Source organism: Streptococcus suis (assembly GCF_029616525.1).
In the GTDB taxonomy this organism is placed as follows: Bacteria; Bacillota; Bacilli; order Lactobacillales; family Streptococcaceae; genus Streptococcus; species Streptococcus suis_AF.
Genome location: NZ_JANFME010000004.1, coordinates 1 through 57,671, shown reverse-complemented (window position 1 = coordinate 57,671; position 57,671 = coordinate 1). Strand labels below are relative to the sequence as shown.

Below are 57,671 nucleotides of genomic sequence, written 5' to 3'. Positions count from 1 at the left end.
GACACCAACTCAATGGATGGTAACAGTAATCGGTTCAGGTCTCATGGTTGTCGTTGTAGAAATTGTTAAATTTGTTCAACGTAAGTTGGGATTGGATGAAAAAGCTATCTAATATAGTTATTCAGCTTATCTTTTATTACTTCGTTAACTCGCCTTGCCGTACTTCAGTACAGCCTGCGCCTCGTTGCCTTGTACTAAAAGCAAACTGAAGACTATATCATTTGAAAAAGCTCAGATTTAGTGGTCTGAGCTTTTTTCTGTACTGATAATGTATTTTGGGAAGATTGCTTGTCCCGACAAAGTGATGGCTAGTGCTAGTATGAGGAGGATGGTTTTGACAAGAGTTGGTAAGTTAAATAGTAAGGCGATTGGTACGATAGCCAAGCTGAAATAGTAGAGAGTGAAGTACTTGCTATTCTCCACTATTTGGACCCTATCGCCCTCCTTAACTTGAATGCTCGATTTTTTATCCCCTCGAATGCTTAGTGTAACAGATGGTTGTGTAATTGGTAAGCTTAGAATTTTACCTTGAGTAACTGTCCCAGCAATTTTTCCATCTACCAGGAGCGGAAGTTTTTGGGAGGATAGTTGTTTGATAGTTTTTGGATAATGAATAATAACTCTCATATGAACCTCCTTGTAATCTAGTTTCATTATAGCAAAAAAGAAAAAAATGTAAACGATTTCTGCCGCTGTTTTCCCCTACAGGCTTGCTTGAAGAATAAGAAACTGCTATAATTTTGAAGAGGTAGGAGTTTATATGAATTATCTTCAGAATTATATTTTAAGTAAAAGCAGTTATTTGCCATCTGATAAGTTATTCATTCTGCAAAAAGAACTAGAAGATTTAGATGATGAGGCTTTAAACGTTCTTATGATGGTTGAGATGCGTCAACCTCTTGTCGCTCTTATTTTGGCTATTTTCTTCGGTGAGTTTGGTGTCGACCGTTTTTATGTCGGGAATAAAGAATTGGGATTTGCCAAGCTGATTGCTTTTGCAGTATCTTTTGTTACGCTATTTATCTTGATTGGGTTCTTGTTATTTTTTGGGCTTTATTTGTGGAAATTTATTGATTGCTTCTTAATCATGCGAGCATGTAAGGAAGCGAACTTTGAGCGTTTGATGCTACAAATCCATCAATATAAGGCTTTTCAGCATAGCAATCAGACATTTTAATAAGATATTTTTGGGAATAAGGGGAGGCTTGGTAGTGTCTTCCTTTTCTGTTTTTAGTAGGCTGTAAAGTACTTGTAATATGGAACGAGCTTTGTCACAGAAGTGACATTTTATAGAACAGCATTTATGATATAATGATAAAATATGCTAGTTGAGAGGAGAATTTCTATGCAGACAAAGAAAATGAGTATGTTTTTATTTTTTGCCTATCTCCTTTTGCTTACTTGGATGATTGTCTTTAAGATGGACTTGAGCATCGTATATGGACGCTATGGTTATGCTAGTATAAACTTAATTCCGTTTGCAGGAACAGCGGTCTATGATGGAGTGCTGGATTTTCCAGAAATTCTATTTAATATTGTAAGTTTTATTCCCTTTGGTATTTATATGGAAATGCTATTTCGCAAGGCATCGTGGGTGGCTAATCTATGTTTGATTATGTTAGTGAGTCTCTGCTTTGAGGTTCTGCAATATCTTCTTTTACTTGGGGTTGCAGATATAACTGATATACTGGCTAACGGCTTAGGGGGGGCAATCGGTATTAATATCATGTATGTCTTGACCAGTATTTGGCGGGAGAAGGCCTATGTTCGTATGAATATTTTTTGTTTTGTACTAACGTTTTTTGTTATATTAATAACTTATTTAGCTATGTAGGTCTTGCTAAATATATCCAAAGTTTGCTAAAATGAATATAATGAATATTAAGGAAGAGATTATTAAATTATCTCAGGAAATCGGAATCTCGAAGATTGGTTTTACAACGGCTGATGATTTTGCTTATTTGGAGAAATCACTGCGTGCTAGTCAGGAAGAAGGGCGTTCGTCAGGATTTGAACACAAGAATATCGAAGAACGTATCCGTCCCAAACTGTCGTTAGAATCTGCCAAAACCATCATTTCTATCGCGGTAGCTTATCCTCGACATTTGCCTGTTAAACCGCAGAAGACCCAATACAAACGTGGGAAGATTACCCCTAGTTCATGGGGGCTTGATTACCACTATATCTTGCAAGATAAGATGGAGCGTTTGGCACGGGGAATTGAGAAACTGACGGATGGTTTGGAATACAAGGCTATGGTAGATACAGGAGCTTTGGTGGATACAGCGGTCGCTCGTCGTGCAGGAATTGGCTTTATCGGTAAGAATGGGCTAGTCATTTCTAAGGAATTTGGTTCCTATATGTTTTTGGGAGAACTGGTGACCAATCTGGACATCGAACCAGATCAACCAGTAGATTATGATTGTGGTGATTGCAATCGCTGTGTTGCAGCCTGTCCGACGTCTTGTCTATTAGGTGATACGACCATGAATGCCCGTCGTTGCCTGTCCTTTCAGACCCAGGATAAGGGTATGATGGACTTGGAGTTTCGTAAGAAAATCAAGACGGTTATCTATGGTTGTGATATTTGCCAGATTTGTTGTCCTTACAATAAAGGAATTTCCAGTCCACCTGTGGTGGAGATTGACCCAGAATTGGCTGAGCCTGAGCTGATTCCATTCTTGGACTTGTCAAATGGACAATTCAAGGAGAAATTTGGCCTGATTGCTGGTTCTTGGCGGGGAAAAAATATTCTCCAGCGCAATGCCATCATAGCCTTAGCTAATAGCAATGACCGCTCTGCCATTCCCAAACTCCTAGAAATCATCGATAAAAAACAAAATCCTGTCCACATGGCAACGGCGATCTGGGCCTTGGGGCAATTGGTCAAACAGCCCAATGATGAGATGGTTTCCTTTATTGCAGGTATTTCATCAGACAATGATGATGTCAGAGCAGAGCAAACGGCCTTTCTCAACATGGTCAAGGACTTGCAAATGTGATATAATAAAGATTATGAATAAAAATGAGGTGTATATGGATACAGCAGAAATTCGCCAAAAGGTTGAAGAACTTGGCAAAAAATTAACTTCTTTTAGGGGGTCTCTTTGACTTAGAAGGTCTGGAAGAAGAGATTGCCATTCTTGAGAACAAGATGACGGAGCCAGATTTCTGGAATGATAATTTGGCAGCCCAGAAGACGTCTCAGGAGTTGAATGAATTAAAAAATACTTATGGAAATTTCCATCAGATGTTGGATTTATATGATGAATCCGAAATTTTGCTAGATTTTCTAGCAGAAGATGAGTCTGTGCGGGATGAGTTGGTTGAAAAGTTAGCGGAATTGGACAAAACAATGACTGCTTACGAAATGACCTTGCTCTTGTCAGAACCCTATGATCACAATAACGCTATCTTGGAAATCCATCCAGGTTCGGGTGGTACCGAGGCACAAGACTGGGGAGAAATGCTCCTGCGGATGTATCAGCGTTATGGAAATGCCAAAGGTTTTACAGTAGAAACCTTGGATTATCAAGCTGGTGATGAGGCAGGTATTAAGTCCGTGACTCTAAGCTTTACTGGGCCAAACGCCTATGGCTTGCTTAAGTCAGAAATGGGTGTTCATCGTTTGGTGCGCATCTCACCTTTTGACTCAGCCAAGCGTCGTCATACTTCCTTTACATCTGTAGAGGTAATGCCTGAGTTGGACGATACCATTGAAATTGAAATCAGAGATGATGAAGTGAAGATGGATACCTTCCGGTCAGGAGGTGCTGGTGGACAGAACGTCAACAAGGTCTCAACGGGTGTTCGATTGACGCACATTCCGACAGGGATTGTGACTCAGTCCACAGTTGACCGTACTCAGTATGGAAACCGAGACCGTGCAATGAAACTCTTGCAGGCTAAATTGTATCAATTGGAGCAGGAGAAGAAAGCGGCAGAAGTAGACTCACTCAAGGGTGACAAGAAAGAGATCACTTGGGGAAGTCAGATTCGTTCTTATGTCTTTACACCTTATACAATGGTAAAAGACCACCGTACTGGTTATGAGGTGGCTCAAGTCGATAAGGTTATGGACGGAGACTTGGACGGCTTTATAGATGCTTATTTAAAATGGCGAATTAGCTAAGAACCTGTATCTACAAGTGAAGTGCTTGTAAATAAGAGATAGTTTTTCGCTCATCAAGGAAGTTTTTTGAGAGAATACGGACTGTATTTTGAAAAAAACGTTCTCAAATCTAAAGAAAGGACTGTCTAAGACAGGAAATCCTATGGGAATAATAGAAATGAAAGACGTTTCCAAGAAATATGGAAACGGAACGACTGCCCTTCGCGGAGTATCAGTCAATGTTGAAGCGGGAGAATTTGCCTACATTGTAGGTCCTTCTGGTGCAGGTAAGTCAACCTTTATCAAACTCTTGTATCGGGAGGAAAAGCTCGATAAGGGGAGTCTAAAGGTTGGTAAGTTTGACCTTGCAAAAATTAAAAAGAGAGATGTTCCTCTTCTACGTCGTAGTGTAGGAGTGGTTTTCCAAGACTACAAACTCTTACCTAAAAAGACTGTCTTTGAAAATATTGCTTATGCGATGGAAGTTATCGGTGAAAAACCACGGAATATCAAGAAACGTGTAATGGAAGTTTTGGATTTGGTTGGTTTGAAGCACAAGATTCGCTCTTTTCCAAATGAACTTTCAGGTGGTGAGCAACAGCGGATTGCTATTGCCCGTGCCATTGTAAATAATCCTAAAGTATTGATTGCTGATGAACCAACGGGTAACTTGGACCCTGAAAACTCTTGGGAAATCATGAACCTATTGGAGCGAATCAATTTGCAGGGGACAACGGTTCTTATGGCAACTCATAATAGCCAGATTGTTAATACCCTCCGCCATCGGGTAATCGCGATCGAAGACGGTCGATTAGTACGGGATGAAGAACAAGGAGAGTATGGATACGATGATTAGACGATTTTTTAGACACTTTATTGAATCATTGAAGAGTTTGAAGCGAAATGGTTGGATGACAATTGCAGCTATTTCATCTGTAGCTATTACTCTTACTTTGGTTGGTCTCTTTGCTTCAGTTATTTTAAACACAGCAAAGCTTGCTTCGGATTTGGAACAGAATGTACGTATCAATGTATACTTGAGAGCGAACTCAACTGATCAAGCTGAGACGATTGTGAACGAAGCAGGAGAGACGGTAGCTAATCCAGATTATCAAAAGGTGTACAATCAGATTACAGCCTTAGAAAATGTACAATCTGTTACTTATTCAAGTAAGGATGAACAGTTGCAGAAATTAACAGCTACCTTGGGAGATACTTGGAACCTATTCCAAGGAGATGCCAATCCACTTTACGATGCTTATATCATTGATACGACAGATCCAAATTATGTTAAATCTGTTGCAGCAGAGATTGCTAAAATTGATGGTGTTACAGAGGTTCGAGATGGTGAAGTAGAGACAGAGCGAATTTTCAAGTTGGCTGATTTAGTTCGGACTTGGGGATTGGCAGCGACTGGTTTATTGCTCTTTACTGCGGTCTTCTTGATTTCTAATACTATTCGAATTACTATTATTTCTCGTAGCCGTGAAATTCAGATTATGCGTCTGGTTGGTGCTAAAAACAGTTATATCCGTGGACCATTCCTCTGGGAAGGTGCCTGGGTAGGGTTCCTCGGAGCTATTTTACCTTCTGTTTTAGTCTATTCTCTTTATAAGATGATCTATACTTCAGTAAATGCTAGTCTTGCTAGTCAAGATTTGTCTCTGATTAGTATGAATGTCTTTGTTCCAGGAATGATTGGCGCACTTTTTGTAATTGGTATTATTATTGGTTCCTTAGGATCAGTCATTTCCATGAACCGCTACTTAAAAATTTAATAGACAAGCTACATGTAAAAAGGTCTGCACAATAATGAGGCAGACCTTTTTGTTATGGATGTCTATGGTGAGAAGATTCGTTCATCTCTTGCTTAATAGTACAGTCGCAGGAACAATCTCCGCAGGATCCTTTTCCTTTGATGAGACTGCGAATAGCAAGAGAAAATAAGATGACGATGATGAGAAAGAGGATAAGTGTGGGCATTAATATTCTCCTTTTTCTAATGTTTTTAGCGTGACGATTGGAAGAGTGTTGGTTGGTTTTTTCACTAGGCTGTAGATAGCTGTGATAATTAGAAAGATAGCGATAAATGTCCAGACGGTTGGTAATTGTCCGTAGATAAGTACAAGACCAATCTGATAGATAACCAAACTACTTGCATAGGCTAAACCTGTTTGGAAACCGATAGCAATCCATGTCCACTTGGCTTCTCCCATTTCACGGTGAATGGCACCAATAGCCGCAAAACAAGGGGCACAGAGGAGATTGAAGACTAGGAAGGAGTAGGCTGACAATGCTGTATAGTCTTGTTGTAAAAGCCCCCAGAGTTCGGGATTTTCTTCGGTTGTTTCTCCTAATTTATAGAGGATACCAAAGGTGGCAATGACGGTTTCCTTGGCTAAGAGACCTGTAATGGCTGCAACAGTTGCTCGCCAATTTCCGAAACCAAGTGGGGCAAAGAGGAGAGAAAAACTGCGTCCAATGGAGGCTAAGATACTTTCATCTGTTTCTACCATTTGTAAAGACCAATTATAGGAACTGCTGAACCAAATAATGATGTTGGTCACAAATATAATGGTACCAGCCCGTTTGATAAAACTAAGTGCCTTATCGAATGCATATCGGAGAACCGTACTGAGTTTCGGTAAGTGGTAAGATGGTAATTCCATGATAAAGGGGCTTGCGACTCCACCAAGTTGCTTGGTCTTTTTTAGTGCCATTCCGGATAGGACGATGGCAGCCATACCGACAAAATAGGTGCTTGGAGCAATCCAAGGATTGTCAGGAAAGAAAGCACCGGCTACCAGCGAAATGATAGGAAGTTTGGCAGAACAGGGCATGAAGGTTGCGGTCATAATGGTGATTTTTCGGTCCTGTTCATTTTCAATAGTCCGGCTTGCCATGACTCCAGGAACGCCACAGCCTGTGGAAATCAACATGGGAATAAAGGATTTGCCTGATAGACCAAAACGTCTAAAAATCCTATCCATGACAAAGGCGACTCGGCTCATATAGCCGATGTCTTCCAAGATTCCCAAGCAGACGAAGAGGACGAAAATTTGTGGTACAAAACCTAGAATGGCTCCGCATCCTGCAATAATGCCATCAAGGACCAGAGATTGTAGCCAGCCAGCGATTTCAAATCTATCTAGATTTTCCTGAATAAGGCCTGGAACAAGCTCTCCGAAGAGGACATCATTCACCCAGTCGGTCCCCATTGTACCAACCGTTTGAATAGACAGGAAGTAGGTCAGCCACATGACTGCCGCAAAGATAGGGAGGGCAAGAAAACGATTGGTAACAAGTCGGTCGATGTTATCAGACAGGTTAAAAGTCTTATCGCTGTCTTTTGTGACCAGTTCTGTGATTTTCTCGATAAATTGGTAGCGTTGATTGACGATAATGGCTTCCATATCGTCTGCGTAAATTTTTTCCAAAATGGCAATAATTTCGGTCAAATCAAGCATGTTTTGTGCATTGAGTTGCAATTGGTCTAGAATGACTTGATCTTGTTCGAGTAGCTTAATGGCGTAGAAGCGTTTTTGATGATTTGGGATGGAATCCGATAATAGGTCAATAACTTGGGCAAGACCGGCTTCAAATTGTTTGTCATACTGAGGATAGATTGGCTCGGCTTGTTGATTGGTAATTTTTTCTACTTCATGGAGGAGCTGGGATATACCTAGCTTTTTTAGTGCACTGATAGGCTGTACAGGAACTCCCAGTTGATAGGAGAGTTGGTCGCTGTTTATTGTGCGACCTTGACTTTTCAGGGCATCTGTCATATTGAGGGCGATAACAATAGGAAGGCCCATTTCTAATAACTGCAAGGTCAGATAGAGATTCCGTTCCAAGTTTGTTGCATCAAGGACGTTGAGGATAGCAGCTGGTTGGTCCGCTATCAAATAATCTCTGGCAACCCGTTCTTCTGGTGTGTAGGGAGACAGCGAGTAGATACCTGGTAAATCTTGAATTAGTAAATGTTTTCGCTTTTTGATCGTTCCAGATTTTCTTTCAACGGTGACTCCAGGCCAGTTACCGACACGTTGGTTGGTCCCTGTTAGGAGGTTGAAAAGAGTTGTTTTTCCGCTATTTGGATTTCCTGCAAGGGCGATGTGTTTTGTCATTTCCCCACCTCGCTTGTGATTTGAACACCAATCATTTGCGCTTCGGATTTGCGTAGTGTCAGCTCGTATCCTCTCAAGGTAATTTCGATTGGATCGCCCAGGGGAGCGACTTTTTTGAGAAATAGCTGCGTGTTCTTTGTAAGTCCCATATCCATGAGGCGACGACGGAGTGCACCTGTTGCATAGATGTCCATAACCTTAGCTGAGCTACCAATAGGTGCCTCGGATAGATTGATTATTTCCGTAGCTGACTTTTCTATTAAAACCAGAGATTCGATAATTTCTCTGTCTAGGGCTAGACGACTTGCCTTGACTTGGAAAATTGCATTGGTCTTGGTTTTTGAAATGATGCGAATCTCTTCTCCGACTTTTAAACCCAAGTGCGCTAAGTGTTTACGAATATCATCTTGCGTTAGACAATCTTTGACTAAATAAGATTGTCCAACTTGAAGGTTTTGCAGTTTCATATCGTTTCCTTTGTGATTTTTATAACAATAGTATAGCACAATTCCTTAAAAGTGTCAGACAATTTTTAGGAATGGCTTATTTTCTCTTTATTTTTCTCAATATTTCCAAAAAATCCATTGACTTTTTTTAGAGATATGATATACTAGTCAAGTACTGCTGGTTTAGCTCAGTCGGTAGAGCGCATCCATGGTAAGGATGAGGTCGCCGGTTCAATCCCGGCAACTAGCATCGAATACTATCGAAAGGCCTTGTTTGACAAGGTTTTTTCTTATTTTTGTCCTAAATTCGCTCTTATTGTCAAAAATCCCTTGACATGAATGTTTATTATGGTAGAATAGGGCTTAGAAATATGAAAGGAGTAAAACAAATGAACAAGCAACTTGTTATTCAGCAAGCTATTTTTTATCATACACTCCTTTCTAAGCAGGAAAACAAAGCTCATTGATGAACTTTTGTCGTTTTTCGTGGGCTATATTTTGAAACATTGAGACAATCAAGCACTGTGGCCATGGTGTGATAAAAATTGTCGACTATGTTCAAGAGCTGGTCTATTTTTGTGGACTTACGCAAGCCTAGGTGGAGTGAAATGCTTCCCTGGGCTTTTTTGTGCGCTTAGAAAGGTAATACTCTTCGAAAATCAAAATTATCCGTTGTCAACTTGCCTTGATGAACTCCAGTTCTATCTTCGACATTGTTTTCTAGGCTACTTTTGATTTTCATTGAGTATAACGTCTATCAATTGTTGCTGATTGAATAAAGTGGCAAATGATAGGTTATAGATTTGTAAAGGAGATATATGTTTCGATTAATTTTTGATTATATCAAGCGTCATAAGTGGCTCTATCTATTGGTTGCTGTGACCTTGATTATTTATGACGCCACACTTTTGCTACCAACGCAAATCATTCAGCGGATGGTCGATATACTAACCAAGAATGAATTAACACAGGCCATATTGGTTCAGGAGATGACCTTATTGTTATTGGTAACAGTGCTGAACTATGCAACAGCCTTCATTTGGCATCTGAAATTATTTCAGGCCTCTGTCAATTTCAAGTTTGATATGCAGCAACGTGCCTTTAAAAAATTAGTGACCATGCGGACTCCATTTTATGAAAAATTCCGCTCAGGAGATGTCATGACTCGTTTTTCAACGGATGTGGATGGCCTGATGGAGATGGTGGGTTACGGTCTTATGATTGTCGTCTATGCAGGCGGTATGTTGGCTTTTATCATTCCCACGATGTTCTTTATTGATTGGAAAATTTCGCTAGTAGCTTTATTACCAATGCTGTTCATGACACTATGTATATTTTTTATCGGGAGAAAACAAGATAGGGCGATTGATGCCAATAGAGAAGCTGTAGCCCAGCTCAATAATGAAGTTTTGGAGGTCATCGAAGGCATTCGAGTGACTAGGGCTTATAGTAAAAAAGCAAATCAAAAAGCTCAATTTCAAGCTCGTACCAAGCAATTGGCTCAAGGTGGGGATCGAATCACTTCCTTGCAATCATTGTATAATCCATTAGCCACAGTCTGTTTGGGATTGTCTACTATTTTCGTGCTTCTCATGGGGGCACAAGCCGTGAAAGCAGGGCAACTGACCTTGGGACAAGTAATTGCCCTTCAATTGTATGTCGGTTCGCTTTTAGAGCCGTTTTGGACACTAGCAGATTTCATCCTTGTTTATCAGACTGGTAAGACATCTTTCGAAAAACTGCAAGAGCTGATTGAGACGGGTGATGATTTGGAGGCTGATGGTTCTAAGGAAATTGCAGAGCTGTCTAGTATTTCCTTCAAAAATTATAGCTTTAGTTATCCACAGGCGGAAAGAGCCAGCCTACAGGACCTCAATTGGACACTGAAAGCAGGGCAAACTGTAGGTATCGTTGGGAAAACTGGTTCGGGAAAAACGACCTTAGTTCGCCAATTCTTACGCCAGTATCCGATTGGCCAGGGAAATTTTTTCATCAATCATCAATCTGTTTTAGACTTTAAACGTTCTAGTATAGAGGAAAAAATTGGCTATGTTCCACAAGAACACATTTTGTTTTCAAGGTCTGTTGGAGAAAATATTGCCCTAGGGAAAGTAGCTAGTAGCTCTGAGGAGATTGAACAAGCCATTGCCACAGCAGCTTTTAGTCAAGATTTAAAACGGATGACTGATGGTCTTGATACCATGATTGGTGAGCGTGGTGTGTCTATTTCTGGCGGTCAGAAACAACGGATTTCCATTGCCCGTGCTTTCCTGCGAGAGCCAGATTTGCTGATTCTAGATGATTCTTTGTCGGCAGTGGATGCTCGGACAGAACGCCAGATTATCCAAAATATTCAAAAAGAACGTGCAGGAAAAACCAATGTCATCGTGACCCATCGTCTATCTGCTGTCAACCATGCAGACTGGGTACTAGTCTTGGATGAGGGGCGTATCGTTGAGGAAGGGCGTCCAGCTGATTTGCTTGCCCAAAGAGGTTGGTACTATGAACAATACCAACGACAACAAAGCCAGGAAGGAGGAGACTAATGACTATTTTAGGTTTTTTATTAAAACAAATCCGTCGAGTCAAGTGGCTATTTATAGTAGCTGTCGGCTTCTATCTATTGGCTTCGACCATGGTTCGATTGGCTCCTCTGCTGATTCAGCAGGCGATTGATGGGCCGATTACGGATTTGAGCAAGGGTTTGCCCTTTGATGAAGCTGTTTTCTTAAACCAGTCAGCTCAATACATGGGAATGATTATTCTGGGAGCTATTGGCTTCTACCTATCTATGCGTTTACTCATGCATTGCGCCAATCGTATTGCTGAAAATCTACGTAATCAAGCCTACGATGTTATGCAACGGTTGCCTATTTCTTATTTTGATGATAAGCCCGCTGGAAAAATTGCAACTAGAATTGTCAATGATACAGAAACCCTGCGGACACAATTTTATGGGACCTTAGTTAATGCCTTTAACAATATTGTTCGTTTGCTCTTTACATACGGTGTCCTATTTTACATGAATAGGAGTCTTGGTTGGCTGATGTTACTCTTGATACCACTCTATATCGGTATTCAATTTGCTTACAAGAAAATGACAGACAAGCCGATGAAGGATTTTTATGATGCAAGGAGTGATGTCAATACGCAGGTGAATGAGACCATGAATGGTGCAAGTTTGATTCAACTTTTTGGACAAGAAGAGCGCATCATGAAAGAATTTGAAGTGACTGCTGACAAGATGCGTCGGGCAGATAATAAGATTATCTGGGCCCAGTCTCTTGCCACGTGGAATCTGAGTGGTTTTCTGCAAAATTTGGTCATTGCTGCGATTTTAACGGTAGTCGGCTATCAGTTTCTTGCGGGACAGGATGGAGTTACAGCTGGGAAACTCTTTGTTTATGTCAACTATATCGAAGGAGTCTTCATTGCTTTGGGAGCGCTGGTTCAACAGTTCCCAAACATGCTTCGCTCGTTTGAAACAGGTAAGCGTCTAATGGCCCTTCTAGAAGAAGAGGTGGAGGACGACTGTGATCGTATTTTGGTAGTTGAACAAGGGCAAGTCGTGTTTGAACACGTGAACTTTAGCTATGAAGAAAACAGACCAGTTTTGAAAGATATCACCATTCGGGCAGAAAAAGGAGAAACAGTTGCTCTGGTTGGGCATACTGGGTCTGGTAAATCTTCTATTATGAACCTCCTTTATCGTTTCTATGATCCACAGGAGGGACGTGTACTGATTGATGGGAAAAACATCCGTGATTATTCTCGTGAAAGCCTGCGCAGTCACATGGGGATTGTTTTGCAAGATCCCTATCTCTTTACAGGGACGATTGCCAGCAATGTTTCCATGAATGAAGAGGAAGCAGATAGAACAAGAATCATGCAGGCGTTAGAAAAAGTTGGTGCAGGGCCTATGCTATCTCGCTTAGAGAAAGGGATTGATGAACCGGTTGTTGAGAAGGGGGCGGCCTTTTCAAGTGGGGAACGTCAGTTGATTGCCTTTGCGCGGACACTCTACTCTGATCCTAAAATTCTGATATTGGATGAAGCAACTTCTCATATTGATACGGAGACGGAAGAAATTATCCAACATGCCATGGAAGTGGTGAAAGAAGGTCGGACAACCTTTATCATTGCCCACCGACTTTCTACCATTCAAAATGCAGACCAGATTCTTGTCTTAGATCAAGGTCGAATTATTGAACATGGGAAGCATGAAGAATTGGTTGCACGTGGAGGAGTATATGCTCAAATGCATGAGATTCAAGCAAAGGTGTAATAAGCAGTTAAAAATTCCAAGCTTTGGCTGGAATTTTTTGCTATAATTGACTCATGAAAGCCTTAATTTTTGATGTAGATGATACGCTTTATGATCAGATTCAACCGTTTGAACGTGCTTTGGAAAGACACATTGAAGTAGTAAGGGAGCAAATTGAACCACTCTACCTTTCCTTTCGCAGATATGCGGATGAAGTATTTGAAGCGACAGCAATTGGAAAGATGAGTCTGAAAGACAGTCATATTTATCGGATGAAACATGCTTTGGCAGATTTTGGGTATCAGGTGTCTGATGCAACAGCCTTAGCTATTCAAATAGATTATGATTATTTTCAAGGGCAGATAGAGCTCAGTCCAGTGTTTCCAGAAATATTTTCATGGTGTCAGGCGCAAGGAATTGCAATGGGGATTATTACGAATGGACCTTATAGACATCAGTTGAGAAAGATACGCACGATGGGGTTAGTTAATTGGATTGAGCTAGAACATGTCCTTATTTCTGGACAAGTTGGTATCACAAAGCCAAATCCTGCTATTTTTCAACTAATGGAAGAACGTTTGGGGATGTCAGGCGAAGATATTTGTTATCTAGGGGATTCGTTTGAAAATGATATGGTAGGGGCGAAAGCTGCGAATTGGAAGGCAATTTGGTTTAATCATAGAAAGAGAGTAGAGCCAACAGCTCCGTATCAGGCAGATAAAGTGGTGATAGATTGGGAAGAACTGGTCGAAGTTATCCAGTCTTTCTAGTGGTTTCTACAAGGGATTATCAATTTTTTATAGGTGTGATAGGTAAAATATATTAGCAGAATACCTGTCTTTATGATAGTATAAAATGTAAGCATAGAAGTATAGGTGTGAATCCAAGCAGATTTTTATTCCTACTCAATGAAATTTTTTGAAATGGAGTTACCTATGACACAAGCTTTCTTTCCTATCCATACTCTAGAGACTGTTAGTCCAGAATTACGAGAAAACCTTGCGACTGTCAAGAAAAATAATGGCGGTTATATTCCTAATCTCATCGGTCTTTTAGCCAATTCTCCTACAGCCCTAGAAACCTACCAAACTGTTAGTGGTACCAATCGCCGTAGTAGTCTGAATCCGACGGAGCGTGAAGTGGTACAAATTACAGCTGCCGTTGCCAATGGCTGTGGATTTTGCGTGGCAGGTCATACGGCTATTTCTATCAAGCAGGTTAAGATGCCAGATGTTATTCTACAGGCTCTACGCCAGGGAACTCCCATCGAAACGGATGCAAAATTAGATGCTCTCGCTCGATTTACTCTGGCTGTTATCCATGAAAAAGGCAAGGTTGAACAGCCCTTGCTAGAGGAATTTTTCCAAGAGGGCTACACGGCTGAAAATGCCTTGGATGTGGTGTTAGGAGTCAGTCTTGCAACCCTCTGTAATTATGCCAACAATCTCATCAACACTCCTATCAATCCAGAATTACAACCCTATGCTCTGTAGGAGTTTCAGCAGAATATGTATCGAAAACTAGTTAGGACGTTTACGTTATCCTAGCTAGTTTTTTTGAATTAACCAAGTGTGATTTTCCTAATATACATTTGATACTCTTCGAAAATCAAAATTATCCGTTGTCAACTTGCCTTGATGAACTCCAGTTCTATCTTCGGCTTCGTTTCCTAGGCTACTTTTGATTTTCATTGAGTATGAGATGGCCTTTGTTTTTTAAAACTAGTTTTAGAAGAGGTATAAAATGTTGAAACTAGTTTCAAAAGAAGACTATTTTCTTTCAAAATAGAAATTAGATTTTAAATGAGGAACTGGGATTGAAAAAAAGTTAATGTGCTATATAATAATATTGTAAGCGCTATCTAGGATCCGGGAATAGAAAGGAGAAATTAATGGGCAAGATCAGTAAGGAAGCTCTAAAAGAACAGATAAAAGATGGAATTATCATTTCCTGTCAGGCTTTGCCAGGCGAACCTCTGTATAGGGAAGAAGGCGGTATTATGCCTTTACTAGTCAAGGCTGCCCAAGAAGCAGGGGCTGTCGGTATTCGGGCCAATAGTGTACGAGATATTAAGGAGATAAAAGAAGTAACTACTTTACCAATTATCGGAATTATCAAGCGAGACTATCCTCCACAAGAGCCCTTTATTACGGCTACGATGCGAGAAGTAGACGAGTTAGCAGCTCTAGATATTGAAGTCATTGCTCTTGATTGTACCAAGCGTGAGCGTTATGACGGACTCGATATTGTTGATTTCATTAAGCAAATCAAGGAAAAATACCCCGAACAACTTTTTATGGCAGATATTTCAACCTTTGAGGAAGGATTAACTGCTTATGAAGCAGGCATTGATTTCATTGGGACAACACTTTCGGGGTATACATCCTATAGTAGGCAGGAGGAGGGACCAGATATTGAATTGGTTGACCGCTTGTGCCGAGCAGGTATCGATGTGATAGCGGAAGGAAAAATACACTATCCTGATCAAGTAAAAATTATTCATAATTTAGGTGTGGCAGGAATTGTTGTAGGCGGAGCGATCACACGTCCAAAGGAAATCGCAGAGCGGTTTATTAGTGCTTTACATAAATAATAAATAGGTTATAGAAAGGAATGGAGTATGAATTTTAAGAAGTTTTCTCAGCTAGGGCAGGCCTTTATGCTGCCAATCTCAATTTTGCCTGTTGCTGGTCTCTTACTGGGAATTGGAGGTGCTTTATCAAATAGTAATGCTGTAGCACAATTTCCTGTATTGGATCAAGCGTGGTTGCAAGCTGTATTCACTATCATGAGTACGGCAGGTAGTGCGGTATTTGCGAATTTAGCATTGATTTTTGCAATTGGTGTTGCTGTAGGTTTGGCAGATGCTGATAAGGGGACTGCTGGCCTATCTGCTGGGGTTGCATACTTGGTTTATACGGCTACTATTAGTGGATTTTTAACTCTTTTTGCAGATAAGGAAGCAAGCATTGATACTGGAGTTTTGGGCGCTTTAGCGATTGGTATCACTGTTGCAACTTTACACAATAAATATCGAAAAATTGAATTACCAGCCTTTCTTGGTTTCTTCGGGGGCTCTCGCTTTATTCCAATTATTTCATCATTTGCAGCAATTGCGATTGGCTCCATTTTTTATATAATTTGGCCACCGATTCAGAATTTGTTAGTTGATTTTGGTAAGGCAATAGCAGAGATGGGAAGTTTTGGAACTTTCTTATATGGTTTTGGATTACGTTTGACAGGTGCATTTGGCTTGCACCATACCATCTATCCAATGTTTTGGTACACCTCATTAGGTGGAAGTGAAGTGGTAGCAGGTGAGACAATCCAAGGTGCGCAAAATATTTTCTTTGCTCAATTAGCAGATGCGAATCACACAGGCTTATTTACTTATGGAACTCGATTTTTTGCTGGTCGATTTGCAACGATGATTTTTGGTCTACCAGCATCTTGTTTGGCTATGTATCACGCAATTCCTAAGGAAAATCGTAAGAAGGTTGGCAGTTTTTATTCAAGTAGTGCATTAACTTCCCTATTGACAGGAATTACTGAACCAATCGAATTTTCTTTCTTGTTTGTTGCTCCATGGCTATATGTTGTTCACGCATTTTTAGATGGACTATCATTCTTAGTGGCGGATCTCCTGCAAATTCGTATTGGGAACTCATTTTCTGGTGGGCTTATTGATTACTTGATTTTTGGTGTTTTCCAAGGAAATGACAAAACCAATTGGATTTACGTGATTCCTATTGGCTTGCTTTGGGCAGCAGTTTATTATCTAGTTTTCAAATTTTTAGTAACCAAATTTCACGTGCTAGTTCCTGGTATGGAAAGTAGTGATCAAGCATCACATTCTGAAAAAGTTTTATCAAACGGTTCTAGTCTTCGTGATAATGCAATTGCTATCATCGAGGCTCTTGGTGGAGCAGATAATATTGAGAATGTGACTGCCTGTGCGACTCGATTAAGAGTATCGCTCAGAAATAGTGGCCTTGTGGATAAGGGAGTTATTCAGTCTATAGGTGCAACGGCTGTTTTGGATGTAAAAGGAGGAATACAGGCTATTTTCGGAGGTAAGGCTATTCTGTACAGCCAAGAAATCAATCAAATTCTTGGTCTGGAAGAATAGGGTTATATTTAAGCGAATTAAAAGCATTCAAACTGTACCTATCGGGTATTTTTGAATGCTTTTTGTCTTATTAAGATTGTTGTGAAATAGACAGACGGATGAATTATTCTCTAATGGTTTGCTTGAAAATATTCTCTTTTTTCTCCTTGTCAATAGCTAAAAAATAGGCATAGATAATATCTAGCATGATGAGCAGGGGAATTTGGGGTGAGATACGATTGCCGTAATTGAGGTGGCGGACAGAGGCGACTGGAATGATTTGGTCAAAAGTCGGATGGGAAAAACTCTTAGTTGTTAACAGGGCGGTAGGAATCCCCTTTTGAGCAGCCAGCTGGAGATGCTCCATGACCTCTTCTGTCTGACCAGACAAAGAAAGGCCGATAACCAGGCAACTAGGGTCTAAAATAGTAGTTGTCCAAATAAGATTGTTTTTATCAGTAATTGCATCACAGACTACACCCAGTCGCATAAAGCGGGATTTGATTTCCATTGCAACCAAACCAGAACTGCCGATTCCATAAAAATAGACACGCTTACTACTGTCAATCAGTTTGGCAATTTCTTCCAATTTTTCTTCATCAACGAGTTTATTGGTAGCAGTTAGGATTTCCTCATAGTCTACCAAGACTTTTTTTGTTAGGCTCCGCTGTAATTTTTCAAAATGTTTATCCAAGTATTGTTGGTTATTCTGAAAGGCAAAGACAAATTCTCGATAACCGGAAAATCCACATTTTTTGGCAAAACGGGTAAGAGCAGATGGAGAAATGTGGAGTTGCTGTATAGTGTTTTCTTGGCTAAGATGGGCGCTAGATGGGTCTAACTGAGTAAAATAACTGGCAATCTGCTTTTCAAGTCTAGTCATCTGATCCAGATGAGACTCAATGATGGCAGTGATGTGTTTCGGTGTTTGTAACATTTTCCATTCCTCTGATAGCTTCTGAGGACATTATACCACTAAAACCCCCTCATTGATAGGTTTTATGATATAATGGAAACGTAAAAGGAATGTAAGATTATGTATATTGAAATGATTGATGAAACAGGGCAGGTTTCTGCTCAAATGCAGGAGCAGATTACGGAATTGCTCCAGTTTGCTGCCGAAAAAATTGGCAAGCAGAATAAGGAAATGGCTGTGACCTTTGTGGACAATAAGCGTGTCCATGAGGTTAACTTGGAGTACCGAGGAATTGACCGTCCGACAGACGTTGTCAGCCTAGAATATAAGCCAGAGTCGGAGATTGTTTTTGATGAGGAAGACTTACTGGACAATCCTGAATTGGCTGAAATGATGGAAGATTTCGATGCCTATATTGGTGAATTGTATATTTCTATCGATAAGGCGCGTGAGCAAGCTGAAGATTATGGTCATAGCTACGAGCGTGAAATGGGCTTTTTAGCTGTACACGGTTTTCTGCATATCAATGGCTATGATCATTATACGCCAGAAGAAGAGACAGAAATGTTTGGTTTACAAGAAGAAATTTTGACGGCCTATGGACTTACAAGAGAATAATTCAAAAAATCGCTGGAAAAACCGAGAATTGATTGCTAGTCTAGAATTTGCAGTAACGGGTTTGTTGACGGCTTTCAAGGAAGAACGCAATATGAAGAAGCACCTTGCTTCAGCTATTCTTGTAGTGCTTGCGGGACTTATTTTCCAAGTATCTGTGACAGAATGGCTCTTCCTCTTGCTCAGTATTAGTCTGGTTATCGCTTTTGAAATTGTGAATTCGGCTATTGAGAATGTGGTAGATTTGGCGTCAGACTATCATTTTTCTATGTTGGCAAAGAATGCAAAAGATATGGCAGCAGGGGCAGTCTTGTTTGTGTCAGGCTTTGCCTTGTTGACAGGATTGATTATCTTTGTGCCGAAAATTTGGGACTTTATTTTTTAGAATATAAGGAGAATACATGACATTTAAGTCAGGTTTTGTGGCGATTTTAGGTCGTCCAAACGTTGGGAAATCAACCTTTCTCAACTATGTAATGGGGCAGAAAATTGCCATCATGAGCGATAAAGCTCAAACAACCCGTAACAAGATTATGGGCATTTATACGACAGAAGAAGAGCAAATTGTCTTCATTGATACCCCGGGAATCCACAAGCCTAAGACGGCTTTGGGTGACTTTATGGTGGAATCTGCCTATAGCACCCTTCGTGAAGTGGATACGGTCCTCTTTATGGTGCCAGCCGATGAAAAACGAGGCAAGGGTGACGACATGATTATGGAACGCCTTAAACAGGCCAAGGTTCCAGTCATTTTAGTGGTTAACAAGATTGACAAGGTTCATCCAGACCAGCTTTTGGAACAGATTGATGATTTCCGTCAACAGATGGACTTCAAGGAAATTGTGCCAATTTCTGCTACCCAAGGGAACAATGTCAACCGACTCATGGAAATTCTCAAGGAAAACCTGGACGAAGGCTTCCAGTATTTCCCAGCGGACCAAATCACTGACCACCCAGAACGTTTCTTGGTATCTGAGATGATTCGTGAGAAGGTTCTACACCTGACTCGTGAGGAAATTCCGCACTCTGTTGCCGTTGTCATCGAATCTATGAAACGCGATGAATTTACCGACAAGGTTCATATTCGAGCGACGATTATGGTAGAGCGTGATAGCCAGAAAGGCATCATCATCGGCAAGCAAGGAGCCATGCTCAAGAAAATCGGCTCCATGGCCCGCCGTGATATTGAACTGATGCTAGGCGACAAGGTCTTCCTCGAAACCTGGGTCAAAGTCAAGAAAAACTGGCGAGACAAAAAACTCGACCTCGCCGATTTTGGTTATAACGAAAAGGAATATTAAGAAGGTTAAAGTAGATTGCTGGGCTAAGCTCAGCAATTTCTGTGAGGAGGATAAGTATGCCCGAATTACCTGAGGTTGAAACGGTTCGTCGAGGTTTGAATCGGTTGGTCAAGGGAAAGGTTATTTCCAAGGTGGAGGTGACCTATGCTCCCATGATTAAGACTGGTGCTACTGTTTTCTGCCAAGACTTGATTGGTCAGGAGATTTTAGATGTGGCTCGTCGTGGTAAGTATCTCTTGATTTACCTGACAGACCATGTACTCATTTCCCACTTGCGGATGGAGGGCAAGTACAATTTCTTTCCTGACCAGGTGCCTACCAACAAGCATTTCCATGCCTTTTTTACTTTTTCAGATGGCTCGACCTTGGTTTATCAGGATGTCCGCAAGTTTGGCACCATGGAGCTGCTGGGAAAGGCGGATGTAGAAGCCTATTTTATCAGTAGAAAAATTGGTCCTGAGCCGACGGAGGAAGATTTTGACTTAGAAGAATTTGCAGTCAAGTTAGCTAAGTCGAGAAAGCCCATTAAGTCGTATCTTTTGGACCAGTCTTTAGTTGCTGGTTTGGGCAATATCTATGTCGATGAGGTCTTGTTCAAGGCCAAAGTTCATCCTGCACAAACGAGTAATCAGCTGTCGACAGAGCAGGTGGCAGACCTCCGTCAAGCCACCATTGAAGTCCTGCAACTGGGTATTGAAAAAGGTGGTTCAACCATTCGGACCTACAAAAATGCCTTGGGCATGGATGGGACTATGCAGGATTATTTACAAGTTTACGGAAAGACAGGGCAGGCCTGTCCCCGTTGCCAGACAGAGATTGTCAAAATCCAGCTGGGCGGTCGTGGGACACATTTCTGTCCCACGTGTCAGGTGAAATATGGCTAAAATTATCGGTTTAACAGGCGGAATCGCCTCTGGAAAATCAACAGTCACAGCCTTGCTGCGACAACAGGGCTATCCAGTCATCGATGCGGATGCGGTCGTGCATGAGTTGCAGGCTAAAGGCGGTAAACTCTATCAGGTCTTACTGGCTGAGTTTGGGGAAGCTATCCTGTCAGCTGATGGTAGTCTAGATAGGGCTAAGCTGGGGCAGGCTGTTTTTGCGGATAGCAAGTTGCGGGCTCGTTTGTCTGTCTTGCAAGACCAGATTATCAGGCAAGAATTGTTGACTAGAAGGGATGTTCTCAAGCAGACGGAGGATGTGATTTTTATGGATATTCCTCTGCTCTACGAGGCGGATTATAGCGGGGAAGTAGATGAAGTCTGGCTAGTTTATGTCGATAGAGCGCAGCAGTTGGAACGGCTTATGAAACGCAATGGCATAGCTGTTCAAGATGCGGAAAATCGTCTGGCTGCTCAGCTTTCTTTAGAGGAAAAACGGTCGCAAGCCCAGGTGGTGATTGACAATAGCGGAGCGGTTGAGGCGACCTTAGCACAGGTTGCGCAACTTTTGGAGGAATTAAAGGATGGACGACGGTAGTAGTTATTGGAAGCAGAATTTGAAGGTGGCTTGGTTGGGAAATTTCCTAACAGGGACGAGTTTTACCTTGGTTATGCCTTTTATCTCGGTTTTTGTGGAAGAGTTGGGGGTAGGTCCTGGACAGGTAGAATATTATGCGGGGCTTGCGGTATCTGTTAATGCCCTTGCGGCAGCCTTGATGGCACCTATTTGGGGGAGTTTGGCAGACCGTTACGGTCGCAAGCCCATGATGGTGCGGGCTGCTTTTGCGATGATTTTTACTATGGGTGGTATGGCCTTTGTACCAAATGTTTTTTGGTTGCTTGCCTTACGTGTCCTAAACGGGGTATTTACAGGGTACATTCCCAATGCGACTGCCTTGATTGCCAGTCAGGTTCCAAAGGATAAGACGGGGTATGCTCTGGGGACCTTATCAACAGGTGCGGTAGCGGGTAATTTGATTGGTCCGACCCTGGGTGGTATCTTAGCAGAGATGTTTGGCGTACATATGGTATTTTTGCTGGTGGGACTTCTTTATGCTATCGTTGTGTTACTGACCGTTTTCTATATTCGAGAGGATTTTGTTCCAATCAAAAAAGGTGAAGAAATGTCGGTTAATGAGGTATTTGAGCAGGTGAAAGATCGGCAGATGCTGGTTGGGCTTTTTGTGACATCTATGATTATTATTGCAGCTGCTCAGGCTGTCGTTCCTATATTGACCCTCTATGTGCGGCATTTGGGACAGACAGATAATCTGTTATTTGTTGCTGGTTTTATCATTTCCTTGCCTGGTATGGCATCGCTAGTGACATCAGGTTATTTAGGGAAAATTGGTGACCGTATTGGCAACCATCGACTTCTATTAATTGCTTTGACTTACAGTCTGTTGATTAATGTTTTCTGTGTTTTTGCAGAAAATCCTTTCCAGCTTGGTTTGTTGCGATTCATGTATGGTTTTGGGACAGGAGCATTGTTGCCTTCGGTCAATTCTCTTTTGACCAAGTTGACCCCAAAAGAAGGGATTTCAAGGATATTTTCCTACAACCAACTCTTTAATAATCTAGGTTCTGTTGTTGGTCCCATGATGGGGTCTGCGGTAGCTGCTCACATGGGTTATGACTGGGTTTTCTATCTGTCGAGCGGACTTGTCCTCTTTAACCTTATCTGGTCTTTAACCAATTTTAGAAACTATTTGAAAGTAAGGGATGTTTAGTGAGAGTTAAAATCAATTTACAATGTTCAGAATGTGGTAGTAAGAACTACTTGACTAGCAAAAACGCCAAGACTCATCCAGATAAGATTGAAGTTCTTAAATACTGCTCAAAAGAGAGAAAAGTAACCCTCCACCTTGAAACTAAGTAGGTTTTATGGTATAATGTCATAAGTTATTGTAGAAAGTGAAAAAAATATGTATCAAGCATTATTAGCAATTCTGTTGATTTTATCTGTTATTTTGATTGTAGTGATTTTTATTCAGCCAGCAAAAAACCAGTCTAGCAACGTCTTTGACTCTTCTAGTGGAGCCTTATTTGAACGTACAAAGGCCCGTGGTTTTGAAGCGGTGATGCAACGCATTACAGCTATTCTTGTTTTTCTTTGGATGCTGGATGCGCTGGCACTTGTTATCATTTCAAGTAAGTAGATAAATCAGACTGGGACTTGTTCTTGGTCTATTTTTTTGGGAGTGGGCCAGAACTCGACAAGTATAAAGAGTTCGTCTGCCCATCCCCGCATAAGTTGAATAGATATGGTTCGGAGCGTTATTCGCGAACTATTGAGATTTGCTTTGCAAATCCTATCTCCCACCTCCAACAATCATTTGCTTGTTGGAGCAATCAACCACTGCGTCTGGATATAACGCAAAATACAGTCTTTTAGTTTGCTTTTAGTACTAGGCAACGAGCTGCAGACTGTACTGAAGTACGACAAAGCGAGTTCAAATAATGATGAAATTATTTGAAGTTGGAAATAGGGAAACGGAGTTTCCTCGTACGTCGCAGTAATAAAAGATAAACTAAAGGACTGAAAGAGAAATAGTGCTAGATTCTTAACTAGCACTCTGGTAAATACAAGATGAAAAACGAAATTATAAACTATATTAAAGAAGTTGGTCCTGTGACCATGGACCAGTTGGCAGATCAGTTTGGAGCCAGTTCTGCTAAGAGCTTTACAGACTTGGTCAAGTTGGTTTCGAGTATGGAAGGTAGCCGTCAACTTGTCTTTGACAATGCTGGGCGGATTACTCTTCCTGCTCCAAAAATCTCCAAGAACAAGGTGACCTTACAGGGTATTTTCCGTGCCCACAAGTCTGGTTTTGGCTTTGTGACTATTGATGAAGAGGAAGATGACCTCTTTGTTAGCCGCGACGATGTTAACTTTGCTATCGAAGGTGACAGAGTTGAAATTGCAATCAAAAAGGTTGCAGATCGTCTCAAGGGAACTGCCGCAGAAGCGGAAGTCATTGATATTTTGGAACATAGCCTGAAAACAGCGGTGGGCTTGATTGTCTTTGACGAAGATAAGCCAGAATATGCAGGCTACATCAAGTCTAAAAACCAGAAAATCGCTCAGAAGATTTACATCAAGAAGTCACCTTTGGTATTGACCGGAACGGAAATCCTCAAGGTTGATATCGAGGCTTATCCCAATAAGAAACGGGACCACTTTGTTGCGACCATTCGGGACGTAGTGGGCCACAAGGATGATGTGGGGATCGATGTCTTGGAAGTTTTGGAATCCATGGACATCGTATCGGAGTTTCCAGATGAAGTTTTGGCGGAGGCTAATCGAGTACCAGAAAGTCCGTCTGAGAAGGACTTTGAAGGCCGCTTGGACCTGCGAGATGAGATCATCTTTACTATCGACGGTGCAGATGCCAAGGACTTGGACGATGCGGTCCATATCAAGCAGCTCAAGAACGGTAATCTGGAACTGGGTGTCCATATCGCTGATGTCAGCTACTATGTGACCGAAGGCTCAGCCTTGGATCAGGAAGCTGTCAAACGGGGGACTTCTGTCTATGTGACCGACCGTGTGGTACCAATGCTGCCAGAACGCCTGTCAAACGGTATCTGTTCTCTTAATCCAAATGTGGATCGCCTGACCCAGTCAGCTATTATGGAAATTGACCGCAAGGGCAAGGTAGTCAAGCACTGGATTGGCCAGACAGTTATTAAAACGACCTTCCGCATGACCTATTCCGATGTCAATGACATGATTGCAGGCAACAAGGAAAAGCTGGACAAGTACAAGGCAATCGTACCGAGTGTTGAGCTCATGGTCAAACTCCATGAGACGCTGGAAACCATGCGCTACAAGCGTGGGGCTCTCAACTTTGATACAGCTGAAGCCAAAATCATCGTCAACAAGGACGGTCTGCCAGTCGATATCCAGCTGCGTCAGCGGGGCATTGCCGAGCGAATGATTGAGTCCTTCATGCTGGCTGCAAATGAGTGCGTTGCCGAGCATTTTGCCAAGATGGACCTGCCTTTCATCTATCGGATCCACGAGGAGCCTAAGTCGGACAAGCTGCAGAAGTTCATCGACTATGCGACCAGCTTTGGTCTGACGGTTTACGGTACGGCTAGCTCTATCAGCCAGGACGCTCTTCAGGACCTCATGGAGCGGGTCAAGGATGAACCCTATGCGGACGTCCTCAACATGATGTTGTTACGCTCCATGCAGCAGGCACGCTACTCGGAGCACAACCACGGCCACTACGGACTGGGTGCGGAGTTCTACACCCACTTCACCAGTCCTATCCGCCGCTATCCCGACCTGCTGGTTCACCGTATGGTACGGGAATATGGTCACAATCCTGCGGAAAAAGCAGAGCATTTTGAGCAGGTTATTCCTGAGCTTGCCAAGTCTTCGTCCAGTTTAGAACGCCGTGCCATTGAGGCAGAGCGGGAAGTCGAAGCCATGAAGAAGGCAGAGTTCATGCAAGAATTTGTTGGGCAAGAGTTTGATGGTGTCGTGTCTAGCGTGGTCAAGTTTGGTCTCTTTGTCGAGTTACCAAACACGGTTGAAGGTCTGATTCATATCACCAACCTCAACGAATACTATCAGTTCCACGAGCGGACTCTGACCTTGCAGGGTGAGAAATCCGGTCGGGTCTTCCGTGTTGGTCAGCCAATTCGTATCAAGCTAACGCGGGCGGACAAGATGACAGGGGAGATTGATTTTGCCCACGTGCCGTCCGAGCTGGATATTGTGGAAAAAGCTCTGAAAACCAAGCGAAGAACGGCTAGTCACTCCAACCGTGACCGTGATGATCGGTCAGGGCGAGGACGGGGCAAGCACCACAAACAAGAAGCTGCTGGTCGCGACAGCGGACGTCACAAGTCTGGGAAAGACCACAAGTCAAAAAGTGGGAAAAAAGACAAGAAAAAGAAACCATTTTACAAAGAAGTGGCTAAAAAGAACAAGAAGAAAAGGAGATAGGCATGGCCAAGGGTGAGGGCAATGTGATTGCACAGAATAAAAAAGCCCGCCACGACTATACCATTGTCGATACAGTGGAGGCGGGGATGGTCCTGACGGGGACGGAGATTAAGTCTATTCGTGCGGGGCGGATCAACCTTAAGGACGGCTTTGCCCAGATCAAGCAGGGCGAGGCTTGGTTGGTCAATGTCCATATCGCTCCCTATGATGAGGGCAATATCTGGAACCAGGATCCGACGCGGACCCGTAAGTTGCTCTTGCGGAAGAAGCAAATCGAGTCTTTGGGCAATGAGGTCAAGGGAACTGGGATGACCCTGGTGCCCCTCAAGGTCTATATCAAGGACGGCTTTGCCAAGGTTTTGATTGGGCTTGCCAAAGGGAAGCACGACTACGACAAGCGAGAGTCCATCAAACGCCGTGAGCAAGACCGTGATATCAAACGAACCATGAAGGCGATTAATAGTCGCTAAGACTGGGAGAAATCCTGGTCTTTTTTGTTGGTTTTTATATATAAATTTATTGATGAATATGTTAACTAGGATAATTCAAAATTTCAATTTGAAATTTTGAAACGATTTTTAGAAATAAACCGATAATAACTTTACTTTATAAACTTTACATGTTATATTAACAATAGAAAATATATAAATAATATAGCATCAAGCTAGGATGTAAAATAACATAGGAAACTATAATGCTGATGACTAGACTGTTTATTTTATATGAAAAATAAGGATGGTGGTTTTTATGAAAAATAAAAGGAGTCCGGATACATTATTTTTAAGTGGCATAATTTTAATGTGCTTTGGATACTTAAATTATATGATAAAACCAACTTGGATTGATACTAGTGGTGATTTTTGGAATACACTCATACTTTATGTATATCAATTATTCTGGAGGCCTGTAGAAACCTTAAGTTTTTTAATAGGAGCTATATTATTTTGCAAAAGTTTTAAAAAATAATATGGAATTTCTGTTAATTTAGAGGGTTCTCATAACGTACCTCCATATACTTATGGACATATTATTGTAAAAGCTAGTTATAATTTGAATGAGTACGATCTTAAGGTGAGATATCTAGGTACGAATAAGTATGTCAACGCTGGAAAGACTTATACTATTAGTAATGCGATTGGATGGACAGAATTAAGAACTTGGAAATAATGTAATACAAATGATAAGCCCCAGACAGTTTCGAGACTATCTGGGGCTTATTATTTATCTTAATCCACCGTCACCATTGCTTTAATAGTTTTGCGGTTGGCCATGTCTTTGTAGGCTTGGTCGATATTGTCCAGGCTGTAAGTTTGGGTGAAAACTCGACCTGGGTTGATGTCGCCTTTGAGAACGGCATCGAGCAAAATTTCCTTATCATAGGTTGTGACAGAAGCAGAGCCACCACCGATAATGATGTTTTGAGCAAAGGTTGAGCCAAGAGCGTGGTTGTTGTAGTGTGGCACACCGACAAAACCGATTCGACCACCATTGTGAAGCACGCCGAGGGCTTGGTCAATAGAGGCTTCTGTTCCGACACATTCGAGGGCGGCATCCGCTCCGCCACCTAGGATTTCACGGACCTTGGCAATACCTTCCTCACCACGTTCTGCTACGATGGCAGTAGCCCCTGATTCCAAAGCCATTTGCTGGCGGTCTGTATGGCGGCTCATCATGACAATCTGAGAAGCTCCGCGCATTTTTGCAGCAATTACAGCACATTGACCCACTGCACCATCACCGATGACAACAACCTTGTCACCAGGTTTGACATCTGCAACACGCGCAGCATGGTAGCCTGTTGGCATAACATCTGCCAGAGTCAAGAGAGATTTGATCATGCCTTCTGAGTAGTCGCTTGGCTGACCAGGAATTTTGACCAAGGCCCAGTTGCCGTAGTGGAAACGAATGTATTGAGACTGGTAGTTGTTGCCCCAGTTGGTGTAGCCTGGATGGTTGTCACAAGTACCGTCAAAGCCAGCACGACAGGCATCACAGTGTCCGCAACCATGTGTAAATGGAACGATAACGAAGTCACCAGGAACAAGTGTTGTGATGTCTTCGCCTACCTCTTCAACGATACCGATGGCTTCATGACCAGAGTTGGTGTCACCGTGGTCATGGTGAGTGTCTTCTCCGTAGCCCCAAAGGTCCGACCCACAGACACAGGCCCGAACGACCTTGATAATGACATCATCTTTGGCTTGAAGGCTTGGTTTTTCGACTTCAGCAACGGTCATCTTACCGGCTTTTTCATAAATAGCTGTTTTCATATTTATCACACATTTACTTGTCAGTAAATATCCTTTCTGATTGATATGGAATATTATACACCTTGGAGTTCACTCTAAGTCAAGTAAAAATATAGATTTGAAATCAAGATTTCTTTGTGATAGACTAGAAACACGTTTTAAGTTTTGTAGACGAAAAGGAGAGATAATGACAGTTTTAGTTCCTTACAAACGCATGCCTATTTGGAATCAGGAGACGGTTCCCCAGCATTTTTTGACCAAGCACAATACCAAGGTAGGTACTTGGGCCAAAATCAAGGTCTTGAGAGGTCAACTCAAATTTGAGCCGATTTCAGATGATAATGAGATTTTGGGAGAATATGTCTATGGTCCGACAGACGATATTCCTTTTGTGGAGCCACAGGCTTGGCATCGGGTGACTTTGTTGACAGAGGATACGGAGTTTTTTTTGGAATTTTTCTGTCAACCAGAAGACTATTTTGCCAAAAAGTATGACTATACTCGGACGCATTCGGAAGTCTTGGAGGCCTTGAAAATCATCGAGCCTTGTAAGGTCTTGGACTTGGGCTGTGGTCATGGCAGGAATAGTCTCTATTTGGCTCAGCAGGGTTTTGAAGTGACGGCAGTTGATAAACATGTGCCCAGCATCCAGACACTCTTGCAGGTCAAGGAAGCAGAGGATTTGGACTTGCAGGCTGGAATTTATGACATCAACTCAGCTAGTTTGGAGCAGGACTACGATTGGATTATCTCAACAGTGGTCTTTATGTTCTTGGAGCGGGATCGGGTGCCAGCCATTATCCGCAATATGCAGGAACGAACAAGACCGGGTGGTTACAACTTGATTGTAGCAGCCATGGATACGGAAGATGCCCCTTGTCCTATGAATTTCTCCTTTACCTTTGGAGCAGGTGAGTTAAAGGAATACTACCGTGACTGGGAACTGGTCAAATACAATGAAGATTTTGGTCAACTCCATAAGCGGGATGAGAATGGCAATTTCCTCAAGATGCGGTTTGCGACCATGTTAGCTAGAAAAAATGTGTAAAATATATCTGAAAGCACTTGCAAGGCAAGTGTTTTTGCGTTACAATGTAGGTGCAAATGGGTAAATCATATTATACTCCACGAAAATCACCTTCTGTTTGGGTCGGAGGCTTGTGTAAATTAGTCACTGGATTCCTATCTTTAGAAGGAGCCTACTTCTGATTTTCACAGAGTATCAGGAAAGGAGAAGTCTATGAAAAAGACTTTTGTTCGTATAGCCACATTTCTAATGTTGGTTTGCCTATTCCCTGCCCAAATTATTCAGGCCTGCTCAGGCTTTATCATTGGGAAAGGGTTGACAACGGATGGTTCTATCCTTTATGGTAGAACGGAAGATTATCCCTATCCACCAGATAATGGTGCGCACAATAAAAATTATATTGTGGTTCCAGCAGCAAGCTATGCTGAGGGAGATATGTTGGTGGATGAAACATTTGGTTTTACAGCACCGCACTTGGCAAATGAGTTCAAGTACACCTCTACGCCTGATGCGGCACGTGGCGATGGTTATAATGGTAACTATGGAGCGCATGGTTTTAATGAAAAAGGCGTATCCATGACTGCTACTGTAACAGCTATTCCAAATGCTAAAGTCTTGGCAGTTGATCCTCTAGTTGAAGCTGGAGGGCTGGGAGAACCAATTTTGATTGATTATGTTCTTCCTAGGGTCACTAGTGCGCGTGAAGGTGTTGAGTTGATTGCAAAGACAATCGATGAAAAAGGCTCAGCAGAAGGGAATATTGTTATTATTGCTGACAAAAATGAAGTTTGGTACATGGAAATTTTGTCAGGACACCAATACGTTGCCATCAAGTTCCCTGAAGACAAGTATGCAATTTTTGCCAATACCTACTATTTGGGTCATGTTGATTTTACCGATACAGAAAATGTGATTGCATCTGCAAATGTAGAAGCTGTTGCTCAACAAGCAGATAATTATGTGACAGTTGATGGGCAGTTCCATATTGCTAAATCATATGGTCCTACAACTTATGCTGAAGCAGACCGTTCCCGTGTGTATGCAGGTATTAAATTGATGGATCCAGCATCGCCTGTAACCTATGAAGATGCTGTGTATGATTTGTTACGTCAGCCAACAGATCCAAGTCATCGCTTTAGTTTACAAGATACCTTTGCCTTACAACGTAACCGTTTTGAACATCTTCCAGAATTTCGTCCAGATGATGAAGCAGGCAAGGTAAAACAAGGGGATAATGGTGCGAATGACCAAGCGGCAGATGCGACTTATAAATACGCTCTTGGTAATGAAAACGTCATCGATGCCCATGTTTATCAGATCAATAGCAGCTTACCATCAGCCTTCGGTGGCACAGTATGGTTGGGCTTGGCTCAGACAAGGAATACACCGTATGTTCCATTTTATGGTATTGTGACTGATACTTATGAAGCCTTTAAAAATCGCTCAGCTTCTTATGACACGAATTCATGGTACTGGACGGTACAAAATATTGATAAGATGGCCATCTCACACCCAGAGTTATTTGGTACATCGATTCAAGAAAAATGGATTGCACTTGAAAGTGAATGGATTGCTGCACAGGCAGCTCTGGATGCTCAATATGCTGGACTTTCAGAAGATGCAGCCGTAGCTCTGGCTCCAACTGTAACTGAGGAAACCTTGGCTCGTTCAGCAGAGATTTTTGCCCAACTAAAAGCTGTTGAAGCTGAAATGATGGCAAAAATTGAAGCAGCAACAACTCCGTCATCCAGCAGCACCGACTCATCAAGTAGTACTGAACCATCATCAAGTAGTACTGAGACTACAAGCAGTACCGAACCATCATCAAGTAGTACTGACCCATCGACCAGCACTGAGCCATCATCAAGTGGTACCGAAACCTCAACCAGTACTTCAAGCAGTACAAGTCAGTCTACAAGTGCTTCTGATACAGGAGGAGTTACGGATACTTCCTCCTCAAGCGGAACAGTAGTGTCTTCTGATAAGAAAGTAACACCTACCAATAAAAAAGGTAAATCAAGTCTTCCTAGTACAGGTGAGCAAGTCAGCCTCTTGTTGGTGGCGCTAGGTGTTGCAGGAATTTTAACAGCAATTTTTCTTCATCGGAAAAAATCCAGTAAAGAATAAATGAATATGTAAAAGTAGGTTGGATTGATTTCAATCTACTTTTTTGAAACAACTTTGTTTACAAATGTAGTCGTATATTGTATAATTTGTTTACAGATGTAGTCGGAAAAGGAGTAACCTATGAAACAAGCAAGCTATCCCATTCAAGGTATGACCTGCGCTTCCTGTGCTATGACGGTTGAGAAAGCGGTTGGTAAATTAGCAGGAGTAGAAGAAGTCAGTGTAAACCTAGCGACTGAAAAATTGAGTGTTAGCTATGATGAAAAGATTTTGGGACTAGAGGACATTCGTCAGGCAGTTGAAAAGGCGGGTTATCAGTTAGTCGATAATTTGGTGACCGAGTCTTATGATATTTCAGGTATGACCTGTGCTTCCTGTGCTCTGATGGTTGAAAAAGCTCTGGGAAAACTAGAGGGTGTAGAAGAAGTCTCTGTCAATCTGGCAACAGAAAAGGCGACTATCCGTTATAGCCGTGATAGGCAAAATCCAGCTAGTCTTGAAAGGGCAGTTGAGCAAGCAGGTTATCAGCTGATTCGACCAGAAGAAGTAGAAGGGGCTGCGGACAAGGGACCGAGCAAGGAAGAAAAGCTGTGGCATCGATTTGTCTGGTCAGCAGTCTTTACCCTTCCCCTGCTCTATATTGCTATGGGTCCTATGTTGCCTTGGGGAGGGCTTCCATTACCAGCTTTGCTCCACCAACCGCTAGTCTATGCGATCAGCCAAGTCATCTTGCTCATCCCTATCCTCTATATCGGACGCAGTTTTTTCAAAAAAGGCTTTAAAACTCTCTTGCAAGGCCATCCCAATATGGATTCCTTGATTGCTGTTGGGACAGGGGCAGCCTTGGTTCAAGGTCTTTTGATGATTGCGTTTCTTCTGATGGGGAAAGAAGTGGCCATGCACGGTCACCATCCAGAACTGTATTTTGAATCAGCCGCCGTTATCTTGACCTTGATTACCCTAGGAAAATATTTTGAAGCTAGGGCTAAAGGTCAGACTTCTGAGGCCATTAAGAAATTGATGGATCTGACTCCTAAGACGGCTCAGGTCTTGCGAAATGGTCAGGAAATACAAGTGCCGATTGAAGAAGTGGTGGTCGGTGACCAGGTCATTGTTCGTCCAGGTCAGCAGATTCCTGTTGATGGTCAGGTTCTCGAAGGCCAGACACGTGTGGATGAGTCTATGCTGACGGGTGAGAGCCTACCAGTGAAGAAAGCTCTAGGTGATAATGTTTTTGGCGGTACCCTAAACCAGCAAGGTGCCATTACCATGCAGGCTACCAAGGTTGGTCGTGATACGACTCTGGCTCAGATTATTCGTTTGGTAGAAGAGGCTCAAGGGTCTAAGGCTCCCATCGCCAAATTGGCTGACCAAGTATCTGCCATATTTGTACCAGTCGTCATGGGCTTGGCTCTCTTTTCCGGTCTGGCCTGGTACTTCTTGGGTCAAGAATCATGGATTTTTTCATTAAGCATCACCATCGCCGTCTTGGTCATCGCCTGCCCTTGTGCTCTGGGTCTGGCAACCCCTACGGCTATCATGGTTGGGACTGGAAAAGGGGCGGAAAATGGTCTACTGTTCAAGTCTGGTCAAGCTATTGAAACCCTACAAGGTGTGAACACCATTGTCTTCGACAAGACTGGGACCATTACTGAGGGCAAGCCACAAGTGACAGACATCCACCTTTTGTCTACTAAAAATCGTGAGCAGGTCCTCCAGCTGGCAGCAAGTAGCGAACAATTTTCCGAGCATCCCTTGGCTCAGGCTCTCCTACAAGCAGCTCAGACAGAAAAGATTGATCTCTTGCCTGCCACAGATTTTCAGGCTCTTTCTGGTCGTGGTCTTTCGGTGGCAATAGCAGAGCAGACCATCTATCTGGGAAATGAACGGTTGATGTGGGAACAGGGAATTGATGTTTCCAAAGGAAGTGCAGTTGCGGAAACATTTGCCCATCAAGCTAAGACGCCTGTTTTCCTAGCCAGCCAGCAAGAATTACTAGCAGTCATTGCCATTGCTGATAAAGTAAAAGAGACCAGCCGTCAGGCTGTCCAGGCTCTGCAAACCATGGGATTAGAAGTGGTCATGCTGACAGGAGATAATGAAAAAACTGCCCAGGCCATTGCCAAGGAAGTCGGCATTGAGCAGGTGGTCAGTCAGGTCATGCCAGATGACAAGGCCAACCAAGTCAAGTTCTTACAAGAACAGGGCAAGACAGTCGCCATGGTAGGGGATGGCATCAACGATGCCCCAGCTCTAGCTCAAGCCCATGTGGGTCTAGCCATTGGTTCAGGGACTGATATTGCCATTGAGTCTGCCGACATTGTCCTCATGCATAGTGATATTTTTGATGTGGTCAAGGCTGTCAAACTCAGCCAGGCAACCATGCGAACCATCAAACAAAATCTTTTCTGGGCCTTTGCTTACAATGTGATTGGCATTCCAATCGCCATGGGTCTGTTACATGTATTTGGTGGACCTCTGCTCAATCCTATGTTTGCAGGTGCAGCCATGGCCCTCAGCTCAGTGTCAGTCGTTTTGAACGCTCTGCGATTGAAAAACTACAAACTATAGCAAAATTACCAGTCAAAAAACTGGTATTTTTTTACATAAACGCTTACAATAGATATATTAAGTGCAAGGGAGATGTTTATGACAACCTTTATTGGAAAACCGGTGACCTTGGTAGGTCCGCAGTTGCGAGTGGGAGACACGGCTCCTGACTTTGTCCTCATGGCCAATGACTTGAGCTTGAAAAGCCTGAAAGACTTTGGCAAGCAGACCAAGGTCATCAGTGTGGTGCCTTCTATTGATACAGGGATTTGCGATACCCAGACTCGTCGCTTCAATCAGGAGTTGGCTGACCGTGACAATACGGTTGTCATCACCGTTTCAGCTGACCTGCCCTTTGCACAGAAACGCTGGTGTGGTGCTGTAGGTTTTGAAGATGCCATCACCCTGTCTGATTACTATGACCATGCCTTTGGTAAATCCTACGGTGTGCTCATGCGGGAGTGGAATTTGCTGGCGCGTGCGGTCTTTGTCCTCAATGCTGACAACCAAATCACCTATGTAGAATACTTGGATAATGTCAACGAACATCCAGACTATGATGCGGCTCTAGAGGCTGTCAAATAAAAGAATATAACGGTGTCGGAACAGGCATCGTTTTTTGACGCTCAGTTATCCTGCTAGAAATTTATTGTGATGATACGTTGTGATAAGAAGGGATGTTCATGATTTAGTATGAAACGAGGAGATAACATACATATTCTGATACAGATTTCATAAATAATATGCAAATGGATATTTTTATTGTCTTTAAAATTTATAAGTGCTAGAATAGTTGTATAATACGAGTGAGGTAACAACAATGAGTATACAACTAGGCTCTAGGATAAAACAAAAAAGAAAAGAGATGAAATTATCTCAGAAAGAATTGGCAGAAGGTGTATGTAAACAAGGTCAAATTAGTAGAATTGAGAGTGGCGCCTATACTCCAGGCTCTGAATTGCTTTTTGAATTATCAAAAAAACTAAATGTTTCGATGAATTACTTTTTTGAAGACACTGTTTCTGAGCAGGAGGAGGAATTAGTAGAATTTAAAACTGTTGTCCGAAATTTCTTAGTCCATAGAGACTACCAAGGACTACGATATGTTTATGAATTGGAGTCTAATAATAAACATCGTTTATCGGTAGCAAATCAATTATACTTAGAGTGGATAGGTGGATTAGTCGATTTTTATTTTTATGATAAAAAGAAGGAAGCCATATCTAAAATGGAATATTTACTAGAAAAATTGGAGAGTTCTAATTTATTTTTTTTACAAGTATCAAATACACTCCTAAATTTTTATTTTGATGTTAATGATGAAGAATTATTTGATGTACAATTTGAAAGACTGATAGAAAAAACGGATAATTTCCAACCTATCACGATTGAAGAATTGGAAATAAAAATCAAGCTTCAATATAACATTTCACGTTACCTATGGCTAAAGAAGGATTACATTCAAGCTATAGCTAGCATCACAAAGGCCATCGAATTTTGTAGGTCACACAGAAGCTATTATTCATTACCCGATTTATTTTGTTTACTAGGTAATGTCCATGAAGAACTTGGAAATGCAGAGAGTGCGAATCAACATTTTCGTCAGGCATATTTTTTATATAAATTGGATGCTAACCGACAAATGGAATTGAATTTGGAGCGATATATAGAAGAAGATAAAATCTAGGAACTCTAATGACCAAAGATTGGTAAAAGTTGATAGTAGATAAAAATATTGAGTTGTACATATTTAAACGCAGGGAATTAGCCAATTTGCTAACATGATTTCTGCGTTTTTAATTTGCAAAATTCTTTTAATTATATCACTTAGAGAATACATATCTGCATATAGTTGTAAAATATATAGATTCTTTATAATATTTTTTGACAAGATAAAAGGGTTATGATAAACTATGAATGAAAGGGGTTACAAAAACCCTACCATGAGAAAATTGAAAATGAGAGAAAAAACAAAAATAACAGCTGGTCAAATTTGTCTATACTATTGGTATGGAATCGGTTTCCTTTGCTGGGATTAGTTTACATGGTTCCGTTCACCAAATAATTTAATAACTTGACTGGTCGATAGTTTGTCACTTTTCTATCGACTTTTCTTTTTAGGAGGTTGCTATGGCAAATACATTATTAAATGTTACAGCAGTATCCAAAACTTACGGAAAGCAAAAAGTTTTAGATAATATTAGTTTTGATATTAACTGTGGAGAAATTTGTGGTCTAGTAGGAGAAAACGGTGCAGGCAAGACTACTTTAATCCGAATTCTTACAGGCTTAATTTCGAGTAATTCTGGAGAAATAAGTGGTTTAGAGAGTCAAGCTGTTTCTTGTATTGTAGAGTCACCTGCTCTGTATCCCCATTTATCTGCAGGCGATAATCTTCGTGTTCAAATGATTGGCTTAGGAATCGGAACGGATAAAGACAAAGTCAAAAATCTTTTACGTATGGTTGGACTTGAGGGTGTGGATCCTAAGAAAAAAGTGAAAGATTTTTCTCTTGGTATGAAGCAACGTTTAGCAATTGCACTAGCGATTTGTGATTGGCCCAAACTACTTATATTAGATGAGCCAATAAATGGTCTGGACCCTGTGGGTATTAAGGAAATTCGTGAGATTCTTCTACTTTTGAAAAATGAGTATCGTATGACTATTCTAGTTTCAAGTCATATCTTGTCTGAATTAGACTTAGTCGTTGATAAGTATATCATCATGAGCAAAGGAAAAGTTTTGCAAATAATCCAAAAAGATACCTTGCAAAACCTACTCCAAACCAAACGGATTGTTAGAGTGGATAAGGAGCATGAAGCGCTTGAAGTGTTGCTTTCCGAGGGAATTGAGGCGATAGTGACCGACGAAGGAATTGAGCTTTCAGAAAGTGGAAAATCAACTAGCTGGATTATTGATTGTTTACGGAAAAATGAGATTCAAATCGAGGAAATCATTAAATTTCAACCGAGTTTTGAATCCTATTATCTATCTTTGATTACAAGAGAGGAGGTTCCTCATGTTCCATAAAGTGAAATCAGACTTTTATAGGGTATGGAAAGAAAGGAGTTTAATTTTTCCAGTCTCTCTGGTGATTCTTTTAGGAGCACTCTTTGCTTATTTAATGAGAGAGACTGATGGACAAGGAGGTGTTACGATGATTTTATCATCAGTGGCAGGATTTATACCTCTGTTCTTCTCAAGTGCCTGTAATCTAGTCTGGGGAGAAGAATTTACCAATCGCACCATTAACCATGCAATCATAAAAAGCTCCTCTCGTTTTTCAGTTTACTTTTATAAATTGTTTGAAACCTTGTCCCTGTGTTTTGCATATACGCTTTTACTATTTTTTACAGTAATTGTATGTAGAATTTTTTTGAATGGACAAGTAGATGTGGGTGAAGCATTTGACCTGCTCATTAAACAGTTGCCATTTCATCTCTGTTTTTCGCTACTATGTCTGTTTATTTTTCAGTATGTAGATAAGATTTATCAAGCCTACCTTATTTATACTATGATTGTCTTGATGTTTGATAATTTAGTCTCGTATGTAACAACAAGTCTCTTGGCAAATGATGTCTTTTCTCATTTCTTTCTTTTTAATCAGGTCAAGTTAATCACTAATCAAACAGAATTTTTTACTCCGTCTAGTCTGATTGCATTGATATTTAGTGTTGTCTATTTATTGAGTTCGTACTTACTTTTTTCTAGTAGGGAGTTTAAATAGTTTAAGGAGGGCACTTGTAATGAAAAAAATAATTCCATTTTTCATTTTAATCATTACTTTTTTAGGAGTTGCGATTTACCTAAGTTTAGAGAGTGACAAAACAGATGTAGAGATTGCTAAGTCTTGGACAGTAACAGGCAAAGAGATTAATACAATTGAAATCTATGGTAGTGAGCAACCTTTTGAACTTGAAATTGTGGAAACTGAGCAAGAAGTGACGACGATTAGTTTGACAGGGAAAATTTCTGAAGCAGCAATGTCAACACTTGAGAAGGCGGATATTAGTGAAAACGATGCTTATATACCATTGGGTAAAAAGGGTTTTAAGTTAGTTACCGTCGCAAGTGGGAAGAGTAGTTTAAAAGCAAAAATTGAATTGGCAAAAGGTGCTACGTTTAAAGAAATTTACGTTGATACATGGAATGGTACTGTAGATATTACTCTGCCTAGAAGTTACGATGGAGGCTTTGATGTCAAGTTGAATAGCGGGGCGAAGTTACTAGAAGTTCCTGAAGAAGGAGCTAATAAGGCAAGTATCCTCAAAATAGATGCCTATGCCGATGTTAGCATCAGAAAGGGTGATTAGGATGATTACTCATCATAAACAGGTATCCATGTTGGATTGTGGCTTGGCTTGTATCAAGATATAACGGTGTCTGAACGGGCATCGTTTTTTTTGCCAGCAAAAGGGAGTGGGACAAAAATCGGTAACCCGCAGGGTTCGATTTTGTAGTCCCACCCCTGCACAGTTGAGTAGGGCTGTAAAAGTTGATAAAATCAGCTAATTAGAGCCCACTCAACCACTGCGTCAAGTTTAACTATTGAAAAAAACGAAGGAGGCCAGGACTTTTGTCCTAGCCTCAACAAGTTTACTGACGCTCAATGGTTAGACTGATTTTGACGATTGGCTTGCCTGGCGTCCGCTTGCTCCACCAGTCTTTGATGTGGAAATAGCTGAGCAGGGCAAGTAGGACTGGATAGGCAGTTGACCAGACACTGATAAGCGAGTGGAGTTTTGATACCTGGATTACCAGTGATTCCTTGCTTGCTAGCAAGAGGCTGTTGTCACGAATATAATCTTGAATGCTGTCAAACAAGGCTTGCACATCACCGATTTTTGTCAGAGGAGTTTCAGCTATCAGAGCCTGAATATCTGCCCCAATCGTCTGAACATCCAGTTCTTGCAGGGCTTGGATATTTTTCCATAAGTCCAGACCAGTTGAAAGGCTAGTCACCAAACCAAAGATAATCAAACCGATTGATCCCCAGAACAAGAGGCGGTAGCCCCAAAGTATGAAGGTGTTAACCTTACCATCCAGGAGCTTGAAGGTCTTGATGAGCTTACCAGTCACTAAGTAGAAGAGTACGCATTCAACCAGACAGATGAGGACCATAACAAGTAGAAGCAGTATAGCTCGTCGCACCCAGCCCTGGACCAGCTGGTCTTGGATCAGATTGCTGATGTTTTCTAGGTTAAACTGGAAGAGGCCTTGGATTAACTTGTTAAATAGTGGCACTTGGAAGAAGAAAATCAACCAAGAAAGAGTCAGATAGATTGTACTCCAAGCAAATGGAGATAGGGATAGTTTTTTCAAATGTTCAAAACCTTTCTAAATGGTCGCGTTTGCGTACCGAGGTATTGTAGCATAGACTGCTCGAAAATTCAACCCAGTCAGTCTGAATAGACTTGAATATCTTTGTCTAATTTGATATACTAAATTTATCAAAAACAAGGAGGGTCTTTTATGGAAAAGACACAGGTTATTCAGGATGTTTTGGCCCTCATTCAAGACTTGAATCAGGCCTTTCAAGCAGATAAAGTAGGGACAGCTGATGAACAGCGATTGCAACATAATCTGACAGAGACGACTCGCATATTGTCGGAGGCCAAGTCGGCCACCAATACAGAACTGATTGCGATTGAGAAATTCTACCGTTCGACCAGTTTTTTGGTTGGACTGGGCGATTTGCGATTGAGTGAAACCAGCAGGCAGGCTTGGCGGGCATTTGACCGATATTACTACGAAACGATTAGAGAAGAACTCAAACTCTATGGTGGCTCTGCCATTGCCCAAGTGTAAAAGATGAAGGAGAGGGTGAAAACCCTCTTTTGTGCTATAATAAGTAGTAAGAATACAGTTGTTAGGAAGAGAAGAAGCGAGGTGTGCCATGTCCTACATCCAAGTAAAGAATTCGTCAAAATACTATCAAATGGGGGATGCGACCATTGTGGCCAATGACAGCGTGTCCTTTGAGATTGAGCAGGGTGAGTTGGTCATCATTCTGGGTTCATCTGGTGCGGGCAAATCCACTCTGCTCAATATCTTAGGCGGCATGGATAGCAACGATGGGGGGGAGGTTTGGATTGACGGTGTGGACATCGCCAAGCTGTCTAGTCATGAACTGACCAACTACCGCCGAGACGATGTAGGTTTTGTCTTTCAATTTTATAACTTGGTTGCCAATCTGACCGCCAAGGAAAATGTGGAACTGGCTGCGGAAATCGTCAAGGATGCCTTGGATGCTGAGGGAGTCTTGGAAGAGGTCGGACTTGGCCATCGAATCAATAATTTCCCCGCTCAGCTTTCAGGCGGTGAGCAGCAACGGGTTGCCATTGCCCGTGCTGTTGCCAAAAAGCCTAAAATTTTGCTTTGCGATGAACCAACTGGCGCTCTGGACTACCAAACAGGTAAGCAGGTCTTGCAAATCCTGCAAGATATGTCCCGCACACAAGGAGCAACGGTGATTATCGTGACCCATAATAGCTCTCTGGCTCCTATTGCAGATAGGGTCATTAGGATGCGGGATGCCCGTGTGCATTCTGTTGAGCTGAATGCAGATCCGCAGGATATTGCTAGTCTAGAATATTAGTGGGTGACATGATGAAAAAGAAAATCTACTGGAAGGATATGAGACAATCTCTGCTTTCTTCCAAGGGGCGTTTTTTGTCCATATTTAGCCTGATGATGTTGGGAGCTCTAGCATTGACAGGACTGAAAGTAACAGCTCCCAATATGGAAAAGACGGCCCAAGCCTATATAGCCAGTCATCGAACGATGGATTTGGCGGTAATTTCAGGTCTGGGACTTAGTCAAGCTGACCTGGACGAATTGGAGGCACTAAAAGGTGCGACAGTAGAGGCTAGCTATTTTAAGGATGTGGTGACAAGCAAGGAACAGTCGGCTGTCCGACTCTTTTCTGCTCCCAAATCCATTTCAACTTATAAGCTACTAGAAGGCCGATTGCCCAGTCAAAAGGGGCAAATTGCTCTGTCTCCTTCCCTACAAGCAAGTTACAATTTGGGTGACACCTTTCAGGTGACTGAGCCAGATAAGGATGGTACCATCCTGACCCAAACCACCTTTACAGTTGTTGGTTTTGTGGCTTCGTCAGAAATTTGGGACAATGAAACCATGGGACTGGCCACAAGTGGTGATGGACAACTGGCTGGCTATGGAGTTGTTGCGGAGGAAGTTTTTCAATCGGAAGTTTTTACAATTGCCAGAATTGTCTATGAAGATTTACAAAATTTACCTTACTACAGTCAAGCCTATCAAGAGAAACTGGACCAATATCAAGAAGACCTAGAAAAGCTATTAGAAGATAATGATGAACAGCGGTTGGAAGCCATTCAAGCAGAAGGGCAAACGGAAATTTCCCAAGGAGAAAAAGAAATTACCCAAGCTCAATCTCAGCTGAATCAAGCGGCAGAAGAATTGGCCTCTGGGCAAGAACAACTAGCAAGTGGTCGCAGTGAATTTGCGCGTGGACGGGCTAAGCTCTTACAATCAGAGGAAGAATTACGAGCCGTCCTTGCCCAATTGTTGCAAACCAAGTTTCAATTGGATGAAAGTAAAAAAGAGTTGGATAGTCGCAAGGGCCAACTAGACCAGACAGCTTCTTTTTTAGAAGGAAACCAAGAGTCTTTGGACAAAGCGGTTCAGCGTTTAGATACGGCAAAAGTTGAATTGGATAGGCAAAATGCCCAGCTCGGTCAAACAGCTTCTCAAATTTCAACTGGTCGTGCCAACTGGTACCAAAACCAACAAAATGTGAACCAGCTGATTGCCAATCAAGTTCAAGCTGGCCAAACCTTGTCAGACTATCCTGACTTATTGGCTAGACAGGAAGCCTTGGACGCAGAAAAAGCTCGCCTAGATCAACTTGAGGCTAACTATGAGCAAGCCAACCAAGACTATATCAATAACTATGATTATTACCAATCAAAAGTTGCAGAATATGAAGCAAGCCTAGCGGACTATCAATCATGGAACCAGGAATACCAGACTGGTTTGGCCCACTACCAGGCTGGTTTAGCTCAGTATGAGCAAGGTCTAGCAGCCTATCAAAAGGGTGTATCAGATTATGAATGGGGTGTCAGTCAATTGGAATCTTCTGACTTGACCTTGCGTCAAGAAGAACTGCACTTGGAAGCAGCTGACAAGGAATTGACTCAAGCTCAATCCCAATTGTCTGAAAAACAGGCAAAAGCCAATCAAGAAATCAGCCAAGCCAAAACAGATATTGCCCAGGCCAAGTCCGACCTGAGCAAGCTGGAAAAATCACCTTATCAAATTTACACCAGATCCAGCCTACCAGGTGGTGATGGCTACACAACCTATAGCAATGCGACCAAGTCCATTGCAGCAGTAGGCAATGTTTTTCCGGTAGTTCTCTACTTAGTCGCTGCTCTAGTCACCTTTACCACCATGGCTCGTTTTGTTGATGAGGAGCGGACCCAGTCAGGCATTTTCAAGGCCCTTGGCTATACCAATAGGCAAATCATGGCCAAGTTCCTACTATATGGACTCGCAGCTGGCCTAGTTGGTACTCTTGTCGGCATCTTTGCGGGAAATCTTGTCCTATCACCTATCATTTCGAGTATTATCACACAGACGACGGTGATCGGACCTGCCAAGCTACACTTTTATCCCCACTGGACTGGTTTAGCCGTGCTCCTATCATTGATTTCTTCCGTTTTGCCTGCCTATCTGGTGGCACAGAGAGAATTGACAGAGAAGCCAGCCCAGCTTCTCCTTCCAAAACCTCCAGCAGCAGGTTCTAGTATTTGGCTAGAAAAATGGCCTGCTATCTGGTCCCGCCTGAGCTTTACCCACAAGGTGACTGCCCGCAACATCTTTCGTTACAAGCTCCGTATGCTCATGACCATCTTCGGTGTGGCAGGAACTGTCGCCCTCCTTTTCGGCGGCTTAGGCATTCGCTCCTCTATCTCAGGGGTTGTCCAACGGCAGTTTGGGGAACTCATTCATTATGATCTGTTGGTAGTGGAAAATAGCAGAGCAGATGAGGAGGACTTAGACAAATTAACAGACTTTCTCCAGTCGGATCAAGTTGGTCAATCCTTGCCAGTGGCTTTTGAACAGCTTAGTCAAACAGTAGAAACTAGTGGCCAGAGAAAAAATATTTCCATTGGACTGTATATTTCAGACCGTCAGGACTTGGGAAATCTAGTCAGTCTTGAAGATTCTTCTGGTAAAGCTATCCAGCTGAGTGGCAGGGGCATTGTCCTCACGGAAAAACTAGCCCAAATCTACGGAGTCAGTGTCGGGGATAAAATAGGACTTACTCTGGAAGACAAGGAAGTGCAGGTCAGGGTCGCAGCTGTGGCGGATATGTACGCGGGGCACTTTATCTATATGACCAGAGGTTACTACGAGCAAGTGACCGGTCATCAAAAGACAGCTAATGCCTATCTGGTGCAACTGAAAAATGATAAGACAGGTCATGTACAGAAATTGGCTAGCCAGCTTCTAGCCATGCCAGCAGTCAAAAGTCTGGTGCAAAATACATCCCTCATGGCCATGCTCACTACCATTGCAGGTTCACTTCAGACCGTTATGGCCATTCTAGTTCTTTTGTCTGTCTTACTTGGACTATTCATACTTTATAATCTCACCATCATCAACATGTCCGAGCGGATTCGAGAACTATCCACAATAAAAGTTTTAGGCTTCCATAATCGGGAGGTGACCATGTATATCTATCGGGAAACCATTGTCCTTTCCATTATTGGAATTGTGGTCGGACTAGTAGGTGGGATATATCTGCACAGGTTACTCCTTGAAATGATTGGGTCTGATAGCATTCGATTTAATCCCGCTGTTGGACTGGAAGTCTATCTCATTCCTATCTTAGCCATTAGTGGAATTTTGGCTGCTCTTGGTTGGTACGTCAATCACCATCTGAGAAAGGTGGATATGCTGGAGGCCTTGAAGTCAGTTGATTAAAACAGTCTGGGAATAGACTGTTTTAACCTGAGCCTAAAAACACGAAAGCGGATAGTCTGTATTGTGAACTAATTTGAAATATGAGAAACACAGCTATAAAGCAAAAAAATCCTAGTGCATCTAGGATTTTTCTGTAAACACAAGTCTAGAAGTATGCTATAATCATCTCATGAAAAAAATAAGTGATTTAGGATTAACAGGTCGAAAATTAGTTGGAGAAGGTCTAATCTTAGTCTTCATCGGTATTGGATTTTTAATTGCTGGTTGGCAATTTCCAGGACTGATTCTTCGATTTGTTCACGCAGGTCTATTCTTTTTAGCTTTATATGAATTGAGCATGATATTTTTCAGAAAGAAGAAATCGAGTGAAAGTGTCATTGCGCTAGTTGGGAAGGCTGTTCTTTTCGGGATCCTAGCCAGTCTCGATTTAGCTGTTCAAATTCCCCTCTATTTCGCGGCTATTTTTGTTGGGATTTACCAACTTTTTACAGCTCTTATCAATTTCATTACTTTTTACCTATATCGAAAAGATGGGGTACAGCCACGGATTCGCTATTTAATAGATGGAATTTGGTTATCCTTACTAGGTTCAGCTTCCCTATTTGTGTCAGGCACACAGCTGGTTGTTCAAACTATTGTCATCGGAGGTTATCTGATCTTGTATGGACTAACTAATCTGCGTGATGGCTTCTTGTTTGAGGAGGCTATTGAGCAACAAAATCTTAAGCGCCATGTCCGTTTGCCCCTACCTTTATTTTTAGCAGCTTTGATTCCTCGTATGACCCTGCAAAAAGTCAATGATTACTTGGCGGATAATAAGGGACAAACGGCTAAATCTATCTATAACTGCCACAAAGAAATTGCGGAGCTTCCAGCATTAGAAGTCTTTGTACACGTTGGGGAAGAAGGGTTCGGAGCAGTTGGACATGTTGATTTGAGTTACAAAGGGCAGGTCTACGGTTTTGGTTCATATGATGTCCTGTCAGAGCGTTTGGGTGGTGCGATTGGTGATGGAGTCTTGTTCAAAGCAGAGCGCCAAGCCTATGTTGACTTTTGTAATCAAGAAGGAATGACCATGTTAGGTTACCAGCTGAGCTTAAGACCAGAGCAAGAAGAGGCAATAGAAACTCGATTGGCTGAAATTGATAATCTGCTTCTTCCTTGGAATCCAAGTCCTGAAAAAGTATCGAAAACGGTAGATGGGCAGCCGATTGAAATGTATGCCTATCGAATGAAAGAGGCAATACATGCGGAATTATTCAAATTTAGAAAGTCTAAATTTAAAACCTATTTTGTCCTGTCTACTAATTGCGTCCTTTTGGCTGATTCTGTGATTGGACAAGCTGGAACCGATATACTTGGTATGCGTGGATTTATCGCACCCGGAACCTACCAATCTTACCTAGATCAAGAATACGAAAAACCTCATAGTTTAGTAGTCGCAAAGAACATTTATTATCGCAAAGAAAAATCCTAGTCGCTGACTGGGATTTTCTGTTATTCCAGCCCTCCATCACCCACAAATCTTCTCCATCCATGCTATAATAGAAACATGAAAAAAAATAAATTATTATTAATCGATGGCTCATCGGTAGCCTTCCGTGCCTTCTTTGCACTCTATAACCAAATCGACCGCTTCAAGAATGCCAACGGTCTGCATACCAACGCCATCTACGGCTTCAATCTCATGCTGGACCATATGATGAAGCGGATTGAGCCGACCCACATTCTTGTGGCTTTTGATGCTGGAAAGACCACTTTCCGTACCGAGATGTATGCAGACTATAAGGCAGGTCGTGCCAAGACTCCAGACGAATTCCGTGAGCAGTTTCCTTTTATCCGTCAGATGTTGGATGCCATGGGAGTCAAGCATTACGAACTGGATCAGTATGAGGCAGATGACATTATCGGTACCTTGGACAAAATGGCAGAGCGGACGGACATTCCTTTCGATGTGACCATTGTCAGCGGAGATAAGGACTTGATCCAGCTGACAGACGAAAACACCGTAGTTGAGATTTCCAAGAAAGGCGTTGCCGAATTCGAAGAATTTACTCCAGCCTACCTCATGGAAAAAATGGGTATCACTCCCACTCAGTTTATTGACCTCAAAGCACTCATGGGAGATAAGTCCGATAACATTCCTGGCGTGACCAAAATTGGTGAAAAAACAGGTCTAAAACTCCTGACAGAATTTGGTTCTTTGGATGGTATCTACGAAAACATTGACAGCATGAAGGCTTCAAAGATGAAGGAAAACCTGATTGCGGATAAGGAACAAGCATTTCTTTCTCGAACCCTTGCTACCATTGATACTCAGGCACCAATCGAAATTTGTCTGGATGACATTGTTTATCAAGGTCCAAAGCTAGAAGAACTAGGACAATTCTACGATGACATGGGCTTCAAGCAATTAAGGGCTCAGTTAGGTACGACCAGATCGCAAGAGGAAGCGGTACTCGATTTCCAAATCGTAACGGAAATCAGCCCCGCTATGCTCAAACAAGACCAGTTTTTCTATTTTGAAATCTTGGGTGAAAATTATCACCGAGAGGATTTGGTTGGTTTAGCTTGGGGAGATAAGGAGAAAATCTATGTCGGAGGGCCTGAGCTACTTGATAGTCCAGTCTTGCGTGACTTTTTAGAAAACCAAACCATAAAAACCTATGATTTTAAGCGTGGAAAAGTTCTTCTCGACCGAAAAGAGATTACGCTACCTCCAGCTACTTTCGATAGCCGTCTAGCCAAATACTTGCTTTCCACCGTTGAGGACAATTCCCTAACAACCATTGCCAACCTCTATGGTCAGACCAGTCTTGTTCCAGATGAGGCAGTTTATGGCAAGGGTGCTAAGTTAGACTTGCCAGAACGCGAGATCTTTTTCCCACACTTGGCACGTAAGGTTCAGGTTTTGATTGAGACAGAAGAGCCGATGTTGACCAAATTAGAAGAAAATCAGCAATTAGATCTTTTGTTTGACATGGAGTTGCCGCTGGCAAATGTTTTAGCTAAGATGGAAATTGCTGGTATTAAGGTGGAAGCTGAGACTCTCAAAGCTATGCAATCTGAAAACGAAGTTTTGATTGACCAGTTGACCAAGGAAATCTATGAACTAGCTGGTCAGGAATTTAATATCAATTCGCCTAAGCAGCTTGGGACCATTCTCTTTGAAGAGATGGGACTACCATTGGAATATACCAAGAAAACCAAGACAGGCTATTCAACAGCAGTAGATGTCTTAGAACGATTAGCGCCAATTGCACCAGTTGTTTCAAAAATCTTGGAATACCGTCAGATTACCAAGCTTCAATCAACTTATGTAGTCGGCTTGCAGGATGCCATTTTAGAAGACGGCAAGATTCATACTCGATATGTGCAGGACTTGACTCAAACCGGTCGTCTGTCTTCGACGGACCCTAACTTGCAAAATATTCCTGTTCGTCTAGAACAAGGGCGCTTGATTCGTAAGGCATTTGTGCCATCGCTTGAAAATAGTGTCCTTTTGGCATCGGACTATTCACAGATTGAATTGCGCGTCTTGGCTCATATTTCTCAGGACAAGCATTTGATTGAGGCCTTCCAGCAAGGTGCAGATATTCACACTTCGACAGCTATGCGGGTCTTCGGTATCGAAAAAGCTGAGGATGTGACACCAAATGACCGTCGGAATGCCAAGGCTGTAAACTTCGGTGTCGTCTATGGTATTTCAGATTTCGGTCTATCCAATAACTTGGGGATTACACGTAAGGAAGCTAAAGCCTATATCGATACCTATTTTGAACGCTTCCCAGGAATTAAGAATTACATGGAAACCATTGTTCGTGAGGCACGTGATAAGGGGTATGTAGAGACGATTTACAAACGCCGTCGTGAATTACCAGATATAAACTCTCGCAATTTCAATGTCCGTAATTTTGCGGAACGAACAGCCATCAACTCACCAATTCAAGGTTCGGCTGCAGATATTCTCAAAGTAGCCATGATTAATCTTGACAAGGCTTTGACTGAAGCAGGTCTTGCGACACGTATGTTATTGCAAGTACACGATGAGATTGTTTTGGAAGTCCCAGTGGCAGAGCTAGAAACGGTAAAAGCCATGGTAAAAGAGACCATGGAATCGGCGATTAGCCTGTCTGTACCATTGATTGCGGATGAAAATGAGGGACCGACATGGTATGAAGCTAAGTAAGAAAGGAAGAGCATGAAAAAGATAGTTCTTTGTATTGGTCTATGTAGTCTTCTGCTAGCAGGTTGTGGAAAAACAGCGCAGAAGACTGAGAAAACACCAGCTTCCTCAGGGGAAGAGTTTTCAACCACTTTACCGATTTTGCAAGAAAAGCAGGATACCACGAACGAACAGTTCAATGTTCTAGCAAATGCAGAGCTTGTAGCTGTTAATAGTACACCACCTGCTGACGAAACACAAAAAGGCCACAAGATTTATGCGGCCAATAATGGTGTTGCTGAAAAAGATGAAAATGGGAATATCAAGGAATATTTCCGTTATTATGATGTGCCATCTACTTGGACAATTAATGCAGAAAATACTCAGGATGAGACAGTCGCTGCAGTCTATGATGTTAAAGAAGGTTCCAGCAATTACATGGTCCAACTCTATAATATCAATGCTTTTAATCAGTCTCCATTGGAAGACGGTCGCAATATGACGCCGGAGGAATTAGAAGCACGGATGCTTGAAACAAATCATTCTTTCAGTGAAAAGACGGTTGTCACAATCAATGGTCAGGAATGGCAGGTTGGGCGACAGTTATTAACAGATCAAAAATTAGCTCGTCTGACTTTTTATCGGATGGAATCAACAGCTGCTTATGATGACTCCGTGGTTGTGGGTTCAATCTATTATTCCTTAGATCCAGGAACCGATAAAGATCGGACCAACCTTAAAAAGGTTATCGGGCAAGTTAAGGATGTCGTGTACCAAATTGCTAAAAAATAATCAAGGTAGACAAGCTATAATCAGTAACGAGTTGAAATTGACAAGATTGTGGTATAGCACACCTTATTCATTAAACTTTTATTGATTCTAACATTTAATATACATTAAAGGAGGTCTCTATGTCTTATTCCTTCCAAAATCCTAGTCAGGACATTATCTTTGACTATCTGAAAAATGCTAAGACCATTGCAGTGGTCGGTTTGTCTAGTCGAGAAGAGACAGCAGCCTACCGCGTTTCCAAGCTCATGCAGGAAGCGGGCTATAAAATTATTCCAGTTAATCCCAAGGCTGCTGGTGGGACTATTTTAGGCGAGTTGGTCTATAGTAGTCTAGCAGAGATTGACCAACCTATTGATATTGTAGATGTTTTCCGCAGAAGTGAATTTTTACCAGAGGTAGCACAGGAATTTATCCAGTCGAACGCCAAAGTTTTCTGGGCTCAACTTGGTTTAGAAAGTCAAGAAGCAGAAAAACTATTGCGTCAGGCAGGTCGTAACGATATTGTCATGAATAAATGTATCAAGATTGAATATCTTGAAATGAAAGAACAATACTAATAAGTCGGGTATATTTATCCGACTTTTTTCATCGAAAAAGCAGTTCAATGAACCATTGAACTGCCGGATGACTCTAAGGAGGAGCACTTAGAATTGGAACAAATTACTACACATGGCGTAAAAAATAGAAAGGAAGAAATCTGCTCCAATACCAAGCAGGCTAAAATAGTCCTTTGTCGCTCCTCAGTTATAGTATAACACAATCCAAATGTTTGTACCAATTATTACTATATTTTTTTTTTAAATATAGACACAAAAGGCAAATAAAAATAAGAGCAGATATCGCTCTTATTTTTATACGTAACTCATTTTCTTAGCCTGATCATCTAAAATTTCTTCATGAAAGTGCATTTGTGCAGCATAGTGATACGGCCATACATATAAACCAGCCAGGCCAAATGTAATAATGACAAGGAGGAACCAGCCAATGAAGGATAAATCAAGTGTAAAGCGTTTAAACTTGTAACCTTTCATCAACTTTCGACTAGATTTAATGATTGAAAAGGCACCTGTATATTCTTTGCGTTCTAATTGTTCAAACAAGATATATTCTACCTGTGAATAAGCATAGAATTGTGGAATATAAAGAGCAATTCCTAAAACCATAAGTAGGATACCTCCCATGGCCATTAGCCCTAGTATGGCAAGGATTTCCATAGGAAGTGCATCAGGGTCCAAGGATTGACTGGATGCAGCTATGATTGTAATCATCGTTCCAGCCCCGATAAGTAAACCAATACCAAGGTAAAACAGTAGTCCCCAAAGGAAGAGCAAGAAACTTTTTAAAATGTAGGTTCGAAAGATTTTCCAGAAATCTTTATGATTGAAAACCATCAGCACATCTTTAAATGATGTGGAAGTTTTTACCCCTTTGATAAGATGAAATATAGTGCATATAATGGATAAGTGCAGTAGTCCTAATAGCAATCCGTAAAATAGTGGAAACAAGGAGGTAGAAATAAAGTAGCTAGGACTGGCAAGTTCCTCAGCTGTTACTCCAGCAAGGCTATTGCGAGAGAAAGAAATCAACTGAACGATAACAGAAATAGTGACGGGGATGATAGCCAATTGATAGATACCAGGTGTCTCGTTTAGTGTTTGGCGAGCCCGCTCACGTATATTAGAAATTGTAAACATCTACATAACCTCCTTACCCAACATTGTAACATAATTCTAGATGACAAGCTAGGCTTTTTTTGATAGACTGGAAGGTGCTGTGGTAATTTGTCAGTTTGTTGTGATGCGTCTGTCTATTTACTATTAAAAAAGTAGAAGACAAGGTAAAAATTGCTGAAATAAGAAGACATTCTGATGGATTAGACCATGCAAGATTGAGAAGCTGTATTTCCAGGTAAAGTGCTTTTATGGATGATATGAAAGAGCTGAACTGTGAATCCAGAACTAATATCCTAGGACTGTTTTTCCTAGCGGGAGGTAAATAAAACATGACAGATGTTCCAATCAAGTATCGCTTGATTAAGAAAGAAAAGCACACAGGTGCACGTTTGGGCGAAATCATTACCCCACACGGGACCTTTCCAACTCCGATGTTTATGCCAGTTGGAACTCAGGCAACGGTAAAAACCATGTCGCCTGAAGAATTGAAGGCGATGGGTTCAGGCATTATCCTATCGAATACCTATCATTTGTGGCTTCGTCCAGGTGACGAATTGGTGGCGCGTGCAGGTGGTTTGCACAAATTTATGAATTGGGATCAACCGATTCTGACTGACTCAGGTGGTTTCCAGGTTTATTCTTTGGCGGATAGTCGCAATATCTCAGAAGAAGGAGTGACCTTCAAAAACCATCTCAATGGTAGTAAGATGTTCCTGTCACCTGAAAAAGCTATCTCTATTCAGAACAATCTTGGATCTGACATTATGATGAGCTTTGATGAGTGTCCGCAGTTCTACCAGCCTTATGACTATGTAAAAAAATCCATCGAAAGAACAAGTCGTTGGGCAGAACGTGGTCTCAAGGCTCACCGCCGTCCGCATGACCAAGGTTTATTTGGTATTGTCCAAGGTGCTGGTTTTGAAGATCTTCGTCGCCAATCAGCCCATGATTTGGTTAGCATGGATTTTCCAGGATACTCTATTGGAGGATTGGCTGTTGGTGAAACACACGATGAAATGAATGCTGTACTGGACTTCACGACCCCTCTTTTACCGGAGAATAAACCACGCTATCTCATGGGCGTTGGAGCACCAGATAGCTTGATTGATGGCGTAATTCGTGGGGTTGATATGTTTGACTGTGTATTACCAACACGTATTGCGCGTAATGGAACCTGTATGACTAGTCGTGGACGTCTTGTAGTGAAAAATGCTCAGTTCGCTGAGGACTTTACACCGTTAGATCCAGAGTGCGATTGCTATACATGTAAAAACTATACACGTGCGTATCTCCGCCATTTACTTAAGGCCGACGAGACGTTCGGTATTCGTTTGACAAGTTATCACAACCTCTACTTCTTGATTAATTTGATGAAAAATGTCCGTCAAGCAATCATGGATGACAACCTTTTGGAATTCCGTCAAGACTTTATGGAAAAATACGGTTACGGTAAAAATGGACGTAATTTTTAGATAAAACAGCCTTCTTTGTGGACTTAGCCTTGTTCTCATACTCAATGAAAATCAAAATCAGACTATGCGACGCAGATGCAGATAGAACTGAAGTTCATCAAATCAAATCAACGACGTCTGATTTTGATTTTCGAAGAGTATCAGTTACATCTTCTCAAGATTTTGTTAGACACAAATACAAATAAATAGAGCATACGATTATGAACCCCCTCGGTAACATGATCGTATGCTTTTATTTTAATATTTGGCTTCACAGCACTGCTATTTAATGTTCTTTGAAGATCAAAATGAACAGTTGTCAACGAGCTTTGATGAGTGAAAAAACGATTGGTCCTCATTACCCTTCAAAATACAGTAATTCTTTTGGTGTTTTTGTAAAGACTTCAAAGCCATTTTTGGTAACGTAACCACAATCCTCGATACGAACACCAACTTTTCCAGGGATGTAAATACCTGGCTCGACAGAGAAACACATACCTTCTTCAATGACCAAATCATTGCCTTCCATAATAGATGGGAATTCATGGACACTCATTCCCAAACCGTGACCGAGTCGGTGGTTGAAGTACTCGCCATAACCTGCTTTTTCAATCACAGAGCGAGCGGCATAGTCAATCTCGCCAGCAGTCACACCAGGCTTAATCATATTGACCGCGGCCATATGAGCCTCCAGAGTCAAGTTGTAAATATCTTTTTTAAACTGATCAGGTTTACCGACAGCGACAGTTCGTGTCATATCAGACGTATAACCCAAAGTTTCCACGCCTAGGTCGAACAATAGCAGAGCGTTATTCTCGATTTTATTTGTTGAGGGAATACCGTGTGGATTTGCGGCATTGTCGCCTGTTAAGACCATGGTCTCAAAGCTCATTTTTGAGATGCCTTGTTTCTTCATTTCAAATTCAATCTGAGCAATAATATCAGTTTCAGTTACGTTGAGTGAGATATTGTTAAACCCAACCTGCATAGCCTTATCTGCAAACTCTCCAGCAACCAGCATTTTTTCAATTTCATCACGAGACTTGATCAATTTCATAGTATTAATCAGAGGCGTAATGTCTGAAAATGGTTGGCTAAAGATAGACTGAAGACCATGGTAGCGGGTTAAATTCAAATTATCAAATTCTGCACCGATTGCTGAGAAAGATTTTTGTGGCAATTTGCTCTTGATAATCTGCCATGGATTTTCCGAGTCCATATAGCCGGCTACAGGAAAGTCAACAGTCGCAACCGCACGCTCTACATCCAAGGCCGGAAGGAAGAGGAGGGAATCATGGTCAGGCATGACAAAGAGCATCATGTGGCGTTCATGCGGATCGCTATGATAGCCCGTTAAGTAATAGATGCTGACAGGATCTGAAAAGATGGCCAAGTCCATTTTGTTGGCTTCTAAGTAGGATTTAACATGATGTAATTTTGACATAGTGGAGCCCTTTCTAGCATGTAGTGGTAAAAAAAGTGAAAATTTCGTTTATTATATAGACTATTGTTCCAAAAAATGAAAAAAATTGCAAGTATTATCAAAAAAATAGAGTTTATCTCTTGAAAGTGGTTTCAAAAAGTGATACACTATACTTGAGTGAAAGCGTAATTTTCATAGAACTAGAACTATTGAAAGGGAGTATATAACGTATGTTAAACACTGACGATACGGTAACGATTTATGACGTTGCCCGCGAAGCAGGTGTATCCATGGCGACAGTATCGCGCGTGGTAAATGGGAATAAAAACGTAAAGGAAAATACTCGTAAAAAAGTATTAGATGTCATCGACCGCTTGGATTATCGTCCGAATGCTGTTGCACGTGGATTGGCCAGCAAGAAGACTACCACTGTGGGGGTTGTGATTCCAAATATTGCTAATGCTTATTTTGCAACCTTGGCCAAAGGTATCGATGATATTGCCGATATGTACAAATACAATATCGTCCTAGCAAACAGTGATGAAAATGATGAGAAAGAAATCAATGTGGTGAATACCCTATTCTCAAAACAGGTGGACGGAATCATTTTCATGGGCTATCATTTGACAGACAAGATTCGTGCGGAGTTTTCACGCTCACGTACACCGATTGTTTTAGCTGGTACCGTGGACTTGGAGCACCAATTACCTAGCGTCAATATTGACTATGCTGCTGCTAGTGTTGATGCAGTCAATCTATTAGCTAAGAACAACAAGAAAATTGCCTTTGTATCAGGGCCGCTTGTAGATGACATCAACGGTAAAGTTCGTTTTGCAGGCTACAAACAAGGCTTGAAGGACAACGGAATCGAGTTTAACGAAGGATTAGTTTTTGAATCCAAGTATAAATACGAGGAAGGCTACGCTCTAGCAGAACGTATTTTGAATGCCGGAGCAACTGCAGCTTATGTTGCAGAAGACGAGATTGCTGCTGGTTTATTGAATGGTGTCAGTGATATGGGTGTCAAGGTTCCAGAAGACTTTGAAATCATTACAAGTGATGATTCCCTAGTGACCAAGTTTACCCGTCCAAACCTGACCTCTATCAATCAGCCACTATACGATATTGGTGCAATTGCTATGCGCATGCTTACCAAAATCATGCACAAGGAAGAGTTAGAAAACCGTGAGGTAGTTCTTAACCACGGAATCAAAGTGCGGAAATCAACTAAAAAATAGTTTAGATAACTTGTCGCAAGAAAATTGTGGCAAGTTTTTTGTATCCAAATGTTCATAGAATAATCAGATAAAGTCAAAATAAATAGATAATTTTTGGCGATTTTTGACGAAAATACAAATATGATGATTTACCAAGAAAAAGATTGACTTTTTCGCTAAAATTTTATAAAATAAAAACTATAAACAAAATGCTTTTTTTTTTAAGTCTTTTAAAAAATTTTTAGTTTTCTAAAAGAATAAAAGGGTAAGAAAAATTATTTATTCCAAATTTGAAAGGACAAACTAGTGGATAATCTTCATAAAAATAAATATACAGAGGTTTCGCGCAAAAGCCGAGTAAAAATGCACAAGTCTGGGAAGCATTGGGTAAGAACTGTGATGTCACAGATTGGTTTTATTCATTTTGGGAAACATAGCGCTTCTGAAAGTTCAAAAATAAAATTAACTTCTGTGAATCGACAAGAATCTGCTACAAAGCTGTTGCGTGGATTGGTAGCTGCAGGTGCCGTGGTCGGTGGAGGACTAACTGCAGAGCAAGTTCTTGCCGAAGATACGGTAATTGCCTCTGAGATAACTACATTGGTACTGGCAAATGAAGATATTGTTGACATGAGTGATGTGGGAACGGAATCAGCTGTATCTTCACAATCAGTAAGTGAATCCGAGTCAACAAGTGGTTCAGAATCAATCAGTAATTCAGAATCTACAAGTGATTCGGAATCTACAAGTGATTCGGAATCTGATAGCGTATCAACTTCGACAAGTGAATCAATATCAGAAAGCGAGTCAATTTCATTTAGTGAATCTACTTCTTCAAGTGAGTCTAGTGTGCTAAGTGAGTTGACAATTGCTTCAGAAAATAGTCAGTCTTCATCAACAACATCAGAGTTATCCGAGAGTTCGATATCAGAATCAACAACATCAGAAGAAACTCCGCAACAAGTCTTGGAACAAGTAGTATCAGAAGGAGAAATTCTGATCAAAATTGCAGAATCTCAACTATCGACGGCATCGGATAGCGACTTAGCTGCTGCTCTCGCTGCACTACAATCAGATATCGTTATGGCTAAGCAGTTGTTAGGAAATTCAGCAGTAACACAGGCAGAGATTGAGACCATAGTGTCATCATTACAAACAAACTCTCTTGCCTTAGGGACAGAGTTGCTAAAAGATAAATCTGATAATATTCTCACTGTTTCGTTGAGTACTACTATCAATTCTACACAGACAGGATTTACTATTAGTGATTTTACAGATGGAGGAACACAGTATTATTGGTCAGGTGGTGACTCCAGTAAACTTCTTAATACAATCACAAGTATTTCAGCAATATATGATTCTGTAAAGGGGACAATTTCATGGACAGTTGTGTATGACCCTACAGCGGTTTTAACTTCAACTTATTGGAAGAACAATGGCGCTTATACGGGAATATACATAGATACCACTCAGGACTCGAACTTGGGGAGCCCAACAAATGTTTTAATTGATGGTAGTTCAACAACTTCAAAATCTAATCCATATGTTGGATCAACTTCTCAAGGGACTGAATATATTTCAACTAGTAAGTCAATAGGGATTACGACCCATACAATTACCTTTACTACGGCTTATTCTGGCTCAACATCGGATTTATCGACGTTAAAAATTAAACTGGTAGCAGCATCAAGTGTTGCAACATCGGTTTATGAAGATGCCTCTAATTTAAAATATGGTCGTTATAATTCAAATACAGCACCATATGTAGTCGCGAATGATGCAGGGACAGCGATTGGTGGATATTTTGTAAATGGAATAAATCAAGATTCAATCCCGTCGGATTCAACCAGCCAGTCCGTATCGCAGTCTGAGTCTGTATCAAAATCTGAGTCTGTATCTGAATCAGAGTCACTTTCCAATTCAATTTCAAACTCTATTTCAGAGTCGATTACTGAATCTGTTTCAGAATCAGTGTCAAGTTCAGAGTCGCTTTCAGATTCGATTTCAAACTCTATTTCAGAGTCAGTTGCAGAATCTGTTTCGGAGTCAGTGTCAAATTCAGAGTCGCTTTCTAATTCAATTTCAAACTCTATTTCAGAGTCAGTGCGCGAGTCGGTAGTCGAATCGGTATCAGAATCAGTCCGTGAGTCAGTAGTCGAATCCTTGTCGGAATCAGTCCGTGAGTCAGTTAGCGAGTCCCTTTCGGAATCTGTATCTGAATTTATCTCCGAGTCAGTCAGCGAGTCGATTTCTGAATCTACATCAGAGTCCATTTCCGAGTCAGTCAGCGAGTCGATTTCTGAATCTACGTCAGAGTCAATTTCAGAGTCAGTCAGCGAATCGATTTCAGAATCAGTAAGTGAATCTATCTCTGAATCAGTAAGCGAATCGATTTCAGAATCCGTCTCTGAATCTATCTCTGAGTCAGTAAGTGAATCAATTTCAGAATCTGTATCAGAATCTATCTCTGAATCCACATCAGAGTCAATTTCCGAGTCAGTAAGCGAATCGATTTCAGAATCTGTATCTGAATCTATCTCAGAGTCAGTAAGCGAATCTATTTCTGAGTCTACATCAGAGTCAATTTCTGAGTCTGTATCAGAATCAGTCAGCGAGTCAGTGTCTGAGTCCATCTCAGAATCAGTCAGCGAGTCAGTCTCTGAATCAATCTCAGAATCCGTTTCAGAATCAACTTCAGAATCTATCTCTGAATCTACATCTGAGTCTATCTCTGAATCAGTGAGTGAGTCAATTTCAGAATCTGTATCAGAATCTATCTCTGAATCTACATCAGAGTCCATCTCTGAGTCAGTAAGCGAATCGATTTCAGAATCTGTATCAGAGTCTATCTCTGAATCAGTGAGTGAGTCAATTTCCGAGTCGGTCAGCGAATCGATTTCAGAATCAATTAGTGAATCCGTCTCTGAGTCAGTATCAGAATCAATCAGCGAATCTGTATCTGAATCAATCTCTGAATCTACATCAGAGTCCATCTCAGAGTCAGTAAGTGAGTCAATTTCAGAATCTGTATCAGAATCAATCTCTGAATCTACGTCAGAATCCATCTCAGAGTCAGTCAGCGAATCGATTTCAGAATCTGTATCTGAATCAATTTCTGAGTCAGTATCAGAATCAATCAGCGAATCAGTTTCTGAATCTATCTCAGAGTCAGTGAGTGAGTCAATTTCAGAATCTGTATCTGAATCTATCTCTGAATCTGTATCAGAGTCAAT

General features: G+C 41.6%; 49 protein-coding genes, 1 tRNA gene and 1 pseudogene (1 of these 51 running past the window's edge). 42 read left to right on the top strand and 9 right to left on the bottom strand.

Features of this window, described 5'->3' with window-relative positions:
- Positions 1-112, top strand: the end of a protein-coding gene (locus tag NOL38_RS02700; RefSeq protein ID WP_277941295.1) for a cation-translocating P-type ATPase. It extends 2,594 nt beyond the left edge of the window; 112 of the gene's 2,706 nt are visible here — the last part of the coding sequence; its start codon lies beyond the left edge, outside the window; its stop codon occupies positions 110-112.
- Positions 113-237: 125 nt separating this feature from the next.
- On the opposite strand, the gene NOL38_RS02695 is transcribed toward NOL38_RS02700, so the two are convergent.
- Positions 238-627, bottom strand: a complete 390-nt coding sequence (locus NOL38_RS02695) for a hypothetical protein (protein ID WP_277941294.1) — start codon at positions 625-627, stop codon at positions 238-240.
- Between the two features lie 133 nt (positions 628-760).
- Between NOL38_RS02695 and NOL38_RS02690 the strand changes: the two genes are divergently transcribed.
- The 6 genes from NOL38_RS02690 to ftsX all read left to right on the top strand — a co-directional run bounded on the left by NOL38_RS02690 (position 761) and on the right by ftsX (position 5,889).
- Positions 761-1,177: a TM2 domain-containing protein gene (locus tag NOL38_RS02690; protein WP_014637624.1), complete on the top strand. Its 417-nt coding sequence runs from the start codon at positions 761-763 to the stop codon at positions 1,175-1,177.
- Between the two features lie 168 nt (positions 1,178-1,345).
- Positions 1,346-1,834, top strand: a complete 489-nt coding sequence (locus tag NOL38_RS02685) for a VanZ family protein (RefSeq protein WP_024382482.1) — start codon at positions 1,346-1,348, stop codon at positions 1,832-1,834.
- A 40-nt stretch (positions 1,835-1,874) separates the two neighbouring features.
- Entirely contained in the window at positions 1,875-3,002 is a 1,128-nt protein-coding gene (queG, locus tag NOL38_RS02680) for a tRNA epoxyqueuosine(34) reductase QueG (RefSeq protein WP_029998165.1), read from the top strand.
- Between the two features lie 34 nt (positions 3,003-3,036).
- A protein-coding gene (prfB, locus tag NOL38_RS02675) for a peptide chain release factor 2 (protein WP_141600520.1) occupies positions 3,037-4,132 on the top strand; the annotation gives its coding sequence in 2 pieces (ribosomal slippage) (positions 3,037-3,108 and positions 3,110-4,132; 1,095 coding nt in all).
- A gap of 142 nt (positions 4,133-4,274) precedes the next feature.
- Positions 4,275-4,967 carry a cell division ATP-binding protein FtsE gene (gene ftsE / locus NOL38_RS02670; protein WP_277941293.1) on the top strand — a complete coding sequence of 231 codons (693 nt, stop codon included), beginning with the start codon at positions 4,275-4,277 and terminating at the stop codon, positions 4,965-4,967.
- Positions 4,960-5,889: a permease-like cell division protein FtsX gene (gene ftsX, locus NOL38_RS02665; protein WP_029186309.1), complete on the top strand. Its 930-nt coding sequence runs from the start codon at positions 4,960-4,962 to the stop codon at positions 5,887-5,889. Before ftsE ends, ftsX begins: the two co-directional genes overlap by 8 nt.
- A 52-nt stretch (positions 5,890-5,941) precedes the next feature.
- Here ftsX and NOL38_RS02660 read toward each other — a convergent pair whose 3' ends face one another.
- From NOL38_RS02660 to NOL38_RS02650, 3 genes are read right to left on the bottom strand one after another with little or no spacing between them, the layout of a single operon-like run.
- The gene (locus NOL38_RS02660) at positions 5,942-6,094 is read right to left on the bottom strand and encodes a FeoB-associated Cys-rich membrane protein (RefSeq protein ID WP_085461704.1); all 153 of its coding nucleotides are present in this window, start codon (positions 6,092-6,094) and stop codon (positions 5,942-5,944) included.
- Positions 6,094-8,238 (bottom strand): ferrous iron transport protein B, encoded by a 2,145-nt coding sequence (gene feoB, locus NOL38_RS02655; protein ID WP_277941292.1) that lies wholly within the window; start codon positions 8,236-8,238, stop codon positions 6,094-6,096. The genes NOL38_RS02660 and feoB overlap by 1 nt, the downstream gene beginning before the upstream one ends.
- Positions 8,235-8,705, bottom strand: a complete 471-nt coding sequence (locus NOL38_RS02650; protein ID WP_099776161.1) for a FeoA family protein — start codon at positions 8,703-8,705, stop codon at positions 8,235-8,237. Before NOL38_RS02650 ends, feoB begins: the two co-directional genes overlap by 4 nt.
- Before the next feature lie 156 nt (positions 8,706-8,861).
- On the opposite strand from NOL38_RS02650, the gene NOL38_RS02645 reads away from it, so the two are divergent.
- The 7 genes from NOL38_RS02645 to NOL38_RS02615 all read left to right on the top strand — a co-directional run bounded on the left by NOL38_RS02645 (position 8,862) and on the right by NOL38_RS02615 (position 17,077).
- A tRNA-Thr gene (locus tag NOL38_RS02645) sits at positions 8,862-8,934 on the top strand.
- 568 nt (positions 8,935-9,502) lie between these two features.
- Positions 9,503-11,230: an ABC transporter ATP-binding protein gene (locus NOL38_RS02640; RefSeq protein ID WP_277941291.1), complete on the top strand. Its 1,728-nt coding sequence runs from the start codon at positions 9,503-9,505 to the stop codon at positions 11,228-11,230.
- The gene (locus NOL38_RS02635; protein WP_277941290.1) at positions 11,230-12,969 is read left to right on the top strand and encodes an ABC transporter ATP-binding protein; all 1,740 of its coding nucleotides are present in this window, start codon (positions 11,230-11,232) and stop codon (positions 12,967-12,969) included. The genes NOL38_RS02640 and NOL38_RS02635 overlap by 1 nt, the downstream gene beginning before the upstream one ends.
- Before the next feature lie 53 nt (positions 12,970-13,022).
- Positions 13,023-13,718, top strand: coding sequence for an HAD family hydrolase (locus tag NOL38_RS02630; RefSeq protein ID WP_277941289.1), 696 nt, complete (start codon positions 13,023-13,025; stop codon positions 13,716-13,718).
- A gap of 165 nt (positions 13,719-13,883) precedes the next feature.
- Complete coding sequence (locus NOL38_RS02625; protein ID WP_425244228.1) at positions 13,884-14,441, top strand: carboxymuconolactone decarboxylase family protein; 558 nt, start codon at positions 13,884-13,886, stop codon at positions 14,439-14,441.
- A 398-nt stretch (positions 14,442-14,839) separates the two neighbouring features.
- Positions 14,840-15,541, top strand: coding sequence for an N-acetylmannosamine-6-phosphate 2-epimerase (locus NOL38_RS02620; RefSeq protein ID WP_277941288.1), 702 nt, complete (start codon positions 14,840-14,842; stop codon positions 15,539-15,541).
- 27 nt (positions 15,542-15,568) lie between these two features.
- Positions 15,569-17,077: a PTS transporter subunit EIIC gene (locus tag NOL38_RS02615; RefSeq protein WP_277941287.1), complete on the top strand. Its 1,509-nt coding sequence runs from the start codon at positions 15,569-15,571 to the stop codon at positions 17,075-17,077.
- Between the two features lie 103 nt (positions 17,078-17,180).
- On the opposite strand, the gene NOL38_RS02610 is transcribed toward NOL38_RS02615, so the two are convergent.
- Positions 17,181-17,993, bottom strand: coding sequence for a MurR/RpiR family transcriptional regulator (locus NOL38_RS02610; protein WP_277941286.1), 813 nt, complete (start codon positions 17,991-17,993; stop codon positions 17,181-17,183).
- A gap of 99 nt (positions 17,994-18,092) precedes the next feature.
- On the opposite strand from NOL38_RS02610, the gene ybeY reads away from it, so the two are divergent.
- The 10 genes from ybeY to smpB all read left to right on the top strand — a co-directional run bounded on the left by ybeY (position 18,093) and on the right by smpB (position 26,259).
- Positions 18,093-18,590, top strand: a complete 498-nt coding sequence (gene ybeY / locus NOL38_RS02605) for an rRNA maturation RNase YbeY (protein ID WP_044690154.1) — start codon at positions 18,093-18,095, stop codon at positions 18,588-18,590.
- A complete protein-coding gene (locus tag NOL38_RS02600; RefSeq protein WP_002935751.1) occupies positions 18,571-18,972 on the top strand; it encodes a diacylglycerol kinase family protein in 402 nt (133 codons plus the stop codon). The genes ybeY and NOL38_RS02600 overlap by 20 nt, the downstream gene beginning before the upstream one ends.
- A 16-nt stretch (positions 18,973-18,988) precedes the next feature.
- Positions 18,989-19,888 (top strand): GTPase Era, encoded by a 900-nt coding sequence (gene era, locus NOL38_RS02595; protein WP_002935752.1) that lies wholly within the window; start codon positions 18,989-18,991, stop codon positions 19,886-19,888.
- Between the two features lie 56 nt (positions 19,889-19,944).
- A complete protein-coding gene (gene mutM / locus NOL38_RS02590) occupies positions 19,945-20,772 on the top strand; it encodes a DNA-formamidopyrimidine glycosylase (RefSeq protein WP_277941285.1) in 828 nt (275 codons plus the stop codon).
- Positions 20,765-21,367 carry a dephospho-CoA kinase gene (gene coaE / locus NOL38_RS02585; protein ID WP_277941284.1) on the top strand — a complete coding sequence of 201 codons (603 nt, stop codon included), beginning with the start codon at positions 20,765-20,767 and terminating at the stop codon, positions 21,365-21,367. The genes mutM and coaE overlap by 8 nt, the downstream gene beginning before the upstream one ends.
- Positions 21,354-22,559, top strand: coding sequence for a multidrug efflux MFS transporter (locus NOL38_RS02580; protein WP_277941283.1), 1,206 nt, complete (start codon positions 21,354-21,356; stop codon positions 22,557-22,559). The genes coaE and NOL38_RS02580 overlap by 14 nt, the downstream gene beginning before the upstream one ends.
- Positions 22,559-22,708, top strand: coding sequence for a 50S ribosomal protein L33 (gene rpmG, locus NOL38_RS02575; RefSeq protein ID WP_277941282.1), 150 nt, complete (start codon positions 22,559-22,561; stop codon positions 22,706-22,708). The genes NOL38_RS02580 and rpmG overlap by 1 nt, the downstream gene beginning before the upstream one ends.
- Before the next feature lie 46 nt (positions 22,709-22,754).
- Positions 22,755-22,988, top strand: a complete 234-nt coding sequence (gene secG / locus NOL38_RS02570; RefSeq protein WP_002935768.1) for a preprotein translocase subunit SecG — start codon at positions 22,755-22,757, stop codon at positions 22,986-22,988.
- A 431-nt stretch (positions 22,989-23,419) separates the two neighbouring features.
- A complete protein-coding gene (rnr, locus tag NOL38_RS02565; RefSeq protein ID WP_277941281.1) occupies positions 23,420-25,789 on the top strand; it encodes a ribonuclease R in 2,370 nt (789 codons plus the stop codon).
- Positions 25,790-25,791: 2 nt separating this feature from the next.
- Positions 25,792-26,259 carry an SsrA-binding protein SmpB gene (gene smpB, locus NOL38_RS02560; RefSeq protein WP_024401667.1) on the top strand — a complete coding sequence of 156 codons (468 nt, stop codon included), beginning with the start codon at positions 25,792-25,794 and terminating at the stop codon, positions 26,257-26,259.
- A 756-nt stretch (positions 26,260-27,015) separates the two neighbouring features.
- Here the strand turns inward: smpB and NOL38_RS02555 are convergent.
- Positions 27,016-28,059 carry a zinc-binding dehydrogenase gene (locus NOL38_RS02555; RefSeq protein WP_277941280.1) on the bottom strand — a complete coding sequence of 348 codons (1,044 nt, stop codon included), beginning with the start codon at positions 28,057-28,059 and terminating at the stop codon, positions 27,016-27,018.
- A 166-nt stretch (positions 28,060-28,225) separates the two neighbouring features.
- On the opposite strand from NOL38_RS02555, the gene tehB reads away from it, so the two are divergent.
- The 8 genes from tehB (at position 28,226) to NOL38_RS02515 (ending at position 38,055) form a co-directional block, all read left to right on the top strand.
- Positions 28,226-29,086 (top strand): SAM-dependent methyltransferase TehB, encoded by an 861-nt coding sequence (gene tehB / locus NOL38_RS02550; RefSeq protein WP_277941279.1) that lies wholly within the window; start codon positions 28,226-28,228, stop codon positions 29,084-29,086.
- Between the two features lie 192 nt (positions 29,087-29,278).
- Positions 29,279-31,192 carry a C69 family dipeptidase gene (locus NOL38_RS02545; RefSeq protein ID WP_277941278.1) on the top strand — a complete coding sequence of 638 codons (1,914 nt, stop codon included), beginning with the start codon at positions 29,279-29,281 and terminating at the stop codon, positions 31,190-31,192.
- A 120-nt stretch (positions 31,193-31,312) separates the two neighbouring features.
- The gene (locus NOL38_RS02540) at positions 31,313-33,763 is read left to right on the top strand and encodes a heavy metal translocating P-type ATPase (RefSeq protein ID WP_277941277.1); all 2,451 of its coding nucleotides are present in this window, start codon (positions 31,313-31,315) and stop codon (positions 33,761-33,763) included.
- Positions 33,764-33,841: 78 nt separating this feature from the next.
- Positions 33,842-34,327 carry a thiol peroxidase gene (gene tpx, locus NOL38_RS02535; RefSeq protein ID WP_277941276.1) on the top strand — a complete coding sequence of 162 codons (486 nt, stop codon included), beginning with the start codon at positions 33,842-33,844 and terminating at the stop codon, positions 34,325-34,327.
- Positions 34,328-34,562: 235 nt separating this feature from the next.
- A complete protein-coding gene (locus NOL38_RS02530) occupies positions 34,563-35,429 on the top strand; it encodes a helix-turn-helix domain-containing protein (RefSeq protein WP_277941275.1) in 867 nt (288 codons plus the stop codon).
- Positions 35,430-35,872: 443 nt separating this feature from the next.
- Complete coding sequence (locus NOL38_RS02525) at positions 35,873-36,772, top strand: ATP-binding cassette domain-containing protein (protein WP_277941274.1); 900 nt, start codon at positions 35,873-35,875, stop codon at positions 36,770-36,772.
- Positions 36,762-37,469, top strand: coding sequence for a hypothetical protein (locus NOL38_RS02520; RefSeq protein ID WP_277941273.1), 708 nt, complete (start codon positions 36,762-36,764; stop codon positions 37,467-37,469). Before NOL38_RS02525 ends, NOL38_RS02520 begins: the two co-directional genes overlap by 11 nt.
- Before the next feature lie 19 nt (positions 37,470-37,488).
- Positions 37,489-38,055: a hypothetical protein gene (locus tag NOL38_RS02515; RefSeq protein ID WP_277941272.1), complete on the top strand. Its 567-nt coding sequence runs from the start codon at positions 37,489-37,491 to the stop codon at positions 38,053-38,055.
- A 283-nt stretch (positions 38,056-38,338) separates the two neighbouring features.
- On the opposite strand, the gene NOL38_RS02510 is transcribed toward NOL38_RS02515, so the two are convergent.
- A complete protein-coding gene (locus tag NOL38_RS02510; RefSeq protein WP_277941271.1) occupies positions 38,339-39,064 on the bottom strand; it encodes a hypothetical protein in 726 nt (241 codons plus the stop codon).
- 150 nt (positions 39,065-39,214) lie between these two features.
- On the opposite strand from NOL38_RS02510, the gene NOL38_RS02505 reads away from it, so the two are divergent.
- The 7 genes from NOL38_RS02505 (at position 39,215) to NOL38_RS02475 (ending at position 49,231) form a co-directional block, all read left to right on the top strand.
- Positions 39,215-39,550: a helicase BlpT gene (locus NOL38_RS02505; protein ID WP_277941270.1), complete on the top strand. Its 336-nt coding sequence runs from the start codon at positions 39,215-39,217 to the stop codon at positions 39,548-39,550.
- An 88-nt stretch (positions 39,551-39,638) separates the two neighbouring features.
- A complete protein-coding gene (locus tag NOL38_RS02500; RefSeq protein ID WP_277941269.1) occupies positions 39,639-40,340 on the top strand; it encodes an ABC transporter ATP-binding protein in 702 nt (233 codons plus the stop codon).
- A gap of 11 nt (positions 40,341-40,351) precedes the next feature.
- On the top strand, positions 40,352-43,717 hold the full coding sequence (locus tag NOL38_RS02495; protein ID WP_277941268.1) for an FtsX-like permease family protein: 3,366 nt from the start codon (positions 40,352-40,354) through the stop codon (positions 43,715-43,717).
- 169 nt (positions 43,718-43,886) lie between these two features.
- Complete coding sequence (locus NOL38_RS02490; protein WP_277941267.1) at positions 43,887-45,194, top strand: hypothetical protein; 1,308 nt, start codon at positions 43,887-43,889, stop codon at positions 45,192-45,194.
- A 75-nt stretch (positions 45,195-45,269) separates the two neighbouring features.
- Positions 45,270-47,906: a DNA polymerase I gene (gene polA, locus NOL38_RS02485; protein WP_277941266.1), complete on the top strand. Its 2,637-nt coding sequence runs from the start codon at positions 45,270-45,272 to the stop codon at positions 47,904-47,906.
- 12 nt (positions 47,907-47,918) lie between these two features.
- The gene (locus tag NOL38_RS02480) at positions 47,919-48,674 is read left to right on the top strand and encodes a glucose-6-phosphate isomerase (protein ID WP_277941265.1); all 756 of its coding nucleotides are present in this window, start codon (positions 47,919-47,921) and stop codon (positions 48,672-48,674) included.
- Positions 48,675-48,793: 119 nt separating this feature from the next.
- On the top strand, positions 48,794-49,231 hold the full coding sequence (locus NOL38_RS02475) for a CoA-binding protein (RefSeq protein WP_014636445.1): 438 nt from the start codon (positions 48,794-48,796) through the stop codon (positions 49,229-49,231).
- Between the two features lie 294 nt (positions 49,232-49,525).
- On the opposite strand, the gene NOL38_RS02470 is transcribed toward NOL38_RS02475, so the two are convergent.
- Positions 49,526-50,368: a DUF975 family protein gene (locus tag NOL38_RS02470; RefSeq protein WP_277941264.1), complete on the bottom strand. Its 843-nt coding sequence runs from the start codon at positions 50,366-50,368 to the stop codon at positions 49,526-49,528.
- A 308-nt stretch (positions 50,369-50,676) separates the two neighbouring features.
- On the opposite strand from NOL38_RS02470, the gene tgt reads away from it, so the two are divergent.
- Positions 50,677-51,819: a tRNA guanosine(34) transglycosylase Tgt gene (tgt, locus tag NOL38_RS02465; protein WP_002935810.1), complete on the top strand. Its 1,143-nt coding sequence runs from the start codon at positions 50,677-50,679 to the stop codon at positions 51,817-51,819.
- Positions 51,820-52,156: 337 nt separating this feature from the next.
- Here tgt and NOL38_RS02460 read toward each other — a convergent pair whose 3' ends face one another.
- Positions 52,157-53,242 carry a M24 family metallopeptidase gene (locus NOL38_RS02460; protein ID WP_024384331.1) on the bottom strand — a complete coding sequence of 362 codons (1,086 nt, stop codon included), beginning with the start codon at positions 53,240-53,242 and terminating at the stop codon, positions 52,157-52,159.
- A 209-nt stretch (positions 53,243-53,451) separates the two neighbouring features.
- On the opposite strand from NOL38_RS02460, the gene ccpA reads away from it, so the two are divergent.
- Complete coding sequence (gene ccpA, locus NOL38_RS02455) at positions 53,452-54,459, top strand: catabolite control protein A (RefSeq protein ID WP_277941263.1); 1,008 nt, start codon at positions 53,452-53,454, stop codon at positions 54,457-54,459.
- Positions 54,460-54,837: 378 nt separating this feature from the next.
- Positions 54,838-57,671: pseudogene (locus tag NOL38_RS02450) on the top strand (accessory Sec-dependent LPXTG-anchored adhesin); the annotation flags it as partial.

Bases quoted from the DNA above. Each gene is read 5' to 3' on its own strand.
- rnr (WP_277941281.1), top strand. From the start codon at position 23,420: ATGAAAAACGAAATTATAAACTATATTAAAGAAGTTGGTCCTGTGACC.
- NOL38_RS02660 (WP_085461704.1), bottom strand. From the start codon at position 6,094: ATGCCCACACTTATCCTCTTTCTCATCATCGTCATCTTATTTTCTCTT.
- NOL38_RS02505 (WP_277941270.1), top strand. From the start codon at position 39,215: ATGGAAAAGACACAGGTTATTCAGGATGTTTTGGCCCTCATTCAAGAC.
- NOL38_RS02480 (WP_277941265.1), top strand. From the start codon at position 47,919: ATGAAAAAGATAGTTCTTTGTATTGGTCTATGTAGTCTTCTGCTAGCA.
- NOL38_RS02580 (WP_277941283.1), top strand. From the start codon at position 21,354: ATGGACGACGGTAGTAGTTATTGGAAGCAGAATTTGAAGGTGGCTTGG.
- smpB (WP_024401667.1), top strand. From the start codon at position 25,792: ATGGCCAAGGGTGAGGGCAATGTGATTGCACAGAATAAAAAAGCCCGC.
- NOL38_RS02635 (WP_277941290.1), top strand. From the start codon at position 11,230: ATGACTATTTTAGGTTTTTTATTAAAACAAATCCGTCGAGTCAAGTGG.
- NOL38_RS02695 (WP_277941294.1), bottom strand. From the start codon at position 627: ATGAGAGTTATTATTCATTATCCAAAAACTATCAAACAACTATCCTCC.
- NOL38_RS02620 (WP_277941288.1), top strand. From the start codon at position 14,840: ATGGGCAAGATCAGTAAGGAAGCTCTAAAAGAACAGATAAAAGATGGA.
- tpx (WP_277941276.1), top strand. From the start codon at position 33,842: ATGACAACCTTTATTGGAAAACCGGTGACCTTGGTAGGTCCGCAGTTG.
- NOL38_RS02640 (WP_277941291.1), top strand. From the start codon at position 9,503: ATGTTTCGATTAATTTTTGATTATATCAAGCGTCATAAGTGGCTCTAT.
- coaE (WP_277941284.1), top strand. From the start codon at position 20,765: ATGGCTAAAATTATCGGTTTAACAGGCGGAATCGCCTCTGGAAAATCA.
- NOL38_RS02530 (WP_277941275.1), top strand. From the start codon at position 34,563: ATGAGTATACAACTAGGCTCTAGGATAAAACAAAAAAGAAAAGAGATG.
- NOL38_RS02515 (WP_277941272.1), top strand. From the start codon at position 37,489: ATGAAAAAAATAATTCCATTTTTCATTTTAATCATTACTTTTTTAGGA.
- tgt (WP_002935810.1), top strand. From the start codon at position 50,677: ATGACAGATGTTCCAATCAAGTATCGCTTGATTAAGAAAGAAAAGCAC.
- NOL38_RS02540 (WP_277941277.1), top strand. From the start codon at position 31,313: ATGAAACAAGCAAGCTATCCCATTCAAGGTATGACCTGCGCTTCCTGT.
- NOL38_RS02470 (WP_277941264.1), bottom strand. From the start codon at position 50,368: ATGTTTACAATTTCTAATATACGTGAGCGGGCTCGCCAAACACTAAAC.
- NOL38_RS02490 (WP_277941267.1), top strand. From the start codon at position 43,887: ATGAAAAAAATAAGTGATTTAGGATTAACAGGTCGAAAATTAGTTGGA.
- NOL38_RS02630 (WP_277941289.1), top strand. From the start codon at position 13,023: ATGAAAGCCTTAATTTTTGATGTAGATGATACGCTTTATGATCAGATT.
- NOL38_RS02650 (WP_099776161.1), bottom strand. From the start codon at position 8,705: ATGAAACTGCAAAACCTTCAAGTTGGACAATCTTATTTAGTCAAAGAT.
- ftsE (WP_277941293.1), top strand. From the start codon at position 4,275: ATGGGAATAATAGAAATGAAAGACGTTTCCAAGAAATATGGAAACGGA.
- NOL38_RS02475 (WP_014636445.1), top strand. From the start codon at position 48,794: ATGTCTTATTCCTTCCAAAATCCTAGTCAGGACATTATCTTTGACTAT.
- NOL38_RS02615 (WP_277941287.1), top strand. From the start codon at position 15,569: ATGAATTTTAAGAAGTTTTCTCAGCTAGGGCAGGCCTTTATGCTGCCA.
- ftsX (WP_029186309.1), top strand. From the start codon at position 4,960: ATGATTAGACGATTTTTTAGACACTTTATTGAATCATTGAAGAGTTTG.
- NOL38_RS02545 (WP_277941278.1), top strand. From the start codon at position 29,279: ATGAAAAAGACTTTTGTTCGTATAGCCACATTTCTAATGTTGGTTTGC.
- secG (WP_002935768.1), top strand. From the start codon at position 22,755: ATGTATCAAGCATTATTAGCAATTCTGTTGATTTTATCTGTTATTTTG.
- ybeY (WP_044690154.1), top strand. From the start codon at position 18,093: ATGTATATTGAAATGATTGATGAAACAGGGCAGGTTTCTGCTCAAATG.
- NOL38_RS02625 (WP_425244228.1), top strand. From the start codon at position 13,884: ATGACACAAGCTTTCTTTCCTATCCATACTCTAGAGACTGTTAGTCCA.
- tehB (WP_277941279.1), top strand. From the start codon at position 28,226: ATGACAGTTTTAGTTCCTTACAAACGCATGCCTATTTGGAATCAGGAG.
- NOL38_RS02685 (WP_024382482.1), top strand. From the start codon at position 1,346: ATGCAGACAAAGAAAATGAGTATGTTTTTATTTTTTGCCTATCTCCTT.
- NOL38_RS02520 (WP_277941273.1), top strand. From the start codon at position 36,762: ATGTTCCATAAAGTGAAATCAGACTTTTATAGGGTATGGAAAGAAAGG.
- NOL38_RS02600 (WP_002935751.1), top strand. From the start codon at position 18,571: ATGGACTTACAAGAGAATAATTCAAAAAATCGCTGGAAAAACCGAGAA.
- era (WP_002935752.1), top strand. From the start codon at position 18,989: ATGACATTTAAGTCAGGTTTTGTGGCGATTTTAGGTCGTCCAAACGTT.
- NOL38_RS02555 (WP_277941280.1), bottom strand. From the start codon at position 28,059: ATGAAAACAGCTATTTATGAAAAAGCCGGTAAGATGACCGTTGCTGAA.
- feoB (WP_277941292.1), bottom strand. From the start codon at position 8,238: ATGACAAAACACATCGCCCTTGCAGGAAATCCAAATAGCGGAAAAACA.
- NOL38_RS02460 (WP_024384331.1), bottom strand. From the start codon at position 53,242: ATGTCAAAATTACATCATGTTAAATCCTACTTAGAAGCCAACAAAATG.
- polA (WP_277941266.1), top strand. From the start codon at position 45,270: ATGAAAAAAAATAAATTATTATTAATCGATGGCTCATCGGTAGCCTTC.
- NOL38_RS02690 (WP_014637624.1), top strand. From the start codon at position 761: ATGAATTATCTTCAGAATTATATTTTAAGTAAAAGCAGTTATTTGCCA.
- mutM (WP_277941285.1), top strand. From the start codon at position 19,945: ATGCCCGAATTACCTGAGGTTGAAACGGTTCGTCGAGGTTTGAATCGG.
- NOL38_RS02525 (WP_277941274.1), top strand. From the start codon at position 35,873: ATGGCAAATACATTATTAAATGTTACAGCAGTATCCAAAACTTACGGA.
- NOL38_RS02500 (WP_277941269.1), top strand. From the start codon at position 39,639: ATGTCCTACATCCAAGTAAAGAATTCGTCAAAATACTATCAAATGGGG.
- NOL38_RS02495 (WP_277941268.1), top strand. From the start codon at position 40,352: ATGAAAAAGAAAATCTACTGGAAGGATATGAGACAATCTCTGCTTTCT.
- queG (WP_029998165.1), top strand. From the start codon at position 1,875: ATGAATATTAAGGAAGAGATTATTAAATTATCTCAGGAAATCGGAATC.
- NOL38_RS02610 (WP_277941286.1), bottom strand. From the start codon at position 17,993: ATGTTACAAACACCGAAACACATCACTGCCATCATTGAGTCTCATCTG.
- ccpA (WP_277941263.1), top strand. From the start codon at position 53,452: ATGTTAAACACTGACGATACGGTAACGATTTATGACGTTGCCCGCGAA.